The sequence below is a fragment of the Kangiella koreensis DSM 16069 genome (assembly GCF_000024085.1).
Taxonomy (GTDB): Bacteria; Pseudomonadota; Gammaproteobacteria; order Enterobacterales; family Kangiellaceae; genus Kangiella; species Kangiella koreensis.
Map to the genome: position 1 here is coordinate 2,536,257 of NC_013166.1, position 57,671 is coordinate 2,593,927.

General features: G+C 43.5%; 58 protein-coding genes and 1 tRNA gene (1 of these 59 only partly in view). 24 read left to right on the plus strand and 35 right to left on the minus strand.

Features of this window, described 5'->3' with window-relative positions; translation table 11 throughout:
• Positions 1 to 957, plus strand: partial view of a DUF3667 domain-containing protein gene (locus KKOR_RS11740; RefSeq protein ID WP_015781351.1) — the 3' portion only. It extends 78 nt beyond the left edge of the window; only the last 957 of its 1,035 coding nucleotides appear in the window; its start codon lies off the left edge, out of view; it ends in the stop codon at positions 955 to 957.
• A gap of 13 nt (positions 958 to 970) precedes the next feature.
• On the opposite strand, the gene KKOR_RS11745 is transcribed toward KKOR_RS11740, so the two are convergent.
• The gene (locus tag KKOR_RS11745; RefSeq protein WP_015781352.1) at positions 971 to 1,684 is read right to left on the minus strand and encodes a 3-deoxy-D-manno-octulosonic acid kinase; all 714 of its coding nucleotides are present in this window, start codon (positions 1,682 to 1,684) and stop codon (positions 971 to 973) included.
• 30 nt (positions 1,685 to 1,714) lie between these two features.
• Here KKOR_RS11745 and KKOR_RS11750 point away from each other — a divergent pair, with 30 nt between their 5' ends.
• A complete protein-coding gene (locus KKOR_RS11750; protein ID WP_083777366.1) occupies positions 1,715 to 2,851 on the plus strand; it encodes a glycosyltransferase family 9 protein in 1,137 nt (378 codons plus the stop codon).
• Here KKOR_RS11750 and KKOR_RS13715 read toward each other — a convergent pair.
• The 3 genes from KKOR_RS13715 to KKOR_RS11765 form a co-directional block, all read right to left on the minus strand.
• Positions 2,813 to 2,941 (minus strand): hypothetical protein, encoded by a 129-nt coding sequence (locus KKOR_RS13715; protein ID WP_267195225.1) that lies wholly within the window; start codon positions 2,939 to 2,941, stop codon positions 2,813 to 2,815. The genes KKOR_RS11750 and KKOR_RS13715 overlap by 39 nt on opposite strands.
• A gap of 187 nt (positions 2,942 to 3,128) precedes the next feature.
• The gene (locus tag KKOR_RS11760) at positions 3,129 to 3,782 is read right to left on the minus strand and encodes a winged helix-turn-helix domain-containing protein (protein ID WP_015781354.1); all 654 of its coding nucleotides are present in this window, start codon (positions 3,780 to 3,782) and stop codon (positions 3,129 to 3,131) included.
• A gap of 448 nt (positions 3,783 to 4,230) precedes the next feature.
• A complete protein-coding gene (locus KKOR_RS11765) occupies positions 4,231 to 5,808 on the minus strand; it encodes a BamA/TamA family outer membrane protein (protein ID WP_015781356.1) in 1,578 nt (525 codons plus the stop codon).
• Between the two features lie 308 nt (positions 5,809 to 6,116).
• Here KKOR_RS11765 and KKOR_RS11770 point away from each other — a divergent pair, with 308 nt between their 5' ends.
• From KKOR_RS11770 to KKOR_RS11790, 5 genes are all read left to right on the plus strand, one after another.
• Entirely contained in the window at positions 6,117 to 6,896 is a 780-nt protein-coding gene (locus tag KKOR_RS11770) for a hypothetical protein (RefSeq protein ID WP_015781357.1), read from the plus strand.
• 13 nt (positions 6,897 to 6,909) lie between these two features.
• Positions 6,910 to 7,764, plus strand: a complete 855-nt coding sequence (locus tag KKOR_RS11775) for a hypothetical protein (protein ID WP_015781358.1) — start codon at positions 6,910 to 6,912, stop codon at positions 7,762 to 7,764.
• 5 nt (positions 7,765 to 7,769) lie between these two features.
• Positions 7,770 to 8,480, plus strand: coding sequence for a helix-hairpin-helix domain-containing protein (locus KKOR_RS11780; RefSeq protein ID WP_015781359.1), 711 nt, complete (start codon positions 7,770 to 7,772; stop codon positions 8,478 to 8,480).
• 70 nt (positions 8,481 to 8,550) lie between these two features.
• The gene (locus tag KKOR_RS11785; protein WP_015781360.1) at positions 8,551 to 10,452 is read left to right on the plus strand and encodes an aminotransferase class I/II-fold pyridoxal phosphate-dependent enzyme; all 1,902 of its coding nucleotides are present in this window, start codon (positions 8,551 to 8,553) and stop codon (positions 10,450 to 10,452) included.
• A gap of 222 nt (positions 10,453 to 10,674) precedes the next feature.
• Positions 10,675 to 11,193 carry a TlpA family protein disulfide reductase gene (locus KKOR_RS11790; RefSeq protein WP_041296056.1) on the plus strand — a complete coding sequence of 173 codons (519 nt, stop codon included), beginning with the start codon at positions 10,675 to 10,677 and terminating at the stop codon, positions 11,191 to 11,193.
• Positions 11,194 to 11,331: 138 nt separating this feature from the next.
• Here the strand turns inward: KKOR_RS11790 and KKOR_RS11795 are convergent, their stop codons facing one another.
• The 7 genes from KKOR_RS11795 to tpiA all read right to left on the minus strand — a co-directional run bounded on the left by KKOR_RS11795 (position 11,332) and on the right by tpiA (position 15,461).
• Positions 11,332 to 12,159 carry a restriction endonuclease gene (locus tag KKOR_RS11795; protein ID WP_015781362.1) on the minus strand — a complete coding sequence of 276 codons (828 nt, stop codon included), beginning with the start codon at positions 12,157 to 12,159 and terminating at the stop codon, positions 11,332 to 11,334.
• Between the two features lie 100 nt (positions 12,160 to 12,259).
• Positions 12,260 to 12,967 carry a class I SAM-dependent methyltransferase gene (locus KKOR_RS11800; protein ID WP_015781363.1) on the minus strand — a complete coding sequence of 236 codons (708 nt, stop codon included), beginning with the start codon at positions 12,965 to 12,967 and terminating at the stop codon, positions 12,260 to 12,262.
• A complete protein-coding gene (locus KKOR_RS11805; protein ID WP_015781364.1) occupies positions 12,957 to 13,595 on the minus strand; it encodes a hypothetical protein in 639 nt (212 codons plus the stop codon). Before KKOR_RS11805 ends, KKOR_RS11800 begins: the two co-directional genes overlap by 11 nt.
• Before the next feature lie 255 nt (positions 13,596 to 13,850).
• The gene (locus tag KKOR_RS11810) at positions 13,851 to 14,114 is read right to left on the minus strand and encodes a hypothetical protein (RefSeq protein WP_015781365.1); all 264 of its coding nucleotides are present in this window, start codon (positions 14,112 to 14,114) and stop codon (positions 13,851 to 13,853) included.
• Between the two features lie 28 nt (positions 14,115 to 14,142).
• Positions 14,143 to 14,228, minus strand: a tRNA-Leu gene (locus KKOR_RS11815).
• A gap of 17 nt (positions 14,229 to 14,245) precedes the next feature.
• A complete protein-coding gene (secG, locus tag KKOR_RS11820; protein WP_015781366.1) occupies positions 14,246 to 14,704 on the minus strand; it encodes a preprotein translocase subunit SecG in 459 nt (152 codons plus the stop codon).
• 4 nt (positions 14,705 to 14,708) lie between these two features.
• Positions 14,709 to 15,461 (minus strand): triose-phosphate isomerase, encoded by a 753-nt coding sequence (gene tpiA / locus KKOR_RS11825; RefSeq protein WP_015781367.1) that lies wholly within the window; start codon positions 15,459 to 15,461, stop codon positions 14,709 to 14,711.
• Positions 15,462 to 15,881: 420 nt separating this feature from the next.
• Here tpiA and KKOR_RS11830 point away from each other — a divergent pair, with 420 nt between their 5' ends.
• The 7 genes from KKOR_RS11830 to KKOR_RS11860 all read left to right on the plus strand — a co-directional run bounded on the left by KKOR_RS11830 (position 15,882) and on the right by KKOR_RS11860 (position 22,768).
• A complete protein-coding gene (locus KKOR_RS11830) occupies positions 15,882 to 17,228 on the plus strand; it encodes a Na(+)-translocating NADH-quinone reductase subunit A (protein WP_015781368.1) in 1,347 nt (448 codons plus the stop codon).
• An 11-nt stretch (positions 17,229 to 17,239) separates the two neighbouring features.
• Positions 17,240 to 18,445 carry an NADH:ubiquinone reductase (Na(+)-transporting) subunit B gene (locus tag KKOR_RS11835; protein WP_015781369.1) on the plus strand — a complete coding sequence of 402 codons (1,206 nt, stop codon included), beginning with the start codon at positions 17,240 to 17,242 and terminating at the stop codon, positions 18,443 to 18,445.
• Entirely contained in the window at positions 18,438 to 19,199 is a 762-nt protein-coding gene (locus KKOR_RS11840) for a Na(+)-translocating NADH-quinone reductase subunit C (RefSeq protein ID WP_015781370.1), read from the plus strand. Before KKOR_RS11835 ends, KKOR_RS11840 begins: the two co-directional genes overlap by 8 nt.
• Before the next feature lies 1 nt (position 19,200).
• Entirely contained in the window at positions 19,201 to 19,836 is a 636-nt protein-coding gene (locus tag KKOR_RS11845; RefSeq protein WP_015781371.1) for an NADH:ubiquinone reductase (Na(+)-transporting) subunit D, read from the plus strand.
• Positions 19,836 to 20,444 carry an NADH:ubiquinone reductase (Na(+)-transporting) subunit E gene (nqrE, locus tag KKOR_RS11850; protein ID WP_015781372.1) on the plus strand — a complete coding sequence of 203 codons (609 nt, stop codon included), beginning with the start codon at positions 19,836 to 19,838 and terminating at the stop codon, positions 20,442 to 20,444. Before KKOR_RS11845 ends, nqrE begins: the two co-directional genes overlap by 1 nt.
• A 20-nt stretch (positions 20,445 to 20,464) precedes the next feature.
• A complete protein-coding gene (gene nqrF, locus KKOR_RS11855) occupies positions 20,465 to 21,691 on the plus strand; it encodes an NADH:ubiquinone reductase (Na(+)-transporting) subunit F (RefSeq protein ID WP_015781373.1) in 1,227 nt (408 codons plus the stop codon).
• A 69-nt stretch (positions 21,692 to 21,760) separates the two neighbouring features.
• Complete coding sequence (locus KKOR_RS11860; RefSeq protein ID WP_015781374.1) at positions 21,761 to 22,768, plus strand: FAD:protein FMN transferase; 1,008 nt, start codon at positions 21,761 to 21,763, stop codon at positions 22,766 to 22,768.
• A gap of 38 nt (positions 22,769 to 22,806) precedes the next feature.
• Here the strand turns inward: KKOR_RS11860 and KKOR_RS11865 are convergent, their stop codons facing one another.
• Complete coding sequence (locus KKOR_RS11865) at positions 22,807 to 23,184, minus strand: hypothetical protein (RefSeq protein WP_015781375.1); 378 nt, start codon at positions 23,182 to 23,184, stop codon at positions 22,807 to 22,809.
• A 271-nt stretch (positions 23,185 to 23,455) separates the two neighbouring features.
• Between KKOR_RS11865 and nqrM the strand changes: the two genes are divergently transcribed.
• Positions 23,456 to 23,629, plus strand: coding sequence for a (Na+)-NQR maturation NqrM (nqrM, locus tag KKOR_RS13460; protein WP_071818314.1), 174 nt, complete (start codon positions 23,456 to 23,458; stop codon positions 23,627 to 23,629).
• 11 nt (positions 23,630 to 23,640) lie between these two features.
• On the opposite strand, the gene KKOR_RS11875 is transcribed toward nqrM, so the two are convergent.
• The 6 genes from KKOR_RS11875 to rlmE form a co-directional block, all read right to left on the minus strand.
• Complete coding sequence (locus tag KKOR_RS11875) at positions 23,641 to 24,045, minus strand: CBS domain-containing protein (RefSeq protein ID WP_015781377.1); 405 nt, start codon at positions 24,043 to 24,045, stop codon at positions 23,641 to 23,643.
• Positions 24,046 to 24,183: 138 nt separating this feature from the next.
• Complete coding sequence (locus KKOR_RS11880; RefSeq protein WP_015781378.1) at positions 24,184 to 25,317, minus strand: OmpA family protein; 1,134 nt, start codon at positions 25,315 to 25,317, stop codon at positions 24,184 to 24,186.
• 111 nt (positions 25,318 to 25,428) lie between these two features.
• A complete protein-coding gene (glmM, locus tag KKOR_RS11885; protein ID WP_015781379.1) occupies positions 25,429 to 26,760 on the minus strand; it encodes a phosphoglucosamine mutase in 1,332 nt (443 codons plus the stop codon).
• Positions 26,761 to 26,781: 21 nt separating this feature from the next.
• Positions 26,782 to 27,597 (minus strand): dihydropteroate synthase, encoded by an 816-nt coding sequence (folP, locus tag KKOR_RS11890; protein ID WP_015781380.1) that lies wholly within the window; start codon positions 27,595 to 27,597, stop codon positions 26,782 to 26,784.
• A 48-nt stretch (positions 27,598 to 27,645) separates the two neighbouring features.
• On the minus strand, positions 27,646 to 29,571 hold the full coding sequence (ftsH, locus tag KKOR_RS11895; protein WP_015781381.1) for an ATP-dependent zinc metalloprotease FtsH: 1,926 nt from the start codon (positions 29,569 to 29,571) through the stop codon (positions 27,646 to 27,648).
• A 149-nt stretch (positions 29,572 to 29,720) separates the two neighbouring features.
• Positions 29,721 to 30,341 carry a 23S rRNA (uridine(2552)-2'-O)-methyltransferase RlmE gene (gene rlmE, locus KKOR_RS11900; protein ID WP_015781382.1) on the minus strand — a complete coding sequence of 207 codons (621 nt, stop codon included), beginning with the start codon at positions 30,339 to 30,341 and terminating at the stop codon, positions 29,721 to 29,723.
• A gap of 93 nt (positions 30,342 to 30,434) precedes the next feature.
• Here rlmE and yhbY point away from each other — a divergent pair, with 93 nt between their 5' ends.
• Together yhbY and KKOR_RS11910 are read left to right on the plus strand one after the other, a co-directional pair.
• Positions 30,435 to 30,731, plus strand: a complete 297-nt coding sequence (yhbY, locus tag KKOR_RS11905) for a ribosome assembly RNA-binding protein YhbY (protein WP_041296252.1) — start codon at positions 30,435 to 30,437, stop codon at positions 30,729 to 30,731.
• A gap of 47 nt (positions 30,732 to 30,778) precedes the next feature.
• Entirely contained in the window at positions 30,779 to 31,462 is a 684-nt protein-coding gene (locus KKOR_RS11910; protein WP_015781384.1) for a response regulator transcription factor, read from the plus strand.
• A gap of 9 nt (positions 31,463 to 31,471) precedes the next feature.
• Here the strand turns inward: KKOR_RS11910 and KKOR_RS11915 are convergent, their stop codons facing one another.
• The 8 genes from KKOR_RS11915 to KKOR_RS11950 form a co-directional block, all read right to left on the minus strand.
• A complete protein-coding gene (locus KKOR_RS11915; protein ID WP_015781385.1) occupies positions 31,472 to 32,776 on the minus strand; it encodes a sensor histidine kinase in 1,305 nt (434 codons plus the stop codon).
• A gap of 131 nt (positions 32,777 to 32,907) precedes the next feature.
• Positions 32,908 to 33,942 carry an SAM-dependent methyltransferase gene (locus KKOR_RS11920; protein ID WP_015781386.1) on the minus strand — a complete coding sequence of 345 codons (1,035 nt, stop codon included), beginning with the start codon at positions 33,940 to 33,942 and terminating at the stop codon, positions 32,908 to 32,910.
• Between the two features lie 14 nt (positions 33,943 to 33,956).
• Positions 33,957 to 34,757, minus strand: a complete 801-nt coding sequence (locus KKOR_RS11925) for a DUF1295 domain-containing protein (protein WP_015781387.1) — start codon at positions 34,755 to 34,757, stop codon at positions 33,957 to 33,959.
• A complete protein-coding gene (locus KKOR_RS11930) occupies positions 34,748 to 35,314 on the minus strand; it encodes a DUF2878 domain-containing protein (protein ID WP_015781388.1) in 567 nt (188 codons plus the stop codon). The genes KKOR_RS11925 and KKOR_RS11930 overlap by 10 nt, the downstream gene beginning before the upstream one ends.
• The gene (locus KKOR_RS11935; RefSeq protein ID WP_015781389.1) at positions 35,293 to 36,609 is read right to left on the minus strand and encodes an SAM-dependent methyltransferase; all 1,317 of its coding nucleotides are present in this window, start codon (positions 36,607 to 36,609) and stop codon (positions 35,293 to 35,295) included. Before KKOR_RS11935 ends, KKOR_RS11930 begins: the two co-directional genes overlap by 22 nt.
• A gap of 13 nt (positions 36,610 to 36,622) precedes the next feature.
• Positions 36,623 to 37,438: a DUF1365 domain-containing protein gene (locus KKOR_RS11940; RefSeq protein ID WP_015781390.1), complete on the minus strand. Its 816-nt coding sequence runs from the start codon at positions 37,436 to 37,438 to the stop codon at positions 36,623 to 36,625.
• Entirely contained in the window at positions 37,431 to 38,693 is a 1,263-nt protein-coding gene (locus KKOR_RS11945) for an NAD(P)/FAD-dependent oxidoreductase (protein WP_015781391.1), read from the minus strand. Before KKOR_RS11945 ends, KKOR_RS11940 begins: the two co-directional genes overlap by 8 nt.
• Positions 38,690 to 39,601 carry an acyl-CoA desaturase gene (locus tag KKOR_RS11950; RefSeq protein ID WP_015781392.1) on the minus strand — a complete coding sequence of 304 codons (912 nt, stop codon included), beginning with the start codon at positions 39,599 to 39,601 and terminating at the stop codon, positions 38,690 to 38,692. Before KKOR_RS11950 ends, KKOR_RS11945 begins: the two co-directional genes overlap by 4 nt.
• A 224-nt stretch (positions 39,602 to 39,825) precedes the next feature.
• Here KKOR_RS11950 and KKOR_RS11955 point away from each other — a divergent pair, with 224 nt between their 5' ends.
• Positions 39,826 to 40,314 (plus strand): nuclear transport factor 2 family protein, encoded by a 489-nt coding sequence (locus tag KKOR_RS11955; protein ID WP_015781393.1) that lies wholly within the window; start codon positions 39,826 to 39,828, stop codon positions 40,312 to 40,314.
• A gap of 43 nt (positions 40,315 to 40,357) precedes the next feature.
• Complete coding sequence (locus tag KKOR_RS11960) at positions 40,358 to 40,891, plus strand: chalcone isomerase family protein (RefSeq protein WP_015781394.1); 534 nt, start codon at positions 40,358 to 40,360, stop codon at positions 40,889 to 40,891.
• Positions 40,892 to 40,909: 18 nt separating this feature from the next.
• Here KKOR_RS11960 and KKOR_RS11965 read toward each other — a convergent pair whose 3' ends face one another.
• The gene (locus tag KKOR_RS11965) at positions 40,910 to 42,289 is read right to left on the minus strand and encodes a cryptochrome/photolyase family protein (RefSeq protein ID WP_015781395.1); all 1,380 of its coding nucleotides are present in this window, start codon (positions 42,287 to 42,289) and stop codon (positions 40,910 to 40,912) included.
• A gap of 24 nt (positions 42,290 to 42,313) precedes the next feature.
• Entirely contained in the window at positions 42,314 to 43,261 is a 948-nt protein-coding gene (locus KKOR_RS11970; protein WP_015781396.1) for a YbgA family protein, read from the minus strand.
• 118 nt (positions 43,262 to 43,379) lie between these two features.
• Between KKOR_RS11970 and KKOR_RS11975 the strand changes: the two genes are divergently transcribed.
• A complete protein-coding gene (locus KKOR_RS11975) occupies positions 43,380 to 44,729 on the plus strand; it encodes a DUF4397 domain-containing protein (protein ID WP_015781397.1) in 1,350 nt (449 codons plus the stop codon).
• Positions 44,730 to 44,796: 67 nt separating this feature from the next.
• Here KKOR_RS11975 and greA read toward each other — a convergent pair whose 3' ends face one another.
• The 7 genes from greA to KKOR_RS12010 form a co-directional block, all read right to left on the minus strand.
• On the minus strand, positions 44,797 to 45,279 hold the full coding sequence (gene greA / locus KKOR_RS11980) for a transcription elongation factor GreA (protein ID WP_015781398.1): 483 nt from the start codon (positions 45,277 to 45,279) through the stop codon (positions 44,797 to 44,799).
• On the minus strand, positions 45,276 to 48,500 hold the full coding sequence (gene carB, locus KKOR_RS11985; RefSeq protein ID WP_015781399.1) for a carbamoyl-phosphate synthase large subunit: 3,225 nt from the start codon (positions 48,498 to 48,500) through the stop codon (positions 45,276 to 45,278). The genes greA and carB overlap by 4 nt, the downstream gene beginning before the upstream one ends.
• A gap of 14 nt (positions 48,501 to 48,514) precedes the next feature.
• On the minus strand, positions 48,515 to 49,693 hold the full coding sequence (carA, locus tag KKOR_RS11990; protein ID WP_049756763.1) for a glutamine-hydrolyzing carbamoyl-phosphate synthase small subunit: 1,179 nt from the start codon (positions 49,691 to 49,693) through the stop codon (positions 48,515 to 48,517).
• A gap of 551 nt (positions 49,694 to 50,244) precedes the next feature.
• Positions 50,245 to 51,048, minus strand: a complete 804-nt coding sequence (gene dapB, locus KKOR_RS11995; RefSeq protein ID WP_015781401.1) for a 4-hydroxy-tetrahydrodipicolinate reductase — start codon at positions 51,046 to 51,048, stop codon at positions 50,245 to 50,247.
• Between the two features lie 32 nt (positions 51,049 to 51,080).
• On the minus strand, positions 51,081 to 51,701 hold the full coding sequence (locus KKOR_RS12000; RefSeq protein WP_015781402.1) for an arylesterase: 621 nt from the start codon (positions 51,699 to 51,701) through the stop codon (positions 51,081 to 51,083).
• Positions 51,701 to 53,698, minus strand: coding sequence for an OPT family oligopeptide transporter (locus KKOR_RS12005; RefSeq protein WP_015781403.1), 1,998 nt, complete (start codon positions 53,696 to 53,698; stop codon positions 51,701 to 51,703). Before KKOR_RS12005 ends, KKOR_RS12000 begins: the two co-directional genes overlap by 1 nt.
• A 79-nt stretch (positions 53,699 to 53,777) precedes the next feature.
• Entirely contained in the window at positions 53,778 to 54,713 is a 936-nt protein-coding gene (locus KKOR_RS12010; protein WP_015781404.1) for a LysR family transcriptional regulator, read from the minus strand.
• A gap of 96 nt (positions 54,714 to 54,809) precedes the next feature.
• On the opposite strand from KKOR_RS12010, the gene KKOR_RS13535 reads away from it, so the two are divergent.
• Genes KKOR_RS13535 through KKOR_RS12025 form a run of 4 tightly spaced genes read left to right on the plus strand, consistent with a single transcriptional unit; the run spans position 54,810 to position 57,614 of the window.
• Positions 54,810 to 55,010, plus strand: coding sequence for a hypothetical protein (locus KKOR_RS13535; RefSeq protein ID WP_015781405.1), 201 nt, complete (start codon positions 54,810 to 54,812; stop codon positions 55,008 to 55,010).
• The gene (locus KKOR_RS12015) at positions 55,000 to 55,938 is read left to right on the plus strand and encodes a sodium-dependent bicarbonate transport family permease (protein ID WP_015781406.1); all 939 of its coding nucleotides are present in this window, start codon (positions 55,000 to 55,002) and stop codon (positions 55,936 to 55,938) included. The genes KKOR_RS13535 and KKOR_RS12015 overlap by 11 nt, the downstream gene beginning before the upstream one ends.
• A gap of 9 nt (positions 55,939 to 55,947) precedes the next feature.
• A complete protein-coding gene (purE, locus tag KKOR_RS12020; protein WP_015781407.1) occupies positions 55,948 to 56,445 on the plus strand; it encodes a 5-(carboxyamino)imidazole ribonucleotide mutase in 498 nt (165 codons plus the stop codon).
• Positions 56,442 to 57,614, plus strand: coding sequence for a 5-(carboxyamino)imidazole ribonucleotide synthase (locus KKOR_RS12025; RefSeq protein WP_015781408.1), 1,173 nt, complete (start codon positions 56,442 to 56,444; stop codon positions 57,612 to 57,614). The genes purE and KKOR_RS12025 overlap by 4 nt, the downstream gene beginning before the upstream one ends.
• Positions 57,615 to 57,671: the final 57 nt, after the last annotated feature.

Consider the following 57,671-nt stretch of genomic DNA (forward strand, 5'->3'; position numbering starts at 1 on the left):
ATCAAAGAACTGTTAGTCGAGTTTGTAGAAGATTGGCTGAACTATGACTCGAAAGTTTTCAAAACCGCTCGCATGCTAATAAAGCCTGCCGCCTTATCTCGAGATTACTTCACCAACTCACACCATAAGAATCATTACGTCACCCCAATCAAGCTCTATCTGATCCTATCGATTATTTTCCTGATAATGACCAAGGCTGGCGGATTCACTCTCACTAATGTTCAGTTTGGCGGTGAAGAACTCACTCCCGAGCAGCAAGTAGAGCTACAACAAGAACTTGCCGATGCAAGAGTACAATTAAGTGACAACGACAATATTAATCCACAAGTATTGAAGGCCATCGAAGAAGCTCAAAACAATTCAGCAGATAACAAGCCATTGGATCCATTTGAGCAAACTCTAAACTGTAAAGCTGAAGCCAAAGATATCTTTCATTTATGGCCACAATGGCTTGACCAGGCTTTAGAGCAACGCATTGATAAGCTCTGTGATACTTACCACGACATCTCCTACTTACCAGAAGAAAAACAGAAAGCTGCACGTAGTGCTTTAGGGCTCTCAATTGTACAGAATATGATTGAAGTGATCCCACAAACAATGCTGTTTGCACTGCCGATTTTTGCGTTACTGTTGAGCCTGTTTTATCTCTTCAAAAAGCGGCTGTACGTTGAACACCTGGTACTCTTAATTCACAGCCACAGTTTTATGTTTGCCATTATTTTGCTTTATCTGGGCTGGTCTCAACTGGTCGGTTGGTTGCCTCAGCTACAAGTGCTGCATCTCGGCTGGTTTGTTTTCTTTGGATTAATACTCTATCTATTTTATGCGCAAAAGAATTTTTATCAGACCGGTTATTGGGCAACCAGCTGGCGCTTCCTGCTGTTTGGAATTCTCTACTTTATGATTTTCGGGTTTATGCTGATTGTGGCGTTACTGATTGGATTGATGTCGACTTAACCGACAGCGTTTATCAATTGCCATAATAGCCTTTGACTAAGTGTTCCCAGTCACTTTCTTGCCAGTTGAAGTCTGAAAATTTTGAAAGTTCCTTTCTCAGCGAACGTTGCAGCCGCGCCAGATTAGTTTCCAGCTTGGTGCTTTTATTAGACATGAGTCGACCTTTATCAAAGTCGATCACCCAGAACCTGCCTTGAGCGTCTAACAGAATATTATGAATGTTTAAGTCGGAATGATAGACACCCTTGTCGTGGAACTGCTTAACCAGCGCTCCTACTGCTTTCCACTCATCAGCAGAAAGAGAACGCTGTCGCAAAACATGAAAAAGGTCTTGAGCGTTTTTTATCAGCCCAATAATGATCGATGCGCGGTAAGTAAAGCCATTTTTATCTACCATCAAAGCCACAGGCTCAGGAACTGGCAGTCCTTTTTTGTACATCTTTTTAAGTAAAGAAAGCTCACGATATGCTCGTGTTCTTTTTAAGCCTGTGAATAGATAAGAGTCCTCAACCCACTTCGATAGAATACCGCCCCGGTAGTATTTTCGAAGCACGAACTGCTCGTCCTGCTGTTGAAAAAACCAGGTGGTACTTCGTCCAGTTGAGTGTCCAATGATAGCTCCCTGCTCTGCTAATACTTTTGAGTCAAACCAGTCACTAGTAACTTTGTCGCGGTAGCGCTTGGTTGTCACCAGGAACCGATTTCTGTCAACTTGTTGAATTTTCACAGAAACGTAAACGGGACTGATGGTTGGTTTATGGCTTACTATACATTAAAATCGACGCAAGTCCCTAATTTTCAAGGTCATACTGTGTTAGAAAACTTTCCTCAGTCGCCACAAGCAATTTGCATTTTGCGCCTTTCAGCTATTGGCGATGTGTGTCATGCAGTATCGACCGTCCAAGCCATTCAACGACAATATCCCGAAGCATTGATCACCTGGGTTATTGGCAAAGTGGAGGCGCAGCTACTAAAGCATTTACCTGACGTTGAATTTGTCATCTTCGATAAAAGTAAGGGCATTAAAGCGTATGCTGAGCTGCGTAATGCTATGAAGGGACGCGAATACGATATTTTGCTGCACATGCAACTGGCTTTACGTGCCAATCTTGCTGCTTACTTTATTCCTGCCAAGATAAAATTAGGCTTTGAGAAAAAACGCAGTAAAGAACTGCACTCGCTGTTTGTTAACGAGCATATTACCGACAGTAAAGGCATGCATGTATTGGAAGGCTTTCGAAATTTTGCCCGTGCTATTGGCGTGCCAGACAGTCAGCCCTTATGGAATATCCCACTGCCGCACGAAGTCGAATTGTGGGCCGACAATCAATTGCCTCAGGAATCATTCATGGTGATATCACCTGGCGCCAGCAAAGCGGAGCGAAACTGGCTCGCAGCCCGATACGCTAAAGTCGCAGATTATTGTCACGCCAAAGGTTTCACTATAGTTATGACCGGTGGGCCAAGTGCTATGGAACGCTCGCTGGGAGATAGTATTTTAAGCCACACCAAATCTCCTATCATTGATTTAATAGGCAATACCAATTTAAAGCAATTATTGGCGGTTTTGAAAGCTGCCAAATTTGTTATCGCTCCGGACTCAGGCCCTGCACACATGGCTGTCACACAAGGTACGCCTGTGATTGGTCTGTACGCACATAGCAACCCGCAACGAACCGGGCCCTATTTATATTTAGACTATGTTGCCGATGCTTATACCGCATCAGCAACACAGCAACTCAATTGCTCGGTCAACGAACTGCCATGGGGTTATCGATTGAAAGGCGACAACCTGATGCAACAGATTACTGTTGAACAGGTAACCCACTTAATTGACCAGGTGATGCAAGACTTTCTAAATGAAAATATTGTAGACCAGAATAGTGGCCAATAAGACAGCAACTACACCCTGACAGACATTTAAAAACACATCTTCGGCATCATACTCATGCACATGTTTAGGCTTAACTATTTTAGTTTTCATGGATTCTCCTTGCTTTCGCTGTTATCCAATGAGACTTCAGTATTTAACAAAAACTCAGCATTGTCCTGTCTGTTTCCCGAACTTTTTAACTGGCTTAAAAAGCAATGATTTAGATCAATGTTCAGAAATTTTAAGATGCTGTCGAACAGACTTTCTTCAGACTTCTGTGACAAAAACAAAACAACTGTTACACGAACAGTATAATCATTACCTGCATTAGAATAGCTATCACTAGGATGAGTAAAAGAACTTTTAGTTTTTGGTTAAGTGAACGATGTGTTGTTATCTGATTCTTCTTTTTGTTTTCGTTAACAAAGAGCTCTATGTTAAGTAGCTTTAATTCAGAACTCTGAACAGGCCTTTTAACTTTTTTTTCGGCCCCTATACTGTTTTTCTTTCCGATGCCTATGTTTGAGTATCCATTTTGCTCAAGCCCCATGCTAACGCCATGACTTTTTAAGCAATCATCATGACGCCTACCGTGACTAATCAGTGACGCTGAATTCAGCACCTTATACGAAGGGTTGTTGTATAACATATACCCTTGCCGAGCTATTGTTTTCAGCTCTGGGCTACGATGCTCAGCCACCTGTCGGAAAGTTTTACGTAACTTGGAGATACTGCAGTAAATTGCATCATCACTAATTGAAACTCCATGCCAGACTTCCTCAAACAATGTATCTTTAGTGACAAGTTCTCCAGCATGTTCATTCAGGCATACTAGTACTTGCATCACTTTTGGTTCCAGTTCAAATATCTTTTCATCAATCGATAGCTGGTTCAGGGCAGGGTCAACCTGCCAATCGACCAGTTGGAAACCTCCAGAAAGGTGCTGTTGCATCGCCATTTCCTTGTCTTTTGACGTGGGCCTGAATGTTTTGAGGGCTAGTATTACTCATTCCGACAGGTTAGACCGTCAAAACAAAATAAAGTTATTTTTCGTATCAAATGATACTAAAAATCAACATACCAACCAAAAGTAGTGCGATTATTACCCAGCAGACGTCAAGAAAAACATCCTCCAGATCTAAGCGAAAGGTTTTTTTAGTATTAGTGTTCATAATGGTACTCCTTGTACTAGGTTGTTAATAGCAAAATATGCTTGTTCTGTACCTATATGACACGACTTTTGAAAAAACTGTTGTGAGGAAATGTAACTAACTTTGTCTCTGTTGAAATAACTGTACCATTTTTGGGAAAGCGTAAAGAATGTATGCCAAATTATGTTTCTAGACACATATCTCAATAGATATTTCAGTAGCTTTTGCAGTTATTGGGAAGGAGTAAAGTTAAAAGCTGGTTGTTGCAGTAATACTAAAATCCCATTCGCTGAGATAATCAGAATTAACAGGCTTAGCAAAATTAATGTTCACCAGATTGCGGCCACTGGAACGTGAGAAGAATAACCGTATACCCAACCCGACTGATATAAGAGTTCCCTCCTCCTGATTTGGATACAGAGTGTCACCTCTTGCCCTGCCTATATCCGTAAAAGCAGCAAATCCAACATCAACCAATTTAAATAAATTAATTCCGGGATAATACCGCTTCTCAAGATTAACCAGATAAGCCTGGTCACCATGCTGATATTGCAGTGGGTAACCCCTCAAACCAGACTCACCTCCAATTGATATAGGCCTATCTATGAAAGGATTCTCTGCTCCCCAAAATTGTAGCTTGCCATACCAAATTCGAGTATCAGAAGCATGGTGAAAATACTCATATCCCGCCGAATAGTAGTAAGTCGATTCAATCCCACCTTCAGGTTCAACACCATCACCGGTCAACCAGGAGGTATAAATATGTTCATTATTGATTTGGTTTGTATATCGTGAAGACCAATACCAATGAAGAGCTTTCTGGTATTCGCTGTTGCTGGTATTAACACCTATTCTGAGGTTATGACGCCAGCCCAATTGAACATCTTCAGTGCGACCTATCAAATAAAGGTTTTTTGTTTTTATAAAATTATCGTCAAGATACTCAACACCGAACCAGGGATAACTAAAGTCTCGCTCTTCCGGAAGACCAATGGTCAATGGCAACTCCAGAAAGCTATCCTTACGCTGCGTGTAACCAAACTCATAGCGAATCGTTCGATCATTGATCAAGCCTTCAGATACCCCATACGACCACTCAAAATGATCTATCTTATGCTCAAATACATTAACCTCTTCATCATTACTATAGATGGTATCATCACGACGCTCGGTGTTGACGTATAGCTCAGCTCCCCACTCATCATCCAGAGTGTAAAAAGGCTTGCTTAAGCCGAGGGAATACTGCTCGCCATCCGAAGTGTCCGATAAAACCAAAGAGGCCTGGATATGGCTCTCGGTGGAAACCTGAGAGGATAGGACAAGCGAATAACCGCTGCGCTGCTGCTCCTTGAAATAGAGCATGGTAGCTCTAAGGCCGTGCCCCAGTAAGTTATCGTCTTCTATTCCGTAGGAATACTCGGTGACTCCCCCTTTGCGGCTGACATCAACTTTAGGCACAAGTGTCCAGTTTTCCCATGTGTTGACATCAATGATTATGCCGTCGCCACTTGCTGACTCTTTCCAGGTCACTCTGGCGTCACGTAAGAATGACTTTGACCTTAATATTCTTTCTGCTTCATCAATGCTGCGCAGACTGATTGAGTCACCTTCTTTAAAAGGTAACAACCGACTAACCACATAGGGATAAGTATCAATGTGCAGTTTATCTGCGGTTTCATACAGCCAACCGGTGCGCTCTTCCTCACTAAAAATCGGATTGACCGTTATCCTGATTTTGTCAATTTTGACTTGCTCATCGGCTTGTCCAACAGCAGCAAAAACAGTCAGCAAGACTGCCAACATCATCAGGTTTGCCGTTGTAACCATTACCTTACAAGCCTTCAATATGAATCCCTTAGTTGTTTTATTATGACTAATCTTCTGCCACTAACTTCCATCATAGAATGACTTTTGGCAGATGTCATGCGTTGAATTTCGTGACAGTTTTCATAGAGTTAGCAATGCAAATATGACTATCTATAACTGTTGACAAAGTATAGCTCTTTAACTAGCATCACTTGCAAATGGAATTTTAAATGGTTACGGAAATACAGAAAGGACACAGGTCTCATGATGAGCAAGTGGCTTTCTGTCATAAGTTTTACTAACCAAAAACCCAAGACAAGGAGAAAGTTATGTCTGGAAGCAAAGAAGCCGTTGAACTGGCTACCCACCTACCCGAAATCGGTTTTCCCGAATTCACCACCAAATTAGTCAGCGATGTTTTTGATACGTTAATCGCCTCTAATTTACGCCAAACTGAAGCCTACGTTGAGCTATTAAAACAAACGGGGAAATCATTACAGGCATTTATCAACGATACCAAGGATGACATCGATGGCAATATGCTGTTGCAGTTCCTATCCAAAGTTGTTGGCGCCGACAATGATGGTAACCCAGTGGTTAAACCCGGTGGGACATTAACCCAAGCTCAAGCCTCTGACCTTAATAAGGCAGTCGAAGTCAAAGATGCAGGTATCGACTCTGATAACAAAGCGGTTACTCATGGTTCACTGGATGAGAGCAAGTTTCAGAAAATTCTGGATGCCGTTGCTAACCGTCTGGCAGCTGATAAATATACCCTTCTTAAAGAAATGGTTAAGCAAGGTCTACTACGCCTAGTCATTGAGCAGGGTGAAATTGAAACACGTCTTACATTCAACACTTACGGTTCATCCTACCTACAAAATCGTTCGACCGATTACAACCGTAAAGATTTTAACTTCCGAGCAAAAGCCAAAACCGGAGGACTCTTGTCAGGTTGGGTAAAAGCTTCTGCTTCAACCTCCTATAACAGCATTAAAGTATCGACAGCGACTAAAACTGATATTGATCGCTCAAGTAGTAGCGTGCAAATTTATGGTCGAGTTCACCTTAACTTTAAAACTGATTATTTACCATTAGACCAAGACTAAGCGGGAGCACATTATGTCAGAAGAAATTTTGACGCCCGCTGATATGGGCTTCGCTGAATTTGTGGCGAAGCTCATTTCTGAAGTGTTCGATGCCGTCGTCACTTCCCAAGCGGAGCAAGAAGAAAAACTGCTGGAAATAAAGGAACTGATCAGCCAGCCTGAAGAGTTATTCGTCGATAATTTACTGCAGGATGATGCCTTTCTTGATCAAATTGAGCGCCTGTTAAGCAGTTATTTCCCAACCAAAAATGACAAAAACATCCATGCCATTTACGAAGGCGCTCCCTACAAAGCTAAAAAGGGTAATAGTCCAGAATCACCAGCAATTCTTGAGCAGCTGGGTCTCGATCTATCCGAGAGTGATTCAGCCACAAAAGGCAAGTTTACGAATCACGATGTACTTGAAGTTTACCGTTCAGTAGCCCGACCTTTTGCCCAACAAAAACGCCAGGCAATGATAAATGCTATTGAACATGGGTTTTCAAACATCATTGTCGACAGCGGGAAGATTAATGCCAAATTCACTTTCAATACCTCAGTAGAAAGTGATAACACTGAAGAAGAGCCAACATCTTCTAACGGCAACGCGGCCAACCCTAAACCCAAGCCAAAAGCAAAAAAAGCAGTTATCGACAAACGCATTAAGCTGAAGAACTCACTTCGTAAGTCAGTCATCGATAAACAGACTTCTAATGTGCGCAGTCGTTTAATTTCAAACCCTAATTTAAAGGCTTCTATTTTAAAGCCTAGGTTAGCAAGGGATGTGAAGGTTGCCATCAAACCTGCCAATAACCGTGACCCCCAGGCATCGACGACCACTGCCAATATCTACAGTGAAATCGAGCTTAACTTTAAGTCAATCAGGTAATTGTTATGCCAAGTGTTGATATCGAAGATATGGTTCATCTGGTGCATGGCGAATTGACCTCTGCTTTAGCCAGCACCAGCACATTTTATGACGCACCAATGGTGGAGATTTCTTCCATCAAGGTGCGCATGGGGCAGTTTCCCAGCTCAAAGGAGCAAACTAATCTACAGCTGGATACTGAGCGCTATCCGCTGGCACAAGAAGGCTGGCAATTGGAAGTGACTTATGACGCAAATTCTAACAAGAACCGAAAAGCCCTTGTGCAGTTAACTCAAAACGGAATTCCTAGCTTTTACGCCTATGATTATCTATCCAAGCTACCTGTTCGCTACCTTAATGCCGCTGACACAAAGCTCTCTCAGGCTCTTGCCAAAGCCGGAATCAGGTCGCTTGCTGAACTCATTGAACTCGATGCTCGACAACTTTTGCAAGTTAAGGGAGTACCTTTAGCTAAGTTGCGTAGTATTCAGACCGCAGCTCGCTTGGTACTAACCGATCCGAACCTTTTCATCCCTGATGAAATCCTTAAGCAATCGCTAAGCAATTTTCTTGATGTTTTCCCCAAGCTCAATGATACAGACTATAACTATTACAGCTGGAACAATCTTGAAGTCATTTTTGAATGGGCCCAGCAACTTGAACTCTGTCTCGCTTCTAACCTTATAAAAATGATTACCTTTGAAAAACTGCTTGTAGAAATATCGCCCGAAGAATAATTCCTGCTTTGCTTTCTTGCCCCGCTTTTATGTATGCTAATCGCAAGACATAAAATAGCTGGAACTCATAGTGCTTCCTTTACTGAAAATTCTTCTTATCGAAGATGATAGTTCTATTCTCACAGATTTATCGAGCAATCTGACCAAGACCATTGCCAATTTTGAACGCACCGACGTTACTCTTGAGGTCATTAATTGCCCCGACCTGGTGACAGGTATTCAACACATTCGAGATGATGGTGATATTCAGGCAGTCATTGTAAGTTGGCAAATTCGAGAAAATGCTATTGCTAATCGTTATGCACAATTCATCAGCGAGTTAAAATCTATTCGCCTTGAGTTGCCGGTTTATGTGTTAGGTGATGATAGTAAAGGACTGGATATCGTCAATGAATCAGAAGACATCGAATCCTTCTTCTTCAAAGATGATGTGCTGTCCGATCCAGAATCCATTCTCGGCTACATCATTAACGACTTTGACGATCGTTGCGAAACACCTTTCTGGACTGCTTATAAGCGTTACGTAGCAGAGTCCAATGACTCCTGGCACACGCCTGGACATAGCGGCGGCGCCAGTTTCAGGAACTCGCCCTATATCAGCGACTTTTATCAGTTCTATGGCCGCAACGTTTTCGTTGGTGATTTATCAGTTTCAGTCGACTCATTGGGCTCGCTATCCGACAGCACCAACTACATCGGCCGCGCCCAACAAGCAGCAGCAGTGACCTTTGAAGTCAAACGAACTTACTTCGTGACTAATGGCTCTTCCACCTCTAACAAAATCATTCTGCAAACGCTGTTGCGCAAAGGTGACAAAGTGATCATTGACCGTAACTGCCATAAGTCAGTGCATTACGGAATACTGCAATCGGCGAGTTTGCCCATTTACTTATCAAGCATCCTTAACCCTAAATACGGTATTTTTGCGCCACCCTCCCTAGCCGACATGAAACAGGCAATAGAGCAAAACTCTGATGCGAAATTATTAGTGCTAACGGGATGTACTTATGATGGCCTGCTCAGTGATTTAAAACAGGTAGTTGAGCTGGCTCATAGTCATAACATTAAGGTCTTTATTGACGAGGCCTGGTTTGCCTATTCGTTATTCCACCCTGAATTCCGTCACTACTCAGCCATCAATGCTGGTGCTGACTACGTTACTCACTCAGCCCACAAAGTCGTGTCAGCCTTTTCTCAAGCCTCTTACATCCATATTAATGATCATGACTTTGATGAAGATTTCTTCCGTGAAATTTATAGCATCTATGCCAGCACCTCGCCAAAATATCAGTTAATCGCCTCGCTCGATGTGTGCCACAAGCAATTAGAAATGGAAGGCTACAAAATTCTCAATGCCTTACTGAATCATGTTGCTGAATTCAAACAACAGATGGCCAGTCTAAATAGAATTAAGGTACTGGGTAAGGATGATTTTAAATCACTGTTTCCTCATTTTGCATCCGACAACATGGGGCACGATCCACTTAAAATTCTTATCGATATTAGTGAGTTACCTTACTCACATAAAGATATTCACAAGTACCTGCTGGATGAAGTTGGACTCGAGATCGAGAAGTACACTCATAGTACGATACTCGTATTGCTGACCCTTGGCGGTACCCGCTCCAAAATTATTCGACTGTATAACGCATTGAAAAAACTGGATAGTGGACGGGTTAAATTAACCACAGCCACTCGTCGCTCTAAAATTCCCAATAATTTACCGCCTATTGAATTAGCCTGCCTTCCCAACGAAGCCTTCTTTGGTCAAAGGGAATGCTTACCCATTTCTGAAGTCGAAAACCGAATCTGTGCAGGCCTAGTGACACCTTATCCACCGGGCATACCATTACTGGTTCCGGGCCAAATTATCAGACGTGAACAACTGGAATATCTATCAGCACTCACCAACCAAAACTTAACGATTCAGGGCAGTTTTGATGGTGAAATTTATGTGCTTAAAGAAGACTAGAACCACTATTAATTATATAGAATAACCATAATATGAAGAGGCTGAAGAACCTGTCGTAATATTTTTAATATATGTACCTGGAAGATCAAACCTTGTATATTCCCAGAGGATTAACAACAAGATAACTAATAAAGAGCCTTTATCCCAAGCTCTTTATATATGCTTGAAGTAGTAACCTGTCCTATTAATTTATTAACCCTTTCTGCATTCAAGGAGAGTCTTTTGAAACAACTACTTTTTTCCTCCATCAGCATCTTATTCCTTGCTGGATGCGCATCCATTCAGGCGCCCTCGTCATCCGACACTCAACCTGTGACTACAAAACCTAAATACGAAACCTACGTTCAAGTCGGCCAGTTGATGCCATTAAAAACAGTTACTACCATCGATGGTAAAAGTATCGATTTGACCAATCCCGAAAAACGCAAACTTGTCATACTGTTCGCAACCTGGTGCTCCGACTCTCAACGCGCCATGAAGGCACTCCACGAATCCGACATACTGAATCAGGAAGACTTACAAATCGTTGCTATTGCTCGCGAAAATACGGTTGAGGAGATTAAGAAATTCAGGCAGGAAAGAAATATCACCATTGACTTAGTCGCCGATGTCGATCGAAGTATTTATAAACAATTCGCCAGCGCAGGCATTCCGCGCTTTATTCTGGTGGATAAAAACAACCGCATCGTCAACGAAGTGTTAGCAGAGGGTGAAAACCAGATAGAATTGATTCAGTGGTAATAAAGACTTATTCACTTTCTTTTGTGATGACTCACCAGGCCTCGATCCGATTAATTTCTAATTGCTCACTGGTAAATGTACTTTGACCCCATTAATTTTATTTGTTAGGGCTCTCGTTAGGATAGTGACAGACTTTTATCATAAGCACGTATCCTCTATCGGAGGTCCTTCTTCTCCTACACCGCTAATTGGAGAGATATCGAAAATATATCCGCCGAATAAGGAGTTAAATTCTGCTTCAACATCTTGGAGGAACTGTAAAATAATTTCCAGTAACCCTCTAAATGTTGAGCAATGCCATTCAGTCTCTGGGGCGATAGAGGATAAAACATTTTTCTTAAATCCGTCTAAATCTGAAGGTACATCAAGTAGATTCCCAGTAGTTAACATAGGGCTCACTGTCGGAAAATTGAACATCGAAAACATCATTGAGTGAACGGTGTACTGAGAACGTAAAAGGTCGAATTCCTTCTGTTTATCAGGTGGTAACTTACTGTATTCCTTATCCCGATAACTATTAAATTCTTCTGTATATTGCAGGACTCGATCAGCTGCATCGCCAATCCGAGGGCAAAAATACCGCTTCCACCAAGCTTCGAAGTATCTTTGTTGAAACTCTAAATAAGTTAGCCCGACGATATTTGTATTTCGAGTGTACTTCTTTGCTCCAGACTGGAGTCCATGTTTGGAAATAATGAATCCTATGTTGGCTCCAGTCTCGGCCATGACTGTGGTAAAGGAATGTACAACCGACTGAGGTATAGCGTTACCCCAATTCTTACATTCGACGATATATTTTATCTTATCTACGCTTTGCCAATCGATTGCTAAAACATCAACATTGACTGAACCACGGGGTGTCACTATATCTACTTCGACATCCGCTGATAGACCTACATTTCGAAATATCCTACGGACTCCGAATTGAAGGTCTTGCCATTTTTCTGGGTATGGGTCATCAATCATACTAGTGCAATAGAACTTTTGATTTAGGTCAGAGCTTTAACGCCCGCATTTGCGGCTGGTTTCGAGCACAGCAGAAAACCAGCCCTACAACATGCATCTGTTAGAGCTTTCTGCAAGTAAACACACAATATCGTGGGTACTCCCATTTGGTGCCATATTTTAGCTGTATATCATCTTCTGGATAGGTTTCGTCAAAGCCATCAATAGCGAAACCAGATTCAACCAGTCTATTGAAGTATTCTGATAACGGTCTGTGATGATATGGGACTCCACTGATCGTATTTTGTGAATCTTTAGTGATTGTAAATGACACGTTCTTGGTCATTGGGGTCATATAATTATATTCATCTCCGAAAAAACCCTTATATTCATTATAGAAGCAGGGGTGAGGGATTGAAAAAATAAAATGACTTGAGGCTTCCAGGTGTTGACCGACTGACTCAAAAAATGCATTAAGGTCATCAACAACGTGTGCAACAAGATGAGAGAAAGCGACCTCATAAAACTCACTTTTCTCTAATTCGAATGAAGTACAGTTCAACAATCTCACATCGGTTAAAGACAAAACATCTTTTGCGACCCCATACATTCCGGCAGAAGGCTCTATTGCTGTAACAGAAAACCCTAATTCAAATAACTCTTTGGAAATATGGCCAGTGCCAGCGCCTACTTCCAGGACATTGCCAGGTGAAAGGCTCTTAACTCGACTAACTAAAAGCGGCTTAAACACCTCATTGAATGTTAAGTCTGCTCCTGACTCAATTTGCTCTCGACGTATTTGCGCCGAATTACACCACCTATGCGGCATTAGCCAACTCCTTGGACTTTCTAATTATGTCCTTCGCCATTGCAATTATTTGGGGGCCAGAATTGTTGTCAAAAATTGTGATCTCGTGATCAGGATGAACTCCACGAGCAATGGCAAGTCTTTCAGCACCACTGCGATCTCCATTCACTAATGTAAATCTAGCTTCAGGTAATACATTTTCTTTTGTGACAATAAAAGATGCGCCATTCAGCCGATCTCTAAGTGGCTCTGGGACTTCATTTGGTGTGATAATTTCAATGCGAGTGCCTTTTTCAATTTTTGATTGAAAAATTGATATAAGTTTGTCGTCACCTACCAACCATGACACTCGGTTACTCACAACAGTTGCACTAGTGCCCGTAGAAATAAAACTCTCCATAAACCTAAGAGTGTCTTTTGCCTTTTTATCGGTTTGTGTGTCAGGAAGATATTTCAATCCTTTTTTAGCAAGCATAAGGATCACTACAACCACCTCTATAATTACAGAGCCTATTAGCCACTCTAAATGGGGGAGTTCTTTCGCTTCCGAGAAAAACCAAGCATAGCCAATACCTGCAAGCGTTATAGCAGCGGTTAGACCAGTAATCCATAGAAAAAGATAAAGCGTATGTTTTACAAGGTTTTGCATTTCATTCCTTTAATGATACTGATACTCAGGACTACATGAGCTCTAACATTACATTACCGGTAGTTGCCGGTAACTGATTGATTTAATATAAATTATTATTTATGTCTGTTTTCTGGTTAATACCCGACAAAACCGGAGATCACAGCGGTGTTCACTGCAATTGATAGTAGCAAAGCCGATAGGTTGGGGGAAGCGTTGATTATTATGTGTTCGCTGTGTTGTCTTTGCAGCAAATATTGAAAGGATGTTGCTTGCTTACCATTTGCCGAATAGTCTGCTGATAAAAGCGCTTCCACCTTTTCCGCTTAGGCTGGATACCATGGCTATCAGGGCACTGATGGCCATCACTGTATGAGTTAATGCGCTGGAAAAATTAATATCGACTATCAGCCAGTCAATGCCTAACGCAAAACCGTAAATAATCAGATAGAAAGGAGCATAGATAAGACCAAGCAACAATAAGAACACTACTAAACCGAGTATTCGCGTTGTTAGTGTTCTTTTTTCGTTGGGTCTCATTAATATAGAAGGGTCTTTCTTTTGAATTTGGTGCTCAGAGCGGGACTTGAACCCGCACGGCCTACGGCCACTACCCCCTCAAGATAGCGTGTCTACCAATTCCACCACCTGAGCAATATAAAGACGATCAATTATTGATCTTGATCGTCTTCTTTTGTTTCTTCTTCAGTTGCTTCTGGAATAGTTTCAGAAATAGCCTGCTCGTCTGCAGTTGGAATTTCTGTACTGATTTCTTCCTGCGTATCTGTTGGGATCTCTGAAGGAATCTCATCCTGTACTTCTGTTGGGATTTCAGAAGATTGGACGCCTATTTCCTCAACCTGACTCTCTGGGTCATCCAGAAGTCCAGATTCAGTAACCTCCTCCTGACCTATCGCATGAATGGTTAATGCTAAAGCAAAGAAGATGATGGCTAGGATAGTGGTACTCTTTGTTAAGAAGTTACCCGCACCTGGCGCACCAAATAAAGTGTTAGAAGCACCGGCACCGAATGAAGCGCCAATTTCTGCCCCTTTACCTTGTTGGATCAATATGATTCCAACCAGTAACAAGGCAACTACTAACAAACTGATCATTAAAAATAATTCCATCGTATTATCCTGCTATTTTGCAAATCGCGATAAATTCATCTGCTTTTAAAGAAGCCCCGCCAATCAATCCGCCATCGATATCAGGCTGAGCCAACAATTCTTCAGCATTGGCCGCTTTCATACTGCCGCCATAGAGTATTTTAATTTCTTCAGCAATTTGAGCATTCTTATCACGTAAATGAGCTCGAATTGCTGAATGTACTTCCTGAGCTTGCTCAGGAGATGCGGTTACGCCTGTGCCTATTGCCCATACAGGCTCATAGGCTACAACTACCTGTTGTAATGCATCGATACCTAAGGCATCAATAACCGCGTCCAGTTGCTGCTGCACTACTTGCATAGTGGTGCCTTTTTCTCTTTGTTCAAGGGTCTCACCCACACAAAGAATAGGCGTTAATTCAGATTCAATTGCCTTGCCAACTTTATGCGCGACCAAAACGTCCATTTCACCATACAGGCTACGTCGTTCGGAATGGCCCACGATCACATACTGGCAACCATTATCTTTAAGCATGTCGCCACTGACTTCACCAGTATAGGCGCCTTGTGCTTGTTCGCTGAGATTCTGACCACCTAAGGCAATCTTATGATCACCGATCAGGCTCTCAACAAAAGGTATATAAATAGTAGGAGGGCACACCAGAACGTCACTTTCCAGACTCGCATCCAACTGCTCAGTCATACCCTTCATCAATGACTCAATGAATGGCTTACTACCGTGCATTTTCCAGTTGCCTGCGATGAGCTTAGTACGCACTTGGATAACTCCTCTTTTATATCACTCTTAACTTGCGCGAATTGTCTTATTTTACCAGTCATTTAGCCATCAAACGCCCAGCGACAATCGCCCCTTTTAACAAAAGGGCGCAAATATTAACCGAGGGCAGACTTTAAAACAAGCTCTGTTGACTCTGATCAGCTGTTTTTGGCTTTTCTGGGCCGATTTCCCCAGAAAAAGCATGGATTTTGAGCTATTGATCCAAGTATAATACGCGCCGTTTAAGGTCGATTGGCTAATATTTGACCTTAATTTGGAACTATGGCGCCTGAAAATCCGTAATAACAACAAGATATGACTGGTTGTAGCATGCTACACACCAGGTATTTTTGTTATTGGCTGGATTTGACAGCGCACCATAGTGAAGTGACAACCATCAGGTATTAAAAGTAGCGACCTATGATTAAGATTAAGAAAGGCCTGGACTTGCCTCTTGAAGGGCAACCAGAGCAAACGATCTCAGCTGGTGCTACGGTAAAAACCGTCGCCATATTAGGCGAAGATTATGTTGGTATGAAACCGACCATGCATGTGCAGGAAGGGGACACTGTTAAGAAAGGCCAACTCATCTTCGAAGATAAGAAAACCCCCGGAGTAAAATACACTGCTCCAGCAGCTGGTACGATTAAAGCCATTAACCGTGGCAATAAACGTAAGCTGTTGTCGGTAGTGGTTGAAGTTGCCGAGCAAGAAGAAGCGGTTAACTTTAACAAGTTTAGTCCTGAGCAACTGTCGGGCTTGAGTCGCGAAGCGATTGTCGAGCAAATGGTTGAGTCAGGCATGTGGACTGCGTTGCGCAAACGTCCCTACTCAAAAGTTCCGGCGATCGATAGCGAAACTCAAGCCATTTTCGTTTCAGCAATGGATACTAATCCGTTAGCTGCCGATCCTGAAGTCATTATCAGTGAGCAGAATGAAGCCTTTAACTACGGACTTGATATTCTTGCTCAACTTTCCGGTGACAAGGTTTTTGTGGCGACTGGCCCCAATTCATCACTGGCTAAAAGTAATAATGCCAAAGTGAACTACGAAGAATTCTCTGGCCCGCATCCTGCTGGCTTAGTGGGTACTCACATTCATTTCTTATATCCTGCTTCTATGGATCATCCAGTATGGTACATCGGTTATCAGGATGTGATTTCACTAGCCAAGCTATTCATTGAAGGTGAGCTTCATACTGATCGTGTTATCGCATTAGGCGGTACCATGATTAAAAAGCCGCGCCTGGTTCGTACTCGTGTCGGAGCTTGCATTAATGAGCTGTTGGCCGAAGAAGAGAATGATGCGGATAACCGCCATATTTCTGGCTCAGTGCTCAGTGGCTTTAATGCAATCGACGGTCGCGGCTATCTAGGCCGTTATCACAATCAAGTTACCGTCATCCGCGAAGGTCGTGATAAAGAGTTCTTTGGCTGGGCGATGCCGGGTATTGATAAATTCTCAGTGACTCGCGCATTCTTTGGCCACCTGTTCCCGAAAAAGCGCTTTAACATGACAACCACAACCGGTGGTTCTGATCGCTCTATTATGCCTATTGGTAACTATGAGCGTGTCATGCCTTTAGATATTCTGCCGACTCAGCTTTTACGCGCTATCGTCACAAATGACACAGTCCTTGCACAAGAACTGGGTTGTCTGGAGCTGGACGAGGAAGATTTAGCCTTGTGTACCTATGTTTGCCCAGGCAAATATGAGTATGGCTCCATTCTTCGCGAAAATCTGACCAAGATTGAGAAAGAAGGATAAGAGAGGCTACCATGGGTTTAAAAAACTTTATTGAAAAAATCGAGCCGCATTTTGAGAAAGGCGGTAAGTGGGAAAAATGGTATGCCTTGTACGAAGCGGCAGCGACCATTTTCTATACACCGGGTCATGTCACGAAGGGCGGCACGCACGTTCGAGACAATATTGACCTGAAACGCATCATGATCATGGTTTGGCTTGCTACTTTCCCTGCCATGTTCTGGGGCATGTGGAACGTTGGTTTCCAGGCACAGCTTGGTCTAGCACAAGGCTTAACACTGCCTGATGCTTGGCAGGTTGATTTCTTCCAGTTCTTTGGCGGTGTTATTACGCCTGAAACTGGAGTGCTTGGCCTGATGTTCTACGGCGCCTGCTTCTTTATCCCAATTTACGCCGTCACCTTTATTGTTGGTGGGTTCTGGGAAGTCTTATTTGCCAGTGTTCGCGGCCATGAGATCAACGAAGGATTCTTCGTCACTTCGATTCTTTTCGCATTGATCCTGCCTGCCGAAATTCCGTTATGGCAAGTAGCTCTAGGTATTTCATTCGGTGTGGTGGTTGCTAAAGAAATTTTCGGTGGTACCGGTAAGAACTTCATGAACCCTGCATTAGCAGGTCGTGCATTCCTGTTCTTCGCTTACCCAAGCGAAATTTCAGGTGCTGAAGTTTGGGCCGCAGTAGATGGCTTCACTAGCGCCACACCACTGGCCGCAGCTGCTGCAGGTACTATTACTGATTACGGCATTACTCAAAGCTGGTGGGATGCTTTCTTAGGTCGCATTCCTGGTTCAATCGGTGAAGTATCAACTCTAATGATCATCATTGGCGGTCTTTTCATTATCTATGCTCGCATTGCTTCATGGCGCATCGTGCTGGGTGTATTGTTCGGCATGATCGGTATGACACTGATTCTTAACTCAGTTGGTAGTGAATCTAATCCGATGTTTGCCATGCCTTGGTATTGGCACCTGGTAACAGGTGGTTTCGCCTTCGGTATGTTCTTTATGGCAACCGACCCTGTTTCAGCGTCATTAACCAACAAAGGTAAATGGTACTTTGGTGCTCTAATCGGCATCATGGTTATATTGATTCGCGTAGTAAACCCAGCCTTCCCAGAAGGTATGATGCTTGCGATTCTGTTCGCCAACCTGTTCGCGCCATTGATTGACCACTTTGTGGTTCAAAGCAACATCAAGCGGAGGACTCGTCGTCATGTCTAAGAAAGAAAGTCCAATGAGAACCATTCTGGTCGCAGTGATTTTGAGCTTAGTCTGCTCAATAGTAGTTTCTGTTGCTGCCATCAAGTTGAAACCTTTACAGGAAACGAATAAGGAACTCGACCGTAAGTTGAACATCCTTATTGCTGCCGGTTTGGTTGATGGTCAGGCACATCCAACCAAAGCTAAAATCGAAGAACAGTTTGGGTTGATAGAAGCTCGAGTTGTTGATTTATCGACAGGCGAGTACGTCGAAGCTCCTAAAGGTTTTGAGCAACGTAAAGCTGCTAAAGATCCAAGCATGAATGTTCGTATTGAAGATGATATTGCTGGCATTAGAACGCGCTCTAAATTGGCCAATGTTTATCTGGTCAAGAAAGATGGGCAACTCGACACGATTATCCTTCCTTTCCATGGTTATGGCCTATGGTCAACCATGTATGGCTTTCTCGCTCTAGATACCGATACCACAACCGTTGTTGGGCTGAAGTATTATGACCAGGCTGAAACTGCCGGTCTTGGTGGCGAAATTGAAAATCCAAAATGGCGTTCTATCTGGCCAGGTAAAGAAGTTCTCAACGAACAAGGTGAGCCGGTTATTCAGATCGTCAAAGGTGAAGCTAAGAATGAACATCAAGTTGATGGACTTTCTGGTGCAACCCTGACCAGTGTTGGTGTTGAAAACTCATTACGTTATTGGCTAAGTAATGATGCCTTTGGCCCATACTTGGCAAAAGTAAGAGCGGGGGAATTGTAAAATGGCATTTGATAAACAAGAAGCCAAATCGGTTCTTTTATCACCGATTTTTAACAACAACCCAATTGCCCTTCAGGTATTGGGGATTTGTTCTGCGCTGGCAGTAACCAGTAAACTTGAAACTGCATTAGTGATGAGTTTGGCTCTGACTACAGTTGTTGCCTTCTCTAACCTGCTAATCAGCTTGATTCGTAAACAGATTCCATCAAGCATTCGTATTATCGTGCAGATGACGATTATTGCGTCTTTGGTAATTCTGGTTGACCAGGTATTGAAAGCTTACGCTTATGAAGTGTCTAAGCAGCTTTCGGTATTCGTTGGCTTGATTATTACCAACTGTATCGTGATGGGTCGTGCCGAAGCTTATGCCATGAAAAATGGCCCAGCGATGAGCTTCCTGGACGGTTTAGGTAACGGTCTTGGTTATTCAGTATTGCTCATCATTGTCGGTATCATCCGTGAACTATTTGGCTCTGGTAAACTGTTAGACTTTACCATCTTCCCAACAATTGCTGATGGCGGCTGGTATCACACGAACGGCATGCTGTTGTTGCCAGCAAGTTCTTTCTTTATTATCGGTTTATTAATCTGGGCACTGCGTACCTGGAAAACTGATCAAGTGGAGGATGCAGAGTAATGGATCATTATATATCCCTATTTGCTAAAGCAGTTTTCGTAGAAAACATTGCTCTGGCATTCCTGCTGGGCATGTGTACCTTCCTGGCGGTTTCGAAGAAGGTCCAAACTGCTATGGGTCTTGGTATCGCTGTGGTTATCGTGCAAGCGATTACCGTTCCAGTCAACAACCTGTTATTAAATGGCTTGTTGAAAGATGGAGCGTTAGCCTGGGCCGGTTTCCCAGAGGCAGACTTAAGCTTCTTAGGCCTTATCGTTTACATCGGTGTTATTGCTGCTCTTGTTCAGATTCTGGAAATGACTTTGGACAAATTCTTCCCGGCACTTTACCAATCACTTGGGATCTTCTTGCCTTTGATTACCGTGAACTGCGCTATTTTAGGTGGTTCGTTATTCATGGTTGAGCGTGATTATAACTTCCCCGAGTCAATCGTTTATGGCTTTGGTTCTGGCTTCGGCTGGGCTTTAGCTATCGTTGCCTTGGCCGGTATTCGTGAGAAGATGAAGTACTCAGACGTTCCTGATGGTTTACGTGGATTAGGTATTACCTTTATCACCGTTGGCTTGATGGCCCTTGGCTTCATGTCTTTCTCCGGCATCAAACTGTAAACGAGTAAAGAGGTTAACTAATGAATGAAATAATATTAGGCGTTGCCCTGTTTACGGTAGTGATTTTTGCACTTGTACTAGTGATCTTATTCGCTCGTAAGCAACTCGTAAGCACAGGCGATGTTCATATCGATATTAACAAGGATGCTGACAAAGCGATTACTGTCCCTGCTGGCAGCAAATTGCTCAACGCATTGTCCGATAGCGGTATCTTCTTATCGTCGGCTTGTGGTGGCGGTGGTACTTGCGGACAGTGTGTGTGCAAGGTACTTGACGGTGGCGGCTCTATTCTGCCGACCGAAGAAAGCCATATCACACGTCGTGAAGCTAAAGAAGGTTACCGTCTTTCCTGTCAGGTTGCTGTTAAGCAAGACATGAAAATCGAAGTGCCGGAAGAAGTGTTCGGTACTAAAAAGTGGGATTGTGAAGTTATCTCCAACGACAATAAAGCAACCTTCATTAAAGAGCTGGTACTGAAAATTCCTAATGGTGAAAGTGTACCTTTCCGAGCTGGTGGTTATATTCAGATTGAAGCGCCACCTCACAAAGTTAAATTCAGCGAGTTTGATGTACCTGAAGAGTATCGTGGTGACTGGGACCGCTTTAAGCTGTTTGACCTTGAGTCAGAGGTTAAAGAAGAAACTATTCGCGCTTACTCCATGGCGAACTATCCTGAAGAAGAAGGCATTATCATGTTGAATGTGCGTATCGCAACGCCTCCACCACGCGATATGTCATTGCCACCGGGCAAAATGTCATCTTATATCTGGGGCTTAAAAGCCGGAGATAAGGTTACGATTTCAGGTCCTTATGGTGAGTTCTTTGCCAAAGATACAGATGCTGAAATGGTCTTTATTGGTGGTGGTGCAGGTATGGCTCCAATGCGATCGCATCTCTTCGACCAATTACGTCGCATTAAAACCGACCGCAAGATCAGCTTTTGGTACGGTGCTCGTAGCTCACGCGAAATGTTCTATGTAGAAGATTTCGATATGCTGGCTAATGAGAATCCTAATTTTGAATGGCATGTGGCACTTTCTGATCCGCAACCAGAAGACAATTGGGAAGGCTACACTGGCTTTATTCATAATGTTCTTCTTGAGAACTACTTGAAAGACCACCCAGCTCCAGAAGATTGTGAGTACTATATGTGTGGACCGCCAATGATGAACGCAGCCTGTATCCAGATGCTTGAAGATTTGGGTGTTGAGCGTGAAAACATCTTATTGGATGACTTCGGTGGTTAATCCGCTTGGGTTATAACTGAAGGTTCTATAAAATAGGCAGTCTCTTATGACTGCCTTTTTTATGCCCCTATGATACGTTTCATTGGTTTTGTTTTTTTAGTTTTAACCTTTTCTGCCTGCCAGCAGGAACCGCAATATAACAAGCTGTCTGGCAACACTATGGGCACAAAATACAACATTACATTCGATTCAAATGGCGTTTCTATAGATAAGCTGCAATCCGCTCTCACACAAGAGCTGGAAACGATTAACCAGCTTATGTCCACTTATATCCCCGACAGCGAAATTAACCAGTTCAATGCCCTAACTACAGATGCATGTTTTCAATTCTCTGAGCGGACCTGGACAGTTCTGGTCGCTGCTAAAGATGTTTATCATCAAACCAATGGTGCTTTTGATATTACGGTAGGTCCGCTAATACAACGTTGGGGCTTTGACGCAGCCGAATATGATGAGAAGGTTCCCACCGAAGAAGAGGTCAAGTTATTGCATGAAACTGTTGGCACGGATCAACTTGAATATGACTCCGCCAAACAATGCATTTCGAAGACCAATCCTAAACTGACCATTAACCTTTCAGCCATTGCCAAAGGCTTTGCAGTCGATCAACTAGCCGATATCATGGCAGAGTTTCAAATTTCAAATTACCTGGTTGAAATAGGCGGTGAAACTAAAGGACAAGGGGTTAATGTTCATGGTTATCCCTGGCGGATTGCAGTGGAGAAGCCATCTAGCAACGCCTCTCAACAAGAGCTATTAGTCATCGCTCTTGAGAGCACCTCAATAGCAACCTCAGGGGATTATCGTAATTATTTTGAAGTAGCGGGTAAACGCTTTTCGCATACTATCGACCCCACCACCGGCTACCCTATAGAGCATAATCTTACATCGGTTTCAGTGATTCATCCCAGTAATATGTACGCAGATGCCTATGCTACAGCAATGAGTGTCTTGGGTGGTGAAGCTTCACTTGAATTTGCAGACCAGTATCAATTGCCAGTGTTAGTCATTGAGAGACAAAACGATGAGTTAGTTACCCATGCGAATAACCTTTTTGAAAAGTTTTTTATTAAATAGTTGAGTTAGCCGAGTTTTTACACTCGGCTTGAAAAAGCTTATAGAGAAAGCTCGTATTTTTGCCCTGGATGCCTCAAGCCACCGCACTTGAAACTAATCTGCATGCTATAAGGTGCTGGGCCTGTCACACTCTGAACAACAATGTTAAAGCCGCTAACACCATGGTAGTAAGCCTGCCCATAAGGCGGATAACCACCATTGTCAGTGGTAACTACTTTGCTTTCACAACGAGATTCCACCATTGATTGGATATTTGTTTGACTCATACAGGAATAAAAGCTCAAACTGCCACAATTAAATGTTTCGGTACCATTAAAGAATTCAATGTAAGGATCATTATGGTTACCATGATTATACTCTTCTGCCAAAACCACACCGCTCACAAATATACTCAATAATAAAACTAGATATTTCATAGTGTAACTCCAAATTACGCATTGTCTATCGACCCCAATTGGTCAAAGTTGAACTTATCAGTAACTTGGAAATAACGCCTTAAGATTACAGGGGTAAAATCAGCTCATTTTCATTTTTACCCTTTTTTACCCTCTAAATTTTCTAGCTCATTTTTTATACTGATAGTTATATTTAAGTGTCAGTATGATAAAATAGTAGCCTATATCAGTTGATGAGCTTTATATCGTGAGTAGTACTTTTATTCTTGCATTCATACTATTTGTAGCTGTAATGGTGATTATGGCTGTGGGACACCTGTTTCAGCAGAAGCGCATCAGCGGTAGCTGCGGTGGTCTCGATGCCTTAGGAATTGATAAGGCTTGTGATTGTGATAAGCCCTGTGCAAAAAAGCGTGCCCGTCTTAGAAACGAGCGACGCCTAAATGTAGAAATTTTGGAAGACTAATTGCAAAACAGTTAGTCTTTACGCCCCACAAACTGAATCGCTTTTAATATACTTTGCCTCGAAATCATTCCTACTAACTGACTTTTCTCCATAACTGGGTACATACGACAGTTGTCTTTCAAGAATCGTTCTGCGACATCAGCAATACTGTCGTCTGGATGAACTGTTTTGACCTCTTTAGTCATTAAGTCCATAACTCTATGTCCCAAGTCACCGTGATAAATGGCACTGAGTACTGTGTGCAGACAATCTTTTTCGGAAATGAAACCAACCAATCGATTATGGTCATCCAATACTGGAGCTCCCGTTAAACGGTATTCCAACATTGTCTGAGCAGCTTCAACTACATCTGTTTGAGGTTTTAATGTGATCATTGCCGAGGTCATATAATCTCTGACATGAACGGACTTTATCATAAAGCTACTCCTTGATTTTATTGTAAGAATTGAAAAGCGCTTTCGCTTTGGTCTTTAAATTGATAGTAGCTTATTTGTCAGAAAAAACAAAGCCCAGCAAGAAGCTGGGCTTTGATAGAGCTCAAACAATCTAAAATTTTATTTAGTAGTCATTGTCTCTGCGTGTGCTTCCGCACGACGGTTAAGAGCACGACCTTCTTCAGTTGAGTTGTCAGCAATCGGTTCTTCTTCACCATAGCCTTTCGCACTTAAGCGAGAAGCATTGATACCGAAATTGCTAACCAAGTAATCTTTTACTGAATTAGCGCGACGCTCTGATAAGCCTTGGTTATAAGCGCTAGAACCTACGCTATCTGTGTGACCTTGAATCTCAGCATTCACACTTGGATATTGGCGTAAGAACTCAGCAACCTTAGCGATCTCAGCTACCATTTCTGGTTTAACTTCGTACTTGTTGGTATCAAAGTTCAAGCGCATATCAACAACGACCTCTTCTGCAACTTTAACTTCACAACCTTTTTCATCAACTTGCACACCAGGAGCTGTACCAGGACATGCATCTTGATAATCGTAAACACCATCATTGTCGCTATCTAAAGGACAACCATTAGCATCTACAGCAGCGCCAGCAGGAGTGCCTGGACATTGATCATTAGCATCTAGGACACCATCGCCATCAGAATCTTTTGCTTTCTCAACTGGCTTTGGTGCAGGAGCTGCTCCTGACTTAACTGTATCGCCAAAGAAGTAACCATAGCTTACGTACCAAACCTTATGGTCACCACGATCTCCAGAGTCTAACCAGTCATATCCCACTCGCATAAAGACATTATCGGTCGCAAAGTGTTCAAGACCGACACCAACTTTATAATAGCTCTCTTCCAAATCTGGGTGGTAAACACTGTACTTGTCTCCCAATTCACCATATCCCACTTTCAAGAAAGGATGAGTGGTCGCACTACCCATCCAGCTCGTATCGTTTAACAAAAGATTTAAAGCGGTATTCTCAAGATCAGTACGGTTACCACTTGTAAAATTTGCAATCTCATTGAAATAGTTGTATTCAACTTCTAGAGCAACATTCTTGTTAAAGAACCAACCTAGACCTAAACCGCCTGACTGATTACTACCTGAGTTCCAGTGGGAATCCAACTCTAAATCATACCAACCAACATGACCGTAAAAGCCATGACGATCTTGCACTTCTTCTGCAGCGAATGCAGTTGAGCCTAAGGCTAGCAAACAAGCTGCGGTTAACAATTTCTTCTTCATTCTGATACCCTCGTTAAGTTATTCATTTATGTTCCATGGTGTATCGCATTATAACGGAAACAATAAGTTAGATTCAAAGCATTAGCCCGTTTTGACAGAATTTTACATTTTTTAGGCAATATTTCGCACTTTTTGTGCCAACTTCTCCGCCATTTTTGTTGCCAAATTTGCATCATTTGCTTCAACCATTACCCTTATTAACGGCTCAGTACCCGAAGCACGCAATAATACACGCCCTTGATCGGCAAGTTCAGCATCAACCTCTTGCGCTAATCGTTGCAAATTTTCATCTGCGATCACAGCTTTCGCATCCGTAACCCGTATGTTGATCATGGTTTGTGGGAATAAGGGGAATTTAGCTACTAACTCACCGATGCCCTTTTCTTGCTCTCTAACCACCCTCAATACTTGTAACGCTGCAACAATGCCATCACCAGTAGAGTTGTAATCCAGATGAATAAGATGACCTGAAGACTCGCCACCAATTAACCAATCATTCTTTTGCAGACTTTCCATAACATAGCGGTCACCTACTTTGCTACGCTCAAATGGAATATCCAATTCAATTAATGCATTTTCTATCGCCATATTGGTCATCAAAGTACCAACGACTCCGCCTTTAAGTTGTCCTTTCTGTTGCAAGTGATAAGCCATTAAAAACATCAACTGATCGCCATTGATAACGGTGCCGTTAGCATCCACCATCATCAGTCTGTCGCCGTCACCATCAAAAGCAATTCCAAGATCAGCTTGGTGTTCTACAACCGCCTTACACAGTGGCTCAAGATGAGTTGCGCCACATTCGTGATTAATATTTAGACCGTTTGGTTCAACCCCTGTTTTTATAACTTTAGCACCTAGCTCCTTAAATACGTAAGGAGCAATATGATAGGTCGCACCATTGGCGCAATCTAATACAATCTTCATCCCATCTAGGTTAAAATCATTGGGAACACTCGCCTTACAGAATTCTATGTATCTGGCAGCGGCATCTTCTATTCGATAAGCTTTACCAAGTTTCTCTGATGGTAAAGAAGTCATTTCTTGCTCCAATAAGGCTTCAATTTCTAATTCCACTGAATCAGGAAGTTTAGTACCTGCCGCTGAAAAGAATTTAATGCCATTATCTTGAAATGGATTATGCGAAGCACTGATAACAATCCCAGCATCAGCTCTAAAGGTTCGTGTTAAATAGGCAATCGCGGGCGTTGGCATTGGCCCTACAAGAAAACTACTGACACCTGCAGCAGTTAAACCAGCTTCTAACACTGACTCAAACATATAGCCTGAAATTCGGGTGTCTTTACCGATAACGATTTTGCCTTTTTTGCCGAGAACTTTCCCGGCAGCCCAACCTAGCTTTAAAACAAACTCCGGTGTGATAGGAAAATCACCAACTGTTCCTCGAATACCATCAGTGCCAAAATATTTTCTCTCGCTCATTTTATTCGTTCCTAATTTTGTTTATTTGGCTTGCTCAAATGCGCAAAATAATTTCACTGCTTCAATTGTTGCTTTAACATCATGCACTCTAAGAATCCTTGCACCCTTGGTTAAAGCGTACATGGAAGCAGCGACGCTACCATTAGCTCTATCGTTCACATCAGCATCTAAAATGGTGCCGATCATTGTCTTTCTTGAAACACCGACTAATAGTGGCAAATTAAGTTCTTTAAAACTGTCTAAATGTTTCATCAGTTCACAGTTATGCTGCAACTTTTTGCCAAAACCAAAGCCTGGGTCTAAACAGATTCGCTCAGTCGCTATGCCGGCTTCGAGACACAGTGCTACTCGCTCTTTTAAAAATAATTTAACCTCTGCAACGACGTCACTATATTCTGGATTTTGTTGCATGGTCCTGGGTTGCCCTTTCATATGCATCAAACACAGCAATACATTCGGATCCGAAGCCACAGCGTCAATAGCACCTTCATCCTGCAATGCCCGCACATCATTGATCATACAGGCGCCAGCATTAATCGCTTCTGTCATTACAGCGGCTTTACTGGTGTCAACCGACACCGGCTTACCACTAGCGACCACAGCCTCTACCATAGGAATAACGCGATCCAGCTCTTCATTAACTGACACTGCTTGTGCTCCGGGGCGAGTGGACTCACCACCGACATCAATGATATCCACCTCTTCCTGGATCATGGACTCGATACGACGCAGTGCAATATCTTTACGCACATAATTGCCTCCATCAGAAAAAGAGTCGGGTGTCGTATTTAAAATTCCCATGACCAGTGGTCTGTTGGACTGAAATAATTCTTTCATGATCGCTACTTTCGACTAAATGGAAAAAAGGGCCAAAAGGCCCTTTTCTTAATCAACAGAAGGTTCTGTTACTGGTGAGTCTTTTGGTGTTTCAGGTTGAGGTCCTGAACCACCGTTACCACCAGGGCCTTTTTTATCAGACCAATTAGCTGGTGGGCTCGGGTCATCACCATCCATAATTTCTTTAATTTGATTTGCATCAATGGTTTCGTACTTCATCAACGCATCTGCCATCGCATGCAGCTTATCCATATGCTCCTGCAAAATAGTTTTTGCACGATTATAGTTTCGATCAATGATGTCACGAATTTCGGCATCGATTGCGCGGGCAGTTTCGTCAGAAATATTTTTATGCTGAGTCACTGAACGGCCTAAGAACACCTCGCCTTCATCTTCCGCATAGGACAACGGGCCTAACTTGTCTGACAAGCCCCACTTAGTCACCATGTTGCGAGCAAGGCTTGTGGCGCGTTCAATATCATTCGAAGCACCGGTAGTCACCTTATCTGCACCATTGATGATTTCCTCGGCAATTCGACCACCAAATAATGAAGATAACTGGCTTTCCAGCGCTTCTTTAGATAGTGAGTACTTATCCTGTTCCGGCAAATACATGGTCACACCAAGTGCACGTCCGCGCGGAATAATGCTTACTTTGTAAACTGGGTCATGGCTAGGCACTTTCAAACCAACAATAGCATGCCCTGCTTCGTGATAAGCGGTATTCAGCTTTTCCTCTTCAGTCATGACCATTGAGCGACGCTCAGAACCCATCAAGATTTTATCTTTTGCTTTCTCAAACTGCTCCATCCCTACTACACGCTGGCCATCACGTGCAGCGAACAAAGCAGCCTCATTGACTAGGTTAGCTAAATCAGCACCCGAAAAGCCTGGTGTTCCACGTGCAATCACTCCTGGTTCAACATCATCACCAATCGGAACTTTGCGCATATGCACTTTAAGAATTTGTTCACGACCTTTAATGTCAGGTAAGCCAACCACAACTTGACGGTCAAAGCGGCCTGGACGCAATAATGCTGGATCGAGAACATCCGGACGGTTAGTGGCAGCAATGACAATCACACCTTCACCACCTTCGAAACCATCCATCTCAACCAACAACTGGTTCAAGGTCTGTTCACGCTCATCGTGCCCACCACCTAAACCAGCACCACGATGGCGACCGACTGCGTCAATCTCATCAATGAAGATAATACAAGGAGCATGCTTCTTAGCTTGCTCAAACATGTCACGGACACGAGAGGCACCAACACCCACAAACATTTCAACGAAGTCGGAACCCGAAATTGTAAAGAATGGTACTTTAGCTTCGCCTGCAATGGCACGCGCTAATAAAGTTTTACCGGTACCAGGAGGGCCAACCATCAAGACACCACGTGGAATCTTGCCGCCTAAGCGTTGGAATTTGCGCGGGTCTCGCAAAAAGTCGACTAATTCACCTACTTCTTCTTTGGCTTCTTCAACGCCCGCAACATCAGCGAATGTGGTTTTCACCTGGTCTTCGCTCAGCATGCGTGCCTTGCTCTTACCAAAAGACATTGCGCCGCCACCTTTACCGCCGCCCTGCATTTGACGCATGAAATAAATCCACACCGCGATTAACAACAGGATTGGACCAAAGCTCAACAGGAAAGTGCCTATACCGCCACCTTCACGCTTCTTACCGGTATAGCTGACATCATTAGCTAATAAGATTTCATTCAGTTTTTCATGGCCACCCATTGGAATATCAGCATTAATAGCTTGATTACTGCTGATATCTTTACCAGTAACAAGGCCGTTATTAGGATTGATTACAACCTCATCAACCTCTTTTGCCTCAATGCGTTTAACAAACTCAGAGAATGTCACTTGGCTATTGTCCTGTTGACGCTCCTGGATGGCATCAATCACTATGAACAAGATGACCGCAGCTACGGCCCAAAATAAAATATTTTTTACTAAATCGTTCAAAACCTGAACCTCAATCTTGGCAACGCTTTGCCTTTAATAATGACCACACATTATGCCATGCTTTGTCAGTAACGAAAGCCCTGAAGCTTAACAAAACGTAACAATCATAACCATCCAGTTAGCCTATCAATCGTTCAACTGACACCTAACTAACCCTTATATCCTATACCTACCACATAAACTTCGCGTGAACGTCCTCTGGAAGCATCGGGTTTACGGATTAAAACCTTATCAAAAACTTCGCGGCACTGTCGTATATAGTCATCAAAACCCTCACCCTGGAAGACCTTGACCACATAGTTGCCACCTTTCGCCAGCACAGTTTGAGCCAGCTCCAGCGCCAATTCACACAAATACATGCCGCGCGGTTGATCAACCGCATCCACCCCACTCATATTGGGGGCCATGTCCGATAAAACAAGGTCTGCCTTATGCTTACCAATCTTATCCAGCAACTGATTAAGCACCGCTTCTTCACGAAAATCACCCTGAATAAAGTCAACATCTGGCAAGGGATCCATTTCCAGAATATCCAAGGCAAAAATTTTACCCTGACTACCCATTTTATAGGCTACATATTGCGACCAACCACCCGGGGCAGCCCCCAAGTCAACCACAGTCACACCTTTGCCTAATAACTTGTACTTTTGATCAAGCTCTTCTAGCTTGTATACCGCCCGGGAACGATAACCGTCTTTTTGCGACTTTTTGACATAGGGATCGTCAAAATGCTCTCTCATCCAGCGGTGACTGCTTTTGCTTCGTGACATAAAGAAAATATGCTTGTTTTTTCCTCAAATAAGTCTCTATTGTACCTTTTTTCAGGTAAAATGACCGCTAATAATCACTATCAGAAAGATGTAATGACTCAATTAAGTAACAACCAGGTAAAATTCTTACGCGGCAAGGCTCACAGCCTGAAACCAATCGTTATGGTCGGCGCTAATGGCGTAACTGACAACGTCCTCGAAGAAATCAATATTGCGCTCAATCACCACGAGCTGATTAAGATTAAAGTCAGAGCCGAAGAGCGTGAAGATAAACAAGCCATGATTGACCATATTTGCCAACAAACCAAAGCAGCAAAAATTCAGGTCATTGGTCATAACCTGTCGATTTATCGTAAATCAGCCAATCCTAAAATCATTTTGCCTAAATAATCAAATTCAGCTACCTTATGAGTTGCTTCTAATTTTTAGGAATTACTATGGCTTACAGCATTCTACTGGTCGAAGATCACAAAGAGTTAGCCGCCACAACTGGCGAATATCTTGAAGCCTGTGGCTATATTGTTGATTATGCGATGGATGGCATTTCTGGCCTTAATCTGGCTAAGAACAATCAATACGATGCTTTAATCCTTGATGTGATGCTTCCTGGTATGGATGGTTTTACCATTTGCCAGCGTATTCGCCAGGAAGCCCAGTCTGATATTCCTATTTTAATGCTGACCGCGCGCGATCAATTAAGCGATAAGCTCGATGGCTTTGATGCCGGAGCCGATGACTATCTGATTAAACCTTTTGATTTTGAAGAGCTGGATGCTCGCCTTAATGCCATTATTCGACGTCATAAAGGCGAGCTAGACTCAAAGCCATTGGTTATCCATGACCTGGAGCTTGATCCGAAAACTCTGCAGGTTAAGCGCCAAGGGCAAAAGCTCAAATTATCTCCGACAGGTTTGCATATCCTGAAGCTATTGATGCGAAAATCACCGGAAGTGGTTACTCGAGAAGAGCTTGAGCGAGAGTTATGGGGCGACCTGGTACCAAACAGCGATGTTCTAAGAAGTCACTTATATAACTTACGCAAAGTGATCGACAAGCCGTTCGCAGAACATCTGCTACAGACCGTGCCTGGTCTGGGCATTAAAATCACTTCGCCAGAATAATAACTCTAACTATTCTTCTGCGGCATGTTCTTTTAGCGTTAGCTGAATTTGCGTGCCTTTCCCCAACTCACTATCAATTGATATGTGCCAATTCATTTGATCACAGATGCGCTTAACAATAGACATTCCAAGTCCAAATCCTTTGACTTGTTCCTGATCTCGATTGGCTCTATAAAAAGGCTCGAATATACGTTGTAAGCTTTTCTCATCCATACCAATACCGGTGTCCGAAACGCGGACAAAACTACGGCCAATGAATACTTGAATTGAACCCTTCTCCGTATAATTAAATGCATTAAGCATAATGTTGTTTAAACAAATCACCAACAAACGTTCGGAAACACGCATCTTAAGTTGAACATTGCTATTCAGGCTGGTCTTGATCTGTTTATCTGGATACAGACGCTGGATCGCACTCAGCTGATGCTTAACAATAGCGTTGATATTAAGCGGCTCTTCATCAATATCCGGTTCCTGGTTTCTGGATAGCAAAAATAACGCTTCCAGCAAGTCTTCCATTTCTTTAACCATTGGCTTCATGCGAGACACAATCTTTTGTTGGGAACCGTTGAGCTGTTGTTTTTCCAACAATGAGATAGAGCCTTTGAGAACCGCCAGAGGGGTTCTAAGTTCATGACTGGCGTAGCGGGTAAAGTTTTTCTCTCGAGTCACATATTCATTCACTCGCTCGGCGTACTGATCAAATGCCTGTAACAGAGTCATGACCTCTGCATCAGCATTTTTTTCAATATCAGAAAAGTCGAGCTTTAAATCGGAGCGTTCAGAAACTTCTACGCTATCCATTAAACGCGATAACTTCACTACTGGAGAAATAGCACGCCGGGAAAGCATGTAGGTAATCCATGCCGGTAGATAAATAATTAACAGAACGAAGGCAAGTGGTGCGATACCAAAGTAAAAAGACAGGCGTGCAACCTGTCCTTCTTCAAAAACCAAATACAAACGTTGGCCGTGCTTTTCTGAAATATGAACCAGCGGTTGCCTGTTGTCCACATCGACTCTTTGATAACCTGCCTCTAGCACTTCTAAATAATCGGGAACATCATCAGAATCACTGGTCGATGACATATAGCCAGTGAGGTTTAAAGTGTTGGGTAAATTAAAGGCGCTATTTTGTTCATAGTTTTGCCAAAAAAATTCAGCTTCGCCTTCCAGTGCCTGTTTAATCAGAACATTTTCAACTACTTTTGCCGCGCCATAGACACCCAATAAGGTCACAGCACTAATCAGCAATAACTGAATCGCCATCGCCTTGATGATTTTATAATGTATGCCGTGACGTTTTTGACTCATATTGGTGTCCGTTTACCCGGGGAGCTAAATTATAAATATATTCACCTGCTACTAGTTAGCGCTTAACCAATTGGTGATCTCTTAATAAGCCATTTACCTTTTAACAAATCACCTATCTTTTAACAATTCACCTATCTTTTAACAAACCTGTAGTGCGCAACCATCCACTCGTTTCCATCAGCATAACCAAATAGCTCGGCACAAGCCATAAAGAAAATACGCCAGCGCTGAAACCAGACTTTAGACAAGTCTTTACCATACACGGTTTCAAATAACGGCATAATTTGTTTGTGATTCTGGTCCATATTGGCCAACCAGGCATTAGACGTTTTTTCATAATGCTGTCCACTAACAAGCCAGCGTCTATCCAGTTGCAAATAGTGCTGGAAGTTCAGGAAAGTATCAGCAGCTGGCATTTGTCCGCCACTGAAAAAATAACGGCCCATCCAGTTATCGTCCCCTTCTTCTAGAAAAGGGTACATCAAATAGCGATGACAGAAAACATGCAGGAATACTTTGCCATCATCTTTAAGCCATTGACTGACTCGTTCAAAAAGCACCTCATAATTTCTGACGTGCTCAAACATCTCAATTGAAATAATTCGATCAAACTGACGGCCAGGATCAAACTGGTTGATATCCTGAGTAATGATAGTGATATTGCTTAAGCCACGCTCTTTTGCCTGTTGTTCAATATATTCACGTTGCGAGTTAGAATTTGAGACTCCTGTAATCGTACTGTTTGGATACTTGGCTGCAAGAAACATGGTTAGAGAACCCCAGCCACAACCTAACTCTAAAATATCCTGACCATCAACAAACTCACCACGCTCAGCATAAAGCTCCAGCATCGCCTGTTCAGCTGCATCCAGGTTATTGACACCATCGGGCCAATAGGCACTACTGTATTTAAGATTTTTTCCCAGTGCATAATGATAAAACTGTGCAGGAACTTCGTAATGCTGTTCATTTGCTTTATCAGTTTTGATGGCAACCTCAGAAGATTTCAGCTCCTGTAAAAAATCATGATAGCGTTCACCCTGTGCCTCACAATCATAAGCCGACTCTTCGGCCAATCGCTGCTCGCACAGCTTTCGTATGCCTAGTCGCACCAGGCGATCAGGTAGCAATCCTCTCTCAATTAGATTAATAGCTTGTGCAATCATTTAGCTCTCCGCAATTAGCCGCTACTGGGCTTTGTTAGCACTGGATTTTTAGGTCCTAAAAAGAATTTATTGGTCTGTTTCTGATATTCCCTGTAAGCATCACCTTTACTTCGAATATTTTGCTGTTCGTTAAATGGTATGCCAGTTAACTTCAAAAGAAACAGCAGCATTAACACCGGGTAGATATATAACAGCCATCCTTGTTCAGCGTGCCAGCCAATTAATGGGTAAGCAAACCAATGGGTCCATTCAAAGAAATAGTTAGGGTGGCGCGAATATCGCCATAAGCCGATATTACAGACCTTTCCGTGAGAATCTTTTCTACGTTTGAATTGTCGCAACTGATAGTCAGACAAAGTCACGCCGATAAAAGAAATAACCACTACCGTAATTCCTAATCCATCAAACACATCCAGACTATGATTAGCTGAACCAATAATATAGACGGGGTAACTGAAGGCAAATGCTAAAACGGCCTGGAACATAAAGAATATAAACAATTTTACCTGGGTATATTCAGACCAATGTGTTCGCAGTTGCTGATAACGACCATCTTCATGACCAACCTGATAGCGATCAATTAAATGCCACGCCAAGCGTGCATACCAGGCAACCGGAATCAGCAAAACAATATAACGATGGAAATTATTTCCTGTTGCCATCCAGACATAGACCAAGCCAGACACAACAATTAACAATGCCCAGGTAATATCCACAATATCGGTATTCTTAGTATGCATTTGCCACAACCAGGCAACTGTCTGCCCAATAATACACAAGGTAATGACAATCAGTATAGCCGCATCTAATTCCATGAAGCTTCTCTCTTGCCTATCAGGTTTTCTTTATAGCTTGACGACTCACCAAAAACGGTGATGAGCATAACCATCACAAGAGTCCATCCGGCAGCGAGAGCCGCTAATGACCAAACGGGTTGATTCAATGTCACCGCACCAAACTGCTGTGCAGCTAAATAAGACACTGGACCACCTATCGCCCCCATTAAAATAGCAATAACTTTATGGTCAAATATCCAGCTCAGGGAATGATTAATGGTTAAGCCAAAAGCCATCCACAACATAATAATCCACACCGGAGCCATAAATGAGTATGGCCACTGCATTTCATAACTGATCAAACCGAGTTGAAGCCACAGGCTGTCCAAGACAAGGCCTAGCGTGGCTAATGTGATCATGATGGTGACATCGTTGGATTTTCGGTTGATTGGTTGTAATTGCCAAATACTAAAGGCTAAAAAAATAGCAAAACCTAACCAGATATGCTGATAAACCACACCGATGACTAGTGCAAACCAGACCGTTTGCAGCAGCACAAAGTTTAAGACCTTGTTTAGCTTTGTAAGGCTAACCATTGCGGCCTCTTGTTAGCAGGTTTAGCAAATAATAAATGCACATCACTAATCGCTTTTTCCATAAAGCCACCCTCGCAGTAGCAGAAATAGAAATCCCACATTTGAATAAATGACTGATTAAAGCCTTGCGCCTTAACCTCTTCAAGATGACTAAAGAAACGCTTTCGCCATTCGTTCAAGGTTTTAGCATAACTGTCGCCAAAATCTTCCAGATTAATCAATCTCAAGTCGGATGCTTTTTTTGCGGTATCGACGATAACTGATACGCAAGGGATAAAGCTTCCCGGAAAAATATAGCGCTTAATAAAATCCACCGACTTTAGTGCTTGTTTATAACGAGAGTCTTCAATGGTGATTGCTTGAATCAGTGCCATACCTTTCGGCTTTAATAAATCACTACATTGCTTAAGGTAAGTATCCAGATATTGATGCCCTACCGCTTCAATCATTTCAATTGATACCAGCTTATCGAACTGGCCTTTTAAATTACGATAGTCTTCTTTAAGCAAAGTAATTTTACTTTCCAGTCCTTCTTCTTTGACTCTTTTCTTGGCGTGTTGGTACTGCTGCTCAGAAATAGTGGTAGTCGTGACATGACAGCCATAATTCTTAGCGGCATAGATCGCGAAACCACCCCAACCAGTGCCGATTTCCACTAACTGGTCATTAGCATTAAGGTCCAGTTTTTCACAGATTGTTTTTAGCTTTAGTTCTGAAGCTTTTTCTAAGGTGTTCGCCTTTTCGGTAAAAATTGCCGAGGAATACATCAGGTGTTTGTCCAGAAACAACTTAAAGAAGTCATTACCAAGATCATAGTGTGCTGAAATATTTTTGCGGCTACCGTCTAGACTGTTGCGGTTGAACAAATGCCACAGTTTTAGAATGCTGTTTTTTAGCCAAGCAAGGCCACCCTCCATTTCATCCAGGATGTGCTTATTAATAACCAATATGCGTACCAGCCCGGTCAGGTTATCAGTAGACCACTGTTCTTTCATATACGATTCTGCGGCACCAATGCTGCCATGCATGGCCACTTGTCGATAAAAATCCAGTTGCTTGATATTCAAGGTGACACATAGATCTGATTGTGGGCTGGCAGACCCACAGAAATACTGTCCAAGAGGGTCATTAATAATAATCTGGCCGCCCTTTATTCGATTAAGTGTTTTAAGCACCTGACTTCTTATCAGCCGCTCAAAGCCTGAAGCTTTTGTGTTTTCAGGCAGTGCCAACTCAACAGAATCGCTCTGCTTCTGCTTAGTGGTTATTGCCTGTTTTTCAGTATAATCATTCACGACCTGTGTTCCTCTACCTGTTATCCGATTTTGGCTTACCCTTGTGTGACTCTCTGTCTTGTTGAGGGTGGGGCACAAAAGGAATCTTTTTTAACCATAATTTCAATGCTTGCCAGTAAATGGCCGCAACCATCTTTAATGGCTGAAGCGGTCTTTTTAAAACAAGGCTACGCATACTGCTTTGGGTTAATGGTATGAAATCAGCTGTGAAGGTGGCGTCAAAGAACTTAGCATTGGTTTTTTTCTGATTAACGACCATATGGATTCTTAGCTCATCATCCTCAACTTTAAATAGCCATTGGTAATGCATATCCATGGCAATAAAGGGAGATATATGGAACGCCTTATCAAACTCAAACTTATACAAGTTGTCAGCCTGCTTGCCTTCTTCACAAACATGAATGTAGGCATGACGCTCTCCCCATGGGGTATTGGTGATCTCAGAAACGATATACTGTAATTCACCATCAGCGACACAAAAGTAGAAGCATACCGAATTGAAGTTAAAGCCCAGATACCTAAGGTGGGACAATAAAAATATCTGCCCTGTAAAAGTTTCCCCCGTCCTTTGACGAATAGTTTCAACAATAGCTTCTTTATTTGAAGTTTTGTTTTGAGTTTCAGATGATAAGGGATTTTGGTGGAAATCTTTATGACGAAATGAAATCAGGTTCCACGTCTCCAAGGACCATAGTTTACTTTGATTAAATGTTTCGGGCAGCTTGTCTAAGTCCAGCAGGCTCCAATACATGTCATAGGTAAACTCATGTGGCTTAGGTCGATAGCGACGATGTCGTATAGAACCGACAAAAAATCCTTGTTTAAGCATAACCTGCATCCTTCAGAAGTTGTTCTGCAGCCTCCAATCCGCTTCGTGCACCATCTTCATGGAAGCCCCATCCCCAATAAGCGCCGCTGAAATAACTCCGGTTGAGTCCTTGAATTAATCCCTTATTTTGCTGCGCATTAATGGTTGCCTGTGTATAAACAGGATGATAATAAACCAACTGCTTCCAGACTAACTCAGGGTTAACCCGCTCTCCCATATTTAAGCTGACAATAACGGGCGTATTGGTTTCTAGTGATTGCAATAAGTTCATGCAATAACTCACTGTACACTGTTTGCTAGTTTTTTCATCAATCATCACATTCCAGCTAGCCCAGGCACGACGTTTACTAGGCAGTAAATTAGTGTCAGAGTGCAGGGTAATATGATTTTCCTGATATTTAATCGATCCCAGAATGTCTGTTTCTTCGTTGCTCGGACCTTCAATCATGTTCAGCGCCTGATCACTATGGCAGGCAAAAATCACATAATCAAACTCTTGTTTACCCTCAGCAGTATGTAGCCATACTTTCTCATGATTTCTGATCACTTTATGAATAGGACAGTCCAGCTTTACCTGAAAGCCAGCGTTCTTTGCTACCGCATTAATATAGGTCTTAGAGCCGCCTTCTATGGTTTTCCAGACCGGACGATTAAAGGCTTGCATCATTTGATGATTATTCATAAATGACACCAGATACCGTGCAGGGAATTCTAAAATAAGCTCACTATCACCAGACCATAGTGCGCAAGCCATTGGCAAAATATGTTCATCAATAAATTGCTGGCTATAGTCATTTCGCTTGAGATAATCCCCTAGAGTCTCGTTACTATTGCCTTTAAGTAACTCACCCGCTTCGCGGTAAAAGCGAAATATATCGCGCATCATTCTATAAAATTTGGGGCTGATGATATTCCTTCTCTGACTAAACAATCCATTCAAGGTACCGGCGTTATACTCAAGCCCAGTTAACCTATTCGAAACAGCAAAGCTCATATCACTATCTTTATACGGCACTTGGTATTTTTGTAACAGCCCATAAAAAGTCGGATAGTTTTCCGGATTAAACACAATGAATCCAGTATCAACAGCAATCGTTTTTTGCCCACCTTTTCCGTCATCGACCTCAATCTGATGTGTGTCAGCATGGCCACCTAGTCTTGTTGCAGCCTCAAATAAAGTGACCTCCATATCTGATGCCAGTCTTTCGGCTGCTACCAGACCTGAAATTCCACCGCCAATTACCGCAACTCTCATGATTTTGCCTTCGCTTTAATTAATTGTTTGTCGGGATACTTCAGATCCCAGACCAAGCCAACTTTTTCCATACCTTTAAGCACATAGTAACTTAAATCAATTTCCCACCAATAAAATCCCTGCTTAACCGAGCCTGGGCTGAAATGATGGTTGTTATGCCACCCTTCACCTAGCGTAAATAATGCCAATAAAAAGTTATTACGGCTGTCATCATTGGTTTCAAAACGCTTAGTGCCCCAGCGATGTGCTAAAGAGTTTATGCAGTAAGTAACATGCGATAATAGAATGGTTGAAATGAAGAAGCCCCAGATTAGAATCTGCCAACGATCGGCTCCCAATGAAGGATGAAACTTTTCTAGATAGATACCCAGGCCAAAAATAAGGCTGGCAAAAATTATCGGTGGAAAGATATCAAATCGATCCAGCCACCTTAACTCTGGGTATCGAGCTAAATCTTTAACTCGTTGCTCTTGGGTAGGAAAATTCTTTTTGTTCAGAAACCACAGCATATGACTTTTTAAGAAACCGTGTCTTGGCGAGTGGGTGTCTTCAGCAGTATCTGCGTGAATATGGTGATGCCGATGATGCGCGGCCCACCACAATGGACCTCGTTGAGTAGCTGAGGCACCTAGAAATCCAAATAGAGCTTGTACCCAGCGGTACGTCTTAAAGCTTTTGTGGGAAAAGTAACGGTGATAAAAAGCGGTGATGGCGAACATGCGTATCATGTAGGCTGCGATACAGACTATTATAGCTGCCCAGGACACGCCTGTGACAAAGGCAAACAAGCATACTAGATGCAATCCGATATAGGGTATAACTCTTGGCCAATCGATGCCTTCCAGTTGTTCTGGCTGACCTGTTTGGGTATTGATTTGACTGTTATCAAACCATTGTTTCATTTTCATATTGAAGCTGCCTGGCAATTTGCCTTATCCTAGGTCTATCCTTGTGAAATCCATGTGAATCACCCTTATTTAATCACCCTCTTTTCTTCACAAAATCTTTACGAGCTGTACTATAAAGTAGCAACATGGTTTCACTTTATCAGTGCTATATGAAAGTTTCCCGTTATTTATTGTACTTTGCTATCGCCTTATTTTTTTCTGGCTGTAGCCATTCGAGGAGCGAGATGAATAATCAGCGCGTAGAAGATTTTTTACAGGTTGCCAGCAAGATGCCGCCAACCGAAACCGTTGAATCGCCGGACAAGGCTTTTTTAACCCTTTTTGGTGATTTTAAAGCAGGCACCAAAGAAGACATCATTCGTCAACTTTACGCCGAAACATTCTACTTTAATGATACCTTTAAGACTTTCGGCCATATCGATGAGCTATTAAAGTATATGCCTGAAACTGCAGATGCCACAGAACTTACTACTGTGGAGATCATTGACGTAGCCAAATCAGATACAGACTATTATCTGCGTTGGGTAATGCATATGAAATTCTCGGCCGCTGGCAAAAAAATCGATTCTAAATCGATTGGCATGACCCAGCTTCGTTTTAACGAAGAGGGTAAAATCATTCTTCATCAGGACTACTGGGATGGCGCTGAAGGTTTTTACTCACGGTTACCAATAGTCGGATTCTTTGTTAATTATGTCCAAAATCGCCTGTAAGCGCCTAATACTAACGCCACTCCTGATCACCCTGGGGTGGCTAATGGTTGGCATTTCGCTGTTAATTGCATCCCCCTTAGCTCGCGCTAAACTTGAGCCAAGCGTTCGCTATCAACAGACCGACTACCAGCTGTGTGCACAACAAAGAGTCACCAAGGCCCTTTTCTTTGACGTGGTTGATGTGGGTGTTTACTACCCCAATTGTCAGCAAGCAGAGAATGTATTTGATTCCCAGCCCAAACTTTTGCGCTTTTCCTATTTACGTGAGGTTGAAGGCATTCAATTCAATGAAGGTGCGGATGACTTCCTGGAAGATAATCTTACCGACGTCGAGAAAGAAACTTGCCTGGCTGCATTTAAAGACTTCAATACCATTTATAAAGATGTCGCTGACGGTGATTATTATGATCTGTTTGTGACACCAGACCAAGGTTTAAACCTGCGACTAAATCAGTCTCAATTAGCCGAACTCAATCAGGCCAAATGCGCAACACCTTACCTCAACATATGGTTTGGTCCGGAGTCTATGGATGATGACTTTAGCGAGCTGCAAGATAAACTCAAATCCCTTAACTAAGTTTAAATTAAGAAATTTCTAACTTAACAATGCCAGCGCAGCTTTCCTTGCTTCTTTGTAATCAATGATTGGCTCTGGATAGCCCAGTTCTTTACGTTGCTGGCTGGTCGGAAAGTGGATGTCTTTATTATTTAAGCTTGCTAATTCAGGCACTAACTTTCTAATAAATTTCCCTTGAGGATCAAAACGTTGCGACTGAGTAATCGGGCTCATAATTCTGAAATAAGGAGCACCATCGGCGCCTGTGGATGAACACCATTGCCAGCCGCCATTATTTGAAGCAAAGTCACCATCAATCAAATGACGCATGAAAAAAGCCTCCCCTTCACGCCAGTCAATTAAACATAACTTGTTTAAAAACATGGCCACATTCATACGCAAACGGTTGTGCATCCACCCTGTTTGTATGAGCTGGCGCATGGCTGCATCAATCAGTGGAAACCCTGTTTCAGCCTGGCACCACTTTTCAAATAACTCATGCTGACCATTCCAAACTTCTTTGGCATCTTTCTTAAAAGGCAGGTGATAACTAATTTGTGGATTATCTATGATGATCTGACGATAAAACTCACGCCAGATAATTTCTGATAACCAGGTATCTAGATAGAAAGCTTCCTGATCACCTTCATACCACTCCAGCAACGATTCTATACATTGCTTTGCTGAAATAGCACCAACAGTCAAATAGGGCGACAACATGCTGGTTCCTTTGACTGCTGGAATATCTCTGTGCTCTTTATAATAACCAGCTTTCGGCAAGAACTCCTTTAGCCTATCCTGTGCTGCCAGTTCACCCGCAGGCCACAAATCCTTTCGATAATCATGGCCGAAGTCATAATCATGCTGCTTCTCAATCTTAAAGTCCTGTTTACTCGGTATCGGGAGAGGCGATATTCCTTGCGTCTTATGAAATTCAATCCACGATTTTTTATAGGGGGTAAATACTTTGTAAGGCTCACCCTTACCCGTACTTACGCTATTGGGGGGAATAATGACATCACCATCAAAACGCTTTACTTCTTTTCCTTTGCCTAGCAACACTTTTTCCAATTCATCATCGCGATTTCTTTCATTGAATGGGTATTCATTATTAAAGTAAACTCCATCAGTATTATATTGCTCGACTAATTGCACTATTTTTTCTACCGACTGCTGATAGTCTTTCACCTTGAAGCTGTGCAAAGGTATATTCAGTTTGTTCAGCTTTTTGCGCAACTCATTTACGCTGTCATAGATAAAGCCAATTTTGCAGGGAGCGTCGTCATGTGCCTCTCGTTGCTCAACGGGTTCAAGATAAATGCCAATAACTGCACCCTGTTCGGCAGCATAAAAAAGAGCAGGGTTATCGCCTACTCTTAAATCATTTCTAAACCAGACTAAGTTAATATTCTTCCTCATAGAACCCTACTCATAAAACGGTACTCATAAATAATTTCGCAATCCCAGCTCCAAAGGATGGGGATCAAGATAAGCCTGCTGCTTAATATAGTCAGATCCAAATTGAGTCAGGTAATGATTAATTAAGGTGACCGGAACGACCAAGGTAACGAGCCCCTTTCGGTATTGTTCAATGACCTTCACCAACTCCTGCTTGGCTGCTGAAGTCAGATCGCGTTTTAAATAACCCAAAATATGATAGAGCACATTAGTGTGTGACTTGCTGGATGCAATCTTCTTTAATATTCGCATCAGCGTGTCTTCGTACTCTTGTAACAGCTCGGTTATTTCTCTCTGTTCTGTATTAGCAACCAGTCGCCCAAGCTCTTTATAAGCCTGATAGCTATGTGCCATCACCAGGTACTTATAGCGGCTATGGAATTCAATCAATTTCTTCATGCTCGGCTCGTTTACAACAGACTCTTTCCATTCATTGTAGGCGAAAACACGAGTAATAAAGTTCTCGCGCAATTTCGGATCCTGCAAACGCCCTTCCTCCTCTACCGGCAAGTTTGGATGCAATTTCATAATTTCATCAATATAGACGCCGCGGTAGGATTCCCCGGCTGGGTTGCCATTCTCGTGATACACCTTAACCCGCTCCATACCGCAGCTTGGCGAATTACGAATTACAATGTAGCCACAGGCGTCTTGAATTCTTGGCATCGTTTTGTGGGCATAGTCGCGTAACTCATCGGTCACATCCAGACTATGGTCATCGACTTTTTTAACTCGAATATCATCACCCACCCGAACTAAGTGGATCGGTGGTCGAGGAGTTGGTAGCCCAATACCCATTTCAGGACACACTGGCGTGTACTCAAACCAGTCGCTGAGTACATTCAAACAGTATTTGGATTGCTTATGCCCACCATCAAATCGAACTTTATTTCCAAGCAGGCACGAGCTGATCGCTATCTTTATTTTGCTCATTTTTTAATTATTGTTAACTCCGTGTGAAGAGCTCGTGAAAAGCCAAAATTTCTCCACGTATTTTTCACAAGCTTAAAATTAAATTGTTTGCTTCATGATGCTAACAGGAGAGATTGCCATGAAGTTAAAATACTTTTTACTACCTTTTTTAGTGCTTCCCTTGATCGCTTGTAACGATGATGACGACAATGATCCGATTGAAGAGATGATGCCACAGAGCTTCAAGGTTCAGGTTGTTCATGCCTCGCAAGACTCACCTAATGTTAATGTTTCCGTTAACGGTTCAGAAACTTTGTCAGACGTTAACTATAAACAGGCTTCTTCACGTTTAACCTTAGATGAAGGGACTTATACTTTGCAAGTCGACGGCATCACACCAAGCGGCGATGCAACCGTTATTGGTCCACTAGATGTCAACTTTGCACCTGATCAGTTATACACCGTATTAGCGGTCAATCAAACAGCCTCAATTGAACCACTGGTGATTAACCAGGCTGACTTTACCCCAGCCGATGGTGAATTAACGGTACAAGTCATTCATGCGGCATCGAATGCGCCAACCGTTGATATTTATTTAACCGCTCCGGGCACTGACATTTCTGGCACGGCACCAACCACAACATTAAGTTTCAAAGATACTTTGTCAGCGACTGATATTCCAGCTGGTGATTATCAAATACGTGTCACTCCTACTGGTGACAGTACTGTTGTTTTTGATAGCGGAACTATCAGCTTACCTGCCGGAGTATTGCTCAATGTTGCAGCCGTAGCTAACACCACAACTGGCGACAGCCCAATCAGTTTGCTCGCTATTACCGATGAGGGCGCAACTGAGATCCTTGACGTGAACTCACCGGCTGATTTCCGTGTTTTCCACGTCTCAGCTGATGCTCCAAATGTTGATGTAGTAGTCAATGATGATTTTGCCAATCCAGTAGTGACTGATTTAGCTTTCCCTGATTTTACTGGTTACCTATCCGTACCAGAAGCCACCTATAATGCTAAAGTAGTTCCAACAGGTGCTGATACGCCGGTTGTGATTGATGCCGATTTAGCATTAGAGGCAGGTGCTTCTTACTCTGTGTTAGCCGTTAATGACTTAGCCAATATTGAACCACTTGTATTAGCCGACACCCGTCGAGCCATTTCGACAGAAGCTCAACTAAGAGTTGTTCACGGCTCTCCAGCCGCAGGTGCTGTTGATATCTATCTAGTCTCACCGGGTACTGACGTTAATGATGTTGAGCCAACTTTGAGTAATGTACCCTTTAAGGCTGAAACCGGTTACCTTTCTGTTGCTGAAGGTGATTACGATGTAATAGTCACTGCCACAGGCAGTAAAACAGCAGCTATTGGCCCAGCAGCAATCTCATTGTCTAATGGTGGAATCTACACCATTATAGCTCGTGACAATGCAGGTGGTGGTGCCCCACTGAATGTCATTCTTGCTGATGACTTTGTGCTCTAGGCACTTCCATAACTGTCAGACACAAAAAAGGCCTCATCAGAGGCCTTTTTCTTTTTTCTTGAGCTAGCTAAAGATACAAAACCTCAGCAATTTCATATTCAACACTACCTTTTGGCGTCTGAATATTGGCGATATCACCTTCTTCTTTTCCAATCAAACCGCGTGCAATTGGCGAGTTAATGGAAAGTTTATTTTTCTTAATATCAGCCTCATCGTCACCAACAATTTTGTACTGAACTTCATCGGCGTTATTGTCATCCATATTAATCAGAATAACAGTTGAACCAAAAATCACCTTGCCGTTGTTGCTTATTTTAGTAACATCGACAATTTGTGAGTTTGACAATTTAGCTTCAATTTCCTGAATACGTCCTTCAATGAAACCTTGTTGTTCACGCGCCGCGTGGTATTCAGCATTTTCTTTTAGGTCACCATGCTCACGTGCTTCAGCGATGGCCGCAACTACTTGCGGCCTTTTCACTTTTTTCAGCTCATTTAACTCAGTCTGTAGCGCTTCTGCGCCTTCGACTGTCATAGGAACTCGATTCATCGCTCATCAACCTGTGTGTGTAGTTCTTGCACTGAGTAAATCTGACTACGACCATTCTCCTTCATCGCTGCACAAGATGCCACAGCTCCCGCCAAGGTAGTTGTGTATGGCACTTTATGTTGCAGTGCGCTACGACGTATCAAGAATGAGTCAGCAATCGCCTGTTTACCTTCAGTGGTATTAATAATGTAATCCACTTCACCGTTTTTAATGTAGTCAACAATGTGCGGACGACCTTCAAACATCTTGTTGATGCGCTGACATGGAATACCAGCTTCACGAATTGCTCGTGCTGTTCCGCCCGTCGCTAACAACTCAAAACCTTGCTCTGCCAATGAACGCGCTACTGCCGGCAAACCATTTCGGTCCGCTTCACGCACACTGATAATGACTTGTCCGGAATCCGGTACCGCCTGGCCTCCACCCAGCTTTGCTTTGTAGAAAGCATCACCAAATGTTTTACCAACCCCCATCGCTTCGCCTGTTGATTTCATCTCAGGGCCAAGAATAGGGTCAGAACCCGGGAACTTGTTGAATGGGAATACCGGTTCTTTAACCGAGAAGTAGCGAGGAATAATTTCTTTAGTAAAGCCTGTTTCAGCTAATGTCTTACCGGCCATCACTGACGCAGCAACTTTCGCCATTGGCGTGCCGGTTGCTTTTGAAACAAATGGCACGGTACGTGATGCACGTGGGTTCACTTCAAGAATGAAAATTCTCTCACCTTGAATAGCAAACTGGGCGTTCATCAAGCCGCGAACTTTAAGCTCTTTTGCCATGACCAACATCTGACGACGCAGTTCATCCTGCACTTCTTTGCTTAAGCTAAATGGAGGAATCGAACAGGCTGAGTCACCGGAGTGAACACCTGCTTGCTCAATATGCTCCATGATGCCGCCAATCAGAATATTCTTACCGTCAAAAATCGCATCAACGTCAACCTCAATCGCGTCATCCAGGAAGCGGTCTAACAATACTGGCGACTCGTTCGAAACGCTCACTGCATCGTTCATATAACGACGCAATTCTTCTTCGTTATAAACGATTTCCATCGCGCGTCCGCCTAATACGTAAGAAGGGCGAACCACTAGCGGATAACCAATTTCTTCTGCCAGGCGTACACCTTCTTCCATGTTACGCGCTGTGCGGTTAGGTGGCTGTAACAAACCTAAGCGGTTAATCGCTCGCTGGAATCGCTCACGGTCTTCTGCTCGGTCAATCGCATCAGGAGAAGTACCAATGATTGGTACGCCAGCTGCTTCCAAATCACGCGCCAGTTTCAATGGTGTCTGACCACCATAATGAACAATCACACCTTTTGGCTTTTCAATATCGACAATCGCCAATACATCTTCAAGCGTTAATGGCTCAAAATACAAGCGATCCGAGGTATCGTAATCGGTTGAAACCGTTTCTGGGTTACAGTTAACCATGATAGTTTCGTAACCATCGTCACGCATCGCAAAAGCGGCATGAACACAGCAGTAATCAAACTCAATACCTTGCCCGATACGGTTTGGTCCACCACCTAAAATCATAATCTTATCGCGGTCAGTCGGATTCGCTTCGCACTCTTCTTCATAAGTTGAATACATGTAAGCGGTACTGGTAGCAAACTCAGCCGCACAGGTATCTACTCGCTTGAACACTGGAATTACCCCAAGTTCTTTACGAAGCTTGCGAATTTCTTTTTCACTGATGGCGAAGATATCAGCCAGTCTTTGATCCGCGAAACCTTTGCGCTTAATGTGACGCATTAAGTCTGCATCTAAGTCCGAGAACGATTTGTCTTTTAGACTTTCTTCAATTTGAATAAGCTCTTGAATCTGAATCAGGAACCATTTATCGATTCCAGTCAGTTCAAACACTTCGTCCAGTGACCAGCCCTTACGGAAAGCATCACCGATGTACCAGATACGATCTGAACCAGGCACACGCAAGTTTTGACGAAGCGTATCAACCCAGCTCTCATCATCCTCAGCCAGCTTTGGTTCGAAACCAGAAGAGCCAACTTCCAAACCACGAATTGCTTTTTGGAACGACTCCTGGAAATTACGACCAATCGCCATGACCTCACCCACAGATTTCATCTGGGTGGTTAGGGTCTTATCAACATTCGGGAATTTTTCGAAATTGAAGCGAGGGATTTTAGTGACTACGTAGTCGATGCTCGGCTCGAACGAAGCAGGTGTTTTGCCACCGGTAATTTCGTTTTGCAGTTCATCGAGGGTGTAGCCAACCGCCAGTTTTGCGGCTACTTTAGCAATCGGGAAACCGGTTGCTTTTGAAGCCAATGCTGATGAACGCGATACACGCGGGTTCATTTCAATGATGGTCATGCGGCCATTTTCGGGGTTAATCGCAAACTGAACGTTCGAACCACCGGTTTCAACGCCAATCTCGCGCAATACTGCAAGCGATGCATTACGCATGCGCTGATATTCTTTATCGGTTAATGTTTGCGCTGGCGCAACGGTAATCGAGTCGCCGGTATGCACACCCATTGGGTCAAAGTTTTCGATAGAGCAGATGATAATACAGTTGTCATTCTTATCACGAACAACTTCCATCTCATACTCTTTCCAACCGATTAATGATTCATCAATTAATAATTCATTGGTTGGCGACAAATCCAATCCGCGTAAGCAGATTTCTTCAAATTCTTCTTTGTTGTACGCGATACCGCCGCCCGTACCACCCATGGTAAAGGAAGGACGGATAATACAAGGGAAGCCAACTTCTTTCTGTACTTTCCAGGCATCTTCAAGGCTGTGTGCAACTTGCTGACGAGGTTGGTCTAAACCAATTTTTGACATCGCTTTGGCGAACAACTCACGATCTTCTGCTTTGTCGATTGCTTCACGCGTTGCACCAATCATTTCCACACCGTGGATTTCTAAAACACCGCGTGAGGCTAGATCCAACGCACAGTTCAATGCAGTCTGGCCACCCATAGTCGGTAGAATCGCGTCTGGCTTTTCTTTTTCGATAATTTTCGCAACCACTTCCCAATGAATTGGCTCGATGTAGGTCACATCCGCCATGTTCGGGTCAGTCATAATGGTTGCCGGGTTCGAGTTGACCAAAATCACTCGGAAACCCTCTTCACGCAAAGCCTTACAGGCCTGAGCGCCGGAATAGTCGAATTCGCAAGCCTGGCCAATAATGATTGGGCCAGCGCCTAAAATCAGAATACTTTTAATATCAGTACGTTTTGGCATGTCTCAATCGTCTCCTAAGCTTTGTGTTGTTCCATCAATTCAATGAAGTGGTCGAACAATGGTGCAGCATCGTGTGGACCGGGACTTGCTTCAGGGTGACCCTGGAAGCTAAACGCAGGCTTATCCGTACGCTTGATACCCTGTAGGGTGCCATCGAATAGGGAACGATGAGTTGCTTTTAAGTTATCCGGTAACGATTTCTCGTCTGCCGCAAAACCGTGGTTTTGGCTGGTAATCATAACCGTGCCATCTGCTACGTCTTGCACAGGATGGTTGGCGCCGTGGTGGCCAAACTTCATCTTCGCCGTCTTGCCGCCGCTGGCCAGAGCCAACAACTGATGTCCAAGACAGATACCGAACACTGGAATATTGGTTTCTAGAACTTCTTGAATCGCCTTAATCGCGTAATCGCAAGGCTCCGGGTCACCTGGGCCATTGGATAGGAAAATACCATCAGGCTTCATCGCCAGAACTTCGCTCGCGGGAGTCTGTGCTGGCACAACCGTCAAATCACAACCGCGCTCAACCAGCATTCTCAAGATATTGTGTTTAGCACCGAAGTCATAAGCAACAACTTTGAACTTAGCTTCTTTGAGTTTGCCGTAGCCTTCTTCTAAAGACCAGGTGCTGTCTTGCCAAGTGTAGCTTTCCTTGGTGGAGACTACTTTTGCCAAATCCATTCCTTTCAAGCCCGGAAACTCTTTAGCCAGCTCTAATGCTTTATCAGCATCTGGAGCCTCACCTGCAATGATACAGCCACTCAAAGCACCCTTATCACGCAAGATTCGCGTTAAGCGACGCGTATCAATGTCTGCAATGGCGACTTTCTTATGGCGCTTTAAATAGTCTGATAAAGACTCTTCGCTGCGATAATTGCTGTGTAATAAAGGAAGGTCACGAATGATTAATGCTTCAGCCCAAAGATTGGTCGATTCAACATCTTCGGAATTGGCACCGGTGTTACCGATGTGGGGATAAGTGAGGGTTACCATCTGCTTAGCGTAGGAAGGGTCAGTTAAAATCTCCTGATATCCTGTCATGGCGGTATTGAAAACCACCTCGCCTACTGCATGTCCTTCGTAACCGATTGAAACTCCGTGAAAAACACTACCATCTTCAAGAACTAAAATGGCGGGCTGCTGGGCGGGTCTTAGCAGCTGTTGAGACTCTTGTTCTAACAAAGAAACCTCCATTTTTTTTAGGCGCAAAAAATTTGGGCTCACAATCTAAATGAGTCCAGCAAATTGTTTACTTAGTGGAATTTTGGCAAATTCTGCGCATTATAATGGAAATGGGGTTTGATGTCTATTTAAGCGGGGCTTACCAATGAGATAACAGAGCTATGGCAACCGCTTATTTTTTGTTTGTTATCCGAAAAAGAAAAAGGGCGGATAAACCGCCCATTTTCAATTGGCCTCATGCCCCTTAGGTGCTCCCTGCTACTTCCGTGTGTCACCATGTCCTTCGGTTAGATTTCCTTACGTGCGTCCCTTGCACAGTTGTTAATCTACTCTTTTTTGAGCCAATAACAACAAGGCCTGACACGATGTCAGGCCTGCATTAAATATAAAAACCTTTATAAATCAATTAACTAGATAAAATCTGTAGCGGAAAAAGCATATTATCTGAATGATCTTAAGGCGCTAGACTACAGATCCTTGAGAGATCGCTTACAAACACCATGGACGATCTCTTACAAGCAATGCACATCTGATTGAACACTTTTTGAACAATATGTTTTTTGTCAGTCCTTGAGCCCTAAAACGTCCTGCATATCGTACAATCCGGCTGGTTTTCCCAGCAACCATTTGGCCGCTTCTATCGCTCCCTGAGCGAAACATTGTCGGGTTTGCGCCTCGTGGCGTAAGGTGACCAACTCACCCTTTAAAGCAAACACCACCTCATGAGTGCCGACGATATCGCCGCCTCGCATCACTGAAAAACCAATCGCTCCCGGTTCTCGTTCACCGATTCCATGACGCGCCCATTCGGCCACATTATCAAGGTCTCGACCTTGTGTATCTGCAACAGCTTCACCTAACGCCAAGGCTGTGCCTGATGGCGAATCTTTCTTGTATTTATGATGCGCTTCGAAAATCTCGATATCCGACTTATCGCCGAGTAACCTGGTTGCCTGTTTCACGAGTCCTAATAAACTGTTAACGCCGAGACTGTAGTTGGCTGCAAAAACAATCGGAATCGATTGTGCTGCTTCAGTAATCGCCTGCTTCTGTTCATCACTAAAACCTGTAGTACCGATAACCACCGGTGAGTTGGCACTTACTGCATGGGACAAAGTTTCGATTGAATGCTCTGGCAAACTAAAATCAATTAGCACTTTTCGCTCATTCAAAGTAACTGATAAATCATCGCCAACAAACACGCCCTGCGGTTCCATGCCAACTAAATAACCAATATCAGTCCCCAGCTTTTGATGTTGCGCACGCGCCATAGCGCCAACAATTTCCACCTGGCTATCACTAGCTGCGGCCTTGAGCAGTTCCTGTCCCATTCGTCCAGTGCAGGCATTAATTACAATTGGGGTCATAAACAACTTGTCCTATAAATTCGTGCATTCAGTTAAGGCAAAGCGCCTTCATCTTTTAAAGTCTCTGCGATTTTTTCCGCTAATACTCGATAGCCTTGCGCGTTCAGGTGTATTTGATCCGACTTGTACTTTTTGGTCTTCAACAAATCCGACACCTCACCGCGCATATAGGCCACTTGATGCTCTTCGGCCAATTCATCATAAAAGCCTGCAACCGATGAGAAAAGATTTTTCTCGGGCACACCCATCAACAAAACCTGTACATTATTCTGTTTAGCAATATCGATCATCTGCGCCAGGTTTTGCTTGGTTTGGTTCTGATTGTGATTACGCAAAATATCATTACCCCCTTCCAGCAAAATAACCAGCTCCGGATTGTATTGCATCAACACATCCTCAAAGCGGGCCAAGCCCCGATCGGTAGTCTCACCTGAAATTCCGGCGTTGACGACTTCCAATCCAGTAATCATTGCTAACTGGCTGGGGTAGCTGCCTTCTTTCGAAGCACCGATACCTTCCGTTAAACTATCACCAAAAGCAACAATGGTCGCGTTCGAACTTAACGGCTGTAGCTTTGGGTCGCTGCAGGCAGTTAACAATACACTGCCTACCAGAATTAGGGTCAAACATAGGTATTTCTTTAATTCTGCCATTAGGCTTCATCTCTCTTTTTCAGTAGCTTAACAAACCATACCACTAATAATGAGAATGAAATTGCGCCAAGGATCATCGCCATCATATCGCTACCAATCCAGCCTGTACCTATGCCATCAGGTTTTCTGCCTTCAACAAATGCCATGCCGGCAATCGCAACACCGAGTAGACCTTCGCCACCGACGAAACCACTGCCCAGTAAAATACCTTTCTCGCGGCGACTTTCTTTGACATCTTCTTTTTTGGTCTTCGATTCAACCCAGTGGCGAATCAAACCACCAATTAGAATCGGGGTCATGGTTGATAGCGGTAAATACACTCCCACTGCAAAAGGAAGCGAAGGAATTTTCACCAGTTCGCAGACAATGGCAATACCGACGCCAATTGCCACCAGAACCCAAGGCAGGCTTTGTTCAAGCACGCCATCGATCACCAGTTTCATCAATGTCGCTTGTGGCGCAGGTAATTCTTTACTGCCAAAACCAAAGGTTTCCGCCAGTAACAAAACGGACAGACAAACAAAAGTGGCCGAGGTCAAAACACCAATCAATTCAGCCATTTGCTGTTTTCGTGGCGTTGCCCCTAGCAGATAACCACTTTTTAAATCCTGCGAAGTATCACCTGAAATTGACGCCGCAATCGCTACCACACAACCGACAATCAGAGTCGCCGCCTTGCCGCTGGTATCCGTCCAGCCCATGGCCAGGAAAATCGTTGCCGTGCCTAGCAGTGCAGCAATTGTCATGCCTGACGTCGGATTCGAAGTCACCCCGACCAAACCCACAATTCGAGCCGCAACGGTAACAAAGAAGAAAGCAAAAACGGCAACACAAATAGCCGCTAGCAAGCGCGTATCAATACCACCCACAGCGCCAAACACTCCCGGCACCAAGGTCAACATTAAAATGACAGCCAATATTCCGAAAAATACCACTTTAATCGGCAAGTCCTGATGTGTTCTTGGCTCAACAACCTTATGCTGCTTATCTTCGTGAACTTCTTCTTCTACGCTTTTGACGATAGTCTTTGCGCCAACCTTGAAGCTTTGAATCATCACCGGAATACTTTTCATTAAGGTGATGATACCCGCTGTCGCAACAGCGCCCGCACCAATGTAACGAACATAACGCGACCAGATTTCGCCCGTGGACATATCCGCAATAAGCTTTACGGTTTCAGGAAAGAAAGGTGTGGTCTGAGTATCGCCCCAGTAGGCAATAGCAGGAATGATAATAATGGCTGATAAAAGACCTCCACCGACCATGACCCAGGCAATGCGTGGTCCTAAAATATAACCGACACCGAACAGAGCGGCGGACAGATCGACACCTATCACACCTTTTTTCAGGAAGGGAATTTTAACCGCGGCATAATCCGGAATCACTTTGATCCAGGAGGTCAGGGTTTTAAACAGAGCAGCCACGCCCATGCCATAAAAAATATACTTGGCTTTATTGCCGCCGACCTCGTTGGCCACCAGTACTTCCGCACAGGCGGTGCCTTCAGGGTAAGGCAACTTGCCATGTTCACGCTCAATCAAGAATTTTCGCAGCGGGATCATGAATAGAATACCAATCACACCGCCACTCATTGCCAGAATCGTCATCTGCAACAAGTCAGGAGCAACACCCCACATAAATAAGGCAGGCAAGGTAAAGATCACACCACTGGCTAAAGAGCTGGATGCCGAACCAGTAGTTTGCGCAATATTGGTTTCAAGAATCGTACTGCCGATACCAAACTTGGATAAGATTTTAAAAACAGCCACCGCCATCACTGCTACCGGAATCGAGGTACTGATGGTTAGGCCGGCTCGTAGTCCGAGATAGGCATTGGCCGCGCCAAAGATAACCCCGAACACTATGCCAAGGCCTACAGCCTTAAAGGTAAACTCCGCCATATCCTCTTCTGCAGGGACATAGGGTTTATAGGTTTCGCCTTCTTTTAGTGGCACATAGGCTTTTGCATCCAGCCCTTTTTTTATTTCAGTGGTCAATAGAAACTCCCCAGTTTTTACCAGCAATATGCGCTATTAAATAGGGGGGGCATTCGCCTGTCAAATTCTAGCTCTTCGATCAGCGACTATGCTTCAAGACCTTTTGCGACTGCTTTTCGAGCTGCTTATAGCCTTCAGTAGTAACCCAATCAAAGAATCGTTGCGCTATCGGCGATAGCTGTTTGTTTTCTAAATAGCCCAGATACCACTGGGAGCGGATCGGCAAACCCGTTACCGGCAGCACTGACAAACCAGCATCTTCACCATAAACCAAAGTGTAGGCTGACAAAATTGACACTCCAAGATCCGACATTACAGAATGCCTGATGGCCTCATTGCTTTCGATGATCATTCGAGTATTAAGTTGTAGGCTTTTCTCCTCAAGAAATCGCTCAATGGCATAACGCGTTCCCGAGCCCTGTTCGCGTAATAGAAATGGCAACTTAAAAAACTGCTGTAAACTGATGCGCTTTTTCTGCGTCAATGGATGTTGGTCATGCGCGATGGCAACCAAAGGATTATCCAGAAACTTGGTCGTTACCAGCTTGATCTCTTTGGGTGGATAGGTAAACACATAAAAATCGTCCAGATTGTCTTTCATTCGATCAATAATTTGTTGCCGGTTACCAACGCTAAAATTAACCTCTACATTCGGATACAGCTTGCAAAACTCACCGAGCAAATGCGGAATAAAATATTTCGCAGTGCTGACTACCGCAATGCGCAACTTACCGGCCTCAAGTCCTTTTAATGCACTCAATCGCATTTCAAGTTGGTCAAAACAATCGACCACATCTTTCGCCGTCTTTAAAACTTCTAAGCCAGCATCCGTAAACTGTAATTTTTTGCCTTGTTGTTGATATAACGGCATCCCAATTTTATCGGCCAGATTCTTTAATTGCATCGACACTGTGGGCTGAGTCAGAAAAAGTGCCTCAGATGCCGCAGTTACCGAACCATGTTCCCTCAATGCCAACAATATTTGCAGTTGTCGCAAAGTTCCTATCGAAGCCATATAGATAATCCTCTATACAAACCTTAAATAAAATCGATTATACACTAAGTTCCAAATTCTTATAATAGCGCCAAATTCACCAACCTGATTGATGATATGTCGCTTAATCGTACTCAAGCTTTTGAATTATTAACTTCTTTACTGATTGCACTGATTGGATGTTACTTAGCTTACTTTGGATACAGTAGCTGGATGCTAGCCATAACAGGTGCAGCTCTATTTGTATTGAGCAGTAGTCGTGTGTTACGCCGCATGACTCGTCGTAGCAACACAAGGGAAGCACAGCATGCAAATTGATATTGTTGTTGTCTTTTTTCTGCTGGGATTTTTAGCAACCTTCCTTAAGTCAGATATTGATTTCCCGGAAGGTCTGTATAAGGGATTGGTACTATTTCTTTTATTGGCTATTGGTCTCAAAGGTGGCGCGGCTCTAGAGCAGTATTTTTCAGCCAGCCTGATCATTCAGGTCGTTGCGGTACTGGCTTTTGGTTTTATTCTGCCCCTGATTGCTTACCCGCTACTGAGATATTTTGGTCTGCTGGATCGCATCAATGCTGCCAATATTGCCGCCCATTACGGTTCAGTCAGTGTTGCGACTTATGCGGTAGCTGTTGCTTTTCTGGAAAGCAAAGGCGTTGAATACGAGGCATACTTCCCACTGTTTGTGGCCATTCTCGAAGCACCCGCCATTGCGGTTGGAATCCTGCTGGCAAAACAACGGAACAGCTCACTAAACCTAAAGGGACTGCTCCACGAGTCGTTATTAAATCAAGGTGTTCTGCTACTGTTCGGCGGCGTTATCATTGGCTGGTTAGCCGGCCCACAACAGATGGCCTCAATTGCTCCACTGTTTAAAGATTTATTCCATGGCTCATTAGCCTTGTTTCTGCTGGCAATGGGTCAGATTGCTGCACGTCAAAGCAAACACCTCATCGAGTACGGAACCTTCATCGCCACCTTTGGCATCTTGATGCCATTAATCGGCGGTCTGCTCGGCGGCTTGTTGGCCTGGTCATTCGGCCTCAGCGAAGGTGGCACCTTATTGCTAACCACGCTCGGTGCCAGCTGTTCTTATATTGCGGTTCCGGCGGCTATGTCAGTTGCTTTACCGCAGGCTAATCAGGGAATTGCCATTACAGCATCCTTAGGTGTGACCTTCCCGTTTAATGTTCTGGTTGGTATTCCTTTGTACTACAGCCTAATTCACAAATTACTTTTCAGTTAGGAGATTACTATGAGTTCATCTCAAACCACACCGAAAGTCAGCATCATCATGGGCTCACAGTCCGATTGGAACAGCATGCAACATGCCACCACGGTATTGGATGAGCTTGATGTTGCTTACGAGACCAAGATTGTCTCTGCTCACCGCACGCCCAATCGTCTTTATCAATTCTGCGATGAAGCGGCTGAGCGTGGCATTGAAGTCATCATTGCCGGTGCTGGTGGTTCTGCTCACCTGGCCGGAATGGCAGCGGCCATGACCTGGCTACCGGTGATTGCAGTGCCCATGTCGAGCAAACAGTTAAAAGGCATGGATAGTCTTCTATCTATGGTGCAAATGCCAAAAGGCGTCGCCGTAGCCTGTCAGGCTATAGGTGACGCGGGTGCTTTTAATGGAGGCTTGCTCGCAGCCCAAATATTGTCTTTACATAACCCATCATTAAGAAAAGCTCTGCAACAGTGGAGAGCTCAACAGACGGCTTCAGTTGCCGAGGAGGTTGCATCATGATTTCGAGCAATGTCATAGGGTTGCTTAATTCACAAAGCTATAAGGTCGCGATCATTGGCGCCGGACAATTAGCAAGAATGATGGCGCTGGAAGGAATCTCGATGGGCCACAGCTTTTCATTTTTGTGTTCCGAACAGGATGACTCTTCGCCCGTTGAAGGGCTTGGCCACTTGGTTAAAACCGATTTATCGCAGCTATCTGCCGAAGAGATCTATCTGCTGCTCGGCAAACCCCATGTCATTACGGTGGAGAAAGAAGATGTTAATGTTGAACTGCTCAAAGCATTGAATGAGCATTGTGACGTTCATCCAAACCCTGAAGCCATTGCCATTTCGCAAAACCGTAAAGATGAAAAGCGCTTTGTTGAGTCGCTTGGTTTTGCGGTTGCACCCTGGAGCTCTGCCGATCATGTAGAAGCTTTAATGGAAGCGGGCATCAAACTCGGCTGGCCGATGATTATCAAGCGCTGTTCAACTGGTTACGACGGTAAAGGACAGTGGCGTGTCAATAACCTTCAGGAGGCATGCAAAGTTCTGGAGCAGGCTAAACCCACAGATAAATTTATCGCTGAAAAACTGCTTAACTTTACTAAAGAAGTTTCAATCATTTCGGCACGCGACCTGCATGGCAACATTGTTCATTACAGCCTGACTGAAAACGTTCACAAAGATGGCATACTTCATTATAGCTTTTCACCGGCAACAAACATCAGCGAACAGCTAACGATACAGGCGCAGGAAATCGCAACCGCGATGTTAGAGAAGCTAAACTATGTGGGCGTACTGGCGATTGAATTCTTTATGATTGATGACCAGTTATTAATCAATGAGTTTGCACCTCGAGTCCATAACAGCGGTCACTGGACGCAGATTGGCTGCAACTCCTCGCAGTTCCTCAACCACATTAGAGCCATCAGCGGTCGCGCAGTAGCCAGTGCTCCCAACAAAGGTTTTTCAGCGATGATCAACCTATTAGGACAGGCACCGGCCGACAAACAGCTGCTTGATAAAGAGCTACAGATCCATTGGTATAACAAATCTGTAAAACCTAATCGCAAGGTAGGCCACATCAACATGAATGATCAGGAAGCGTCAAAGGTTGAGTCTAAACTGCATCAGACTTTGCTGGATATGAACAAGCCTGACAACCAGTTCAGCCAAGCTGGCTAACAGTCTGGCTTTAAATTAGCAGACATAAAAAAGCCCGCAAATGCGGGCTTTTTTATG

Excerpts from the sequence above, each read along its gene's own strand:
- KKOR_RS11750 (WP_083777366.1), top strand. The coding sequence starts at position 1,715 with ATGGCTTACTATACATTAAAATCGACGCAAGTCCCTAATTTTCAAGGT.
- KKOR_RS13715 (WP_267195225.1), bottom strand. The coding sequence starts at position 2,941 with ATGAAAACTAAAATAGTTAAGCCTAAACATGTGCATGAGTATGATGCC.
- KKOR_RS11760 (WP_015781354.1), bottom strand. The coding sequence starts at position 3,782 with ATGCAACAGCACCTTTCTGGAGGTTTCCAACTGGTCGATTGGCAGGTT.
- KKOR_RS11765 (WP_015781356.1), bottom strand. The coding sequence starts at position 5,808 with ATGGTTACAACGGCAAACCTGATGATGTTGGCAGTCTTGCTGACTGTT.
- KKOR_RS11770 (WP_015781357.1), top strand. The coding sequence starts at position 6,117 with ATGTCTGGAAGCAAAGAAGCCGTTGAACTGGCTACCCACCTACCCGAA.
- KKOR_RS11775 (WP_015781358.1), top strand. The coding sequence starts at position 6,910 with ATGTCAGAAGAAATTTTGACGCCCGCTGATATGGGCTTCGCTGAATTT.
- KKOR_RS11780 (WP_015781359.1), top strand. The coding sequence starts at position 7,770 with ATGCCAAGTGTTGATATCGAAGATATGGTTCATCTGGTGCATGGCGAA.
- KKOR_RS11795 (WP_015781362.1), bottom strand. The coding sequence starts at position 12,159 with ATGATTGATGACCCATACCCAGAAAAATGGCAAGACCTTCAATTCGGA.
- KKOR_RS11800 (WP_015781363.1), bottom strand. The coding sequence starts at position 12,967 with ATGCCGCATAGGTGGTGTAATTCGGCGCAAATACGTCGAGAGCAAATT.
- KKOR_RS11805 (WP_015781364.1), bottom strand. The coding sequence starts at position 13,595 with ATGCAAAACCTTGTAAAACATACGCTTTATCTTTTTCTATGGATTACT.
- KKOR_RS11810 (WP_015781365.1), bottom strand. The coding sequence starts at position 14,114 with ATGAGACCCAACGAAAAAAGAACACTAACAACGCGAATACTCGGTTTA.
- secG (WP_015781366.1), bottom strand. The coding sequence starts at position 14,704 with ATGGAATTATTTTTAATGATCAGTTTGTTAGTAGTTGCCTTGTTACTG.
- KKOR_RS11830 (WP_015781368.1), top strand. The coding sequence starts at position 15,882 with ATGATTAAGATTAAGAAAGGCCTGGACTTGCCTCTTGAAGGGCAACCA.
- KKOR_RS11835 (WP_015781369.1), top strand. The coding sequence starts at position 17,240 with ATGGGTTTAAAAAACTTTATTGAAAAAATCGAGCCGCATTTTGAGAAA.
- KKOR_RS11840 (WP_015781370.1), top strand. The coding sequence starts at position 18,438 with ATGTCTAAGAAAGAAAGTCCAATGAGAACCATTCTGGTCGCAGTGATT.
- KKOR_RS11845 (WP_015781371.1), top strand. The coding sequence starts at position 19,201 with ATGGCATTTGATAAACAAGAAGCCAAATCGGTTCTTTTATCACCGATT.
- nqrE (WP_015781372.1), top strand. The coding sequence starts at position 19,836 with ATGGATCATTATATATCCCTATTTGCTAAAGCAGTTTTCGTAGAAAAC.
- nqrF (WP_015781373.1), top strand. The coding sequence starts at position 20,465 with ATGAATGAAATAATATTAGGCGTTGCCCTGTTTACGGTAGTGATTTTT.
- KKOR_RS11860 (WP_015781374.1), top strand. The coding sequence starts at position 21,761 with ATGATACGTTTCATTGGTTTTGTTTTTTTAGTTTTAACCTTTTCTGCC.
- KKOR_RS11865 (WP_015781375.1), bottom strand. The coding sequence starts at position 23,184 with ATGAAATATCTAGTTTTATTATTGAGTATATTTGTGAGCGGTGTGGTT.
- nqrM (WP_071818314.1), top strand. The coding sequence starts at position 23,456 with ATGGTGATTATGGCTGTGGGACACCTGTTTCAGCAGAAGCGCATCAGC.
- KKOR_RS11875 (WP_015781377.1), bottom strand. The coding sequence starts at position 24,045 with ATGATAAAGTCCGTTCATGTCAGAGATTATATGACCTCGGCAATGATC.
- KKOR_RS11880 (WP_015781378.1), bottom strand. The coding sequence starts at position 25,317 with ATGAAGAAGAAATTGTTAACCGCAGCTTGTTTGCTAGCCTTAGGCTCA.
- glmM (WP_015781379.1), bottom strand. The coding sequence starts at position 26,760 with ATGAGCGAGAGAAAATATTTTGGCACTGATGGTATTCGAGGAACAGTT.
- folP (WP_015781380.1), bottom strand. The coding sequence starts at position 27,597 with ATGAAAGAATTATTTCAGTCCAACAGACCACTGGTCATGGGAATTTTA.
- rlmE (WP_015781382.1), bottom strand. The coding sequence starts at position 30,341 with ATGTCACGAAGCAAAAGCAGTCACCGCTGGATGAGAGAGCATTTTGAC.
- yhbY (WP_041296252.1), top strand. The coding sequence starts at position 30,435 with ATGACTCAATTAAGTAACAACCAGGTAAAATTCTTACGCGGCAAGGCT.
- KKOR_RS11910 (WP_015781384.1), top strand. The coding sequence starts at position 30,779 with ATGGCTTACAGCATTCTACTGGTCGAAGATCACAAAGAGTTAGCCGCC.
- KKOR_RS11915 (WP_015781385.1), bottom strand. The coding sequence starts at position 32,776 with ATGAGTCAAAAACGTCACGGCATACATTATAAAATCATCAAGGCGATG.
- KKOR_RS11920 (WP_015781386.1), bottom strand. The coding sequence starts at position 33,942 with ATGATTGCACAAGCTATTAATCTAATTGAGAGAGGATTGCTACCTGAT.
- KKOR_RS11925 (WP_015781387.1), bottom strand. The coding sequence starts at position 34,757 with ATGGAATTAGATGCGGCTATACTGATTGTCATTACCTTGTGTATTATT.
- KKOR_RS11930 (WP_015781388.1), bottom strand. The coding sequence starts at position 35,314 with ATGGTTAGCCTTACAAAGCTAAACAAGGTCTTAAACTTTGTGCTGCTG.
- KKOR_RS11940 (WP_015781390.1), bottom strand. The coding sequence starts at position 37,438 with ATGCTTAAACAAGGATTTTTTGTCGGTTCTATACGACATCGTCGCTAT.
- KKOR_RS11945 (WP_015781391.1), bottom strand. The coding sequence starts at position 38,693 with ATGAGAGTTGCGGTAATTGGCGGTGGAATTTCAGGTCTGGTAGCAGCC.
- KKOR_RS11950 (WP_015781392.1), bottom strand. The coding sequence starts at position 39,601 with ATGAAAATGAAACAATGGTTTGATAACAGTCAAATCAATACCCAAACA.
- KKOR_RS11955 (WP_015781393.1), top strand. The coding sequence starts at position 39,826 with ATGAATAATCAGCGCGTAGAAGATTTTTTACAGGTTGCCAGCAAGATG.
- KKOR_RS11960 (WP_015781394.1), top strand. The coding sequence starts at position 40,358 with ATGGTTGGCATTTCGCTGTTAATTGCATCCCCCTTAGCTCGCGCTAAA.
- KKOR_RS11965 (WP_015781395.1), bottom strand. The coding sequence starts at position 42,289 with ATGAGGAAGAATATTAACTTAGTCTGGTTTAGAAATGATTTAAGAGTA.
- KKOR_RS11970 (WP_015781396.1), bottom strand. The coding sequence starts at position 43,261 with ATGAGCAAAATAAAGATAGCGATCAGCTCGTGCCTGCTTGGAAATAAA.
- KKOR_RS11975 (WP_015781397.1), top strand. The coding sequence starts at position 43,380 with ATGAAGTTAAAATACTTTTTACTACCTTTTTTAGTGCTTCCCTTGATC.
- greA (WP_015781398.1), bottom strand. The coding sequence starts at position 45,279 with ATGAATCGAGTTCCTATGACAGTCGAAGGCGCAGAAGCGCTACAGACT.
- carB (WP_015781399.1), bottom strand. The coding sequence starts at position 48,500 with ATGCCAAAACGTACTGATATTAAAAGTATTCTGATTTTAGGCGCTGGC.
- carA (WP_049756763.1), bottom strand. The coding sequence starts at position 49,693 with ATGGAGGTTTCTTTGTTAGAACAAGAGTCTCAACAGCTGCTAAGACCC.
- dapB (WP_015781401.1), bottom strand. The coding sequence starts at position 51,048 with ATGACCCCAATTGTAATTAATGCCTGCACTGGACGAATGGGACAGGAA.
- KKOR_RS12000 (WP_015781402.1), bottom strand. The coding sequence starts at position 51,701 with ATGGCAGAATTAAAGAAATACCTATGTTTGACCCTAATTCTGGTAGGC.
- KKOR_RS12010 (WP_015781404.1), bottom strand. The coding sequence starts at position 54,713 with ATGGCTTCGATAGGAACTTTGCGACAACTGCAAATATTGTTGGCATTG.
- KKOR_RS13535 (WP_015781405.1), top strand. The coding sequence starts at position 54,810 with ATGTCGCTTAATCGTACTCAAGCTTTTGAATTATTAACTTCTTTACTG.
- KKOR_RS12015 (WP_015781406.1), top strand. The coding sequence starts at position 55,000 with ATGCAAATTGATATTGTTGTTGTCTTTTTTCTGCTGGGATTTTTAGCA.
- purE (WP_015781407.1), top strand. The coding sequence starts at position 55,948 with ATGAGTTCATCTCAAACCACACCGAAAGTCAGCATCATCATGGGCTCA.
- KKOR_RS12025 (WP_015781408.1), top strand. The coding sequence starts at position 56,442 with ATGATTTCGAGCAATGTCATAGGGTTGCTTAATTCACAAAGCTATAAG.